General features: G+C 42.6%; 52 protein-coding genes (1 of these 52 cut by a window edge). 28 read left to right on the top strand and 24 right to left on the bottom strand.

Translation table 11 applies throughout. From position 1 onward, the window contains the following. The 8 genes from mgtA to PQ469_RS18740 all read right to left on the bottom strand — a co-directional run. Positions 1-713 carry the start of a magnesium-translocating P-type ATPase gene (gene mgtA / locus PQ469_RS18775; protein WP_274209059.1) on the bottom strand. 1,990 nt of this gene lie to the left of the window's left edge, so only the first 713 of its 2,703 coding nucleotides appear in the window; it begins with the start codon at positions 711-713; its stop codon lies off the left edge, out of view. Next, positions 710-1,276 (bottom strand): manganese efflux pump, encoded by a 567-nt coding sequence (locus tag PQ469_RS18770; RefSeq protein ID WP_274209058.1) that lies wholly within the window; start codon positions 1,274-1,276, stop codon positions 710-712. Before PQ469_RS18770 ends, mgtA begins: the two co-directional genes overlap by 4 nt. A 69-nt stretch (positions 1,277-1,345) precedes the next feature. Next, positions 1,346-1,507 carry a hypothetical protein gene (locus tag PQ469_RS18765; RefSeq protein ID WP_274209057.1) on the bottom strand — a complete coding sequence of 54 codons (162 nt, stop codon included), beginning with the start codon at positions 1,505-1,507 and terminating at the stop codon, positions 1,346-1,348. 220 nt (positions 1,508-1,727) lie between these two features. Continuing rightward, a complete protein-coding gene (locus PQ469_RS18760) occupies positions 1,728-3,095 on the bottom strand; it encodes a sensor histidine kinase (protein WP_274209056.1) in 1,368 nt (455 codons plus the stop codon). Further along, positions 3,092-3,775 carry a response regulator transcription factor gene (locus PQ469_RS18755; protein ID WP_274209055.1) on the bottom strand — a complete coding sequence of 228 codons (684 nt, stop codon included), beginning with the start codon at positions 3,773-3,775 and terminating at the stop codon, positions 3,092-3,094. The genes PQ469_RS18760 and PQ469_RS18755 overlap by 4 nt, the downstream gene beginning before the upstream one ends. 341 nt (positions 3,776-4,116) lie before the next feature. Further along, positions 4,117-5,274: an MFS transporter gene (locus tag PQ469_RS18750; protein WP_274209054.1), complete on the bottom strand. Its 1,158-nt coding sequence runs from the start codon at positions 5,272-5,274 to the stop codon at positions 4,117-4,119. Positions 5,275-5,455: 181 nt separating this feature from the next. Next, positions 5,456-6,067 carry a hypothetical protein gene (locus PQ469_RS18745; RefSeq protein WP_274209053.1) on the bottom strand — a complete coding sequence of 204 codons (612 nt, stop codon included), beginning with the start codon at positions 6,065-6,067 and terminating at the stop codon, positions 5,456-5,458. 229 nt (positions 6,068-6,296) lie between these two features. Then, positions 6,297-7,007 carry a DsbA family oxidoreductase gene (locus tag PQ469_RS18740; protein WP_274209052.1) on the bottom strand — a complete coding sequence of 237 codons (711 nt, stop codon included), beginning with the start codon at positions 7,005-7,007 and terminating at the stop codon, positions 6,297-6,299. A 295-nt stretch (positions 7,008-7,302) separates the two neighbouring features. Between PQ469_RS18740 and budA the strand changes: the two genes are divergently transcribed. The 3 genes from budA to PQ469_RS18725 all read left to right on the top strand — a co-directional run bounded on the left by budA (position 7,303) and on the right by PQ469_RS18725 (position 10,148). Next, positions 7,303-8,112 carry an acetolactate decarboxylase gene (gene budA, locus PQ469_RS18735; RefSeq protein ID WP_274209051.1) on the top strand — a complete coding sequence of 270 codons (810 nt, stop codon included), beginning with the start codon at positions 7,303-7,305 and terminating at the stop codon, positions 8,110-8,112. Positions 8,113-8,342: 230 nt separating this feature from the next. Further along, positions 8,343-8,906, top strand: a complete 564-nt coding sequence (locus PQ469_RS18730) for a carboxymuconolactone decarboxylase family protein (RefSeq protein WP_090644767.1) — start codon at positions 8,343-8,345, stop codon at positions 8,904-8,906. After that, a complete protein-coding gene (locus PQ469_RS18725; RefSeq protein WP_090644770.1) occupies positions 8,907-10,148 on the top strand; it encodes a DUF3179 domain-containing (seleno)protein in 1,242 nt (413 codons plus the stop codon). Between the two features lie 10 nt (positions 10,149-10,158). Here the strand turns inward: PQ469_RS18725 and PQ469_RS18720 are convergent, their stop codons facing one another. After that, positions 10,159-10,452, bottom strand: coding sequence for a hypothetical protein (locus PQ469_RS18720; protein ID WP_274209050.1), 294 nt, complete (start codon positions 10,450-10,452; stop codon positions 10,159-10,161). Between the two features lie 175 nt (positions 10,453-10,627). Here PQ469_RS18720 and PQ469_RS18715 point away from each other — a divergent pair, with 175 nt between their 5' ends. The 3 genes from PQ469_RS18715 to PQ469_RS18705 all read left to right on the top strand — a co-directional run bounded on the left by PQ469_RS18715 (position 10,628) and on the right by PQ469_RS18705 (position 13,687). Beyond that, positions 10,628-11,440, top strand: a complete 813-nt coding sequence (locus PQ469_RS18715) for a helix-turn-helix transcriptional regulator (RefSeq protein WP_274209049.1) — start codon at positions 10,628-10,630, stop codon at positions 11,438-11,440. Between the two features lie 57 nt (positions 11,441-11,497). Further along, complete coding sequence (locus PQ469_RS18710) at positions 11,498-13,234, top strand: serine hydrolase domain-containing protein (RefSeq protein WP_274209048.1); 1,737 nt, start codon at positions 11,498-11,500, stop codon at positions 13,232-13,234. Positions 13,235-13,324: 90 nt separating this feature from the next. Next, positions 13,325-13,687 (top strand): hypothetical protein, encoded by a 363-nt coding sequence (locus tag PQ469_RS18705; RefSeq protein ID WP_090644786.1) that lies wholly within the window; start codon positions 13,325-13,327, stop codon positions 13,685-13,687. An 84-nt stretch (positions 13,688-13,771) separates the two neighbouring features. On the opposite strand, the gene PQ469_RS18700 is transcribed toward PQ469_RS18705, so the two are convergent. Next, positions 13,772-14,734 carry a TolB-like translocation protein gene (locus tag PQ469_RS18700; RefSeq protein ID WP_274209047.1) on the bottom strand — a complete coding sequence of 321 codons (963 nt, stop codon included), beginning with the start codon at positions 14,732-14,734 and terminating at the stop codon, positions 13,772-13,774. Between the two features lie 85 nt (positions 14,735-14,819). Between PQ469_RS18700 and PQ469_RS18695 the strand changes: the two genes are divergently transcribed. Beyond that, positions 14,820-16,112 carry a DUF885 domain-containing protein gene (locus tag PQ469_RS18695; RefSeq protein ID WP_274209046.1) on the top strand — a complete coding sequence of 431 codons (1,293 nt, stop codon included), beginning with the start codon at positions 14,820-14,822 and terminating at the stop codon, positions 16,110-16,112. Between the two features lie 49 nt (positions 16,113-16,161). Here the strand turns inward: PQ469_RS18695 and PQ469_RS18690 are convergent, their stop codons facing one another. Then, positions 16,162-17,109 carry a Smr/MutS family protein gene (locus PQ469_RS18690; RefSeq protein ID WP_274209045.1) on the bottom strand — a complete coding sequence of 316 codons (948 nt, stop codon included), beginning with the start codon at positions 17,107-17,109 and terminating at the stop codon, positions 16,162-16,164. 94 nt (positions 17,110-17,203) lie between these two features. Here PQ469_RS18690 and PQ469_RS18685 point away from each other — a divergent pair, with 94 nt between their 5' ends. After that, positions 17,204-17,710 carry a DUF892 family protein gene (locus PQ469_RS18685; RefSeq protein WP_274209044.1) on the top strand — a complete coding sequence of 169 codons (507 nt, stop codon included), beginning with the start codon at positions 17,204-17,206 and terminating at the stop codon, positions 17,708-17,710. 274 nt (positions 17,711-17,984) lie between these two features. Beyond that, positions 17,985-19,865 (top strand): M1 family metallopeptidase, encoded by a 1,881-nt coding sequence (locus PQ469_RS18680; protein ID WP_274209043.1) that lies wholly within the window; start codon positions 17,985-17,987, stop codon positions 19,863-19,865. 82 nt (positions 19,866-19,947) lie between these two features. On the opposite strand, the gene PQ469_RS18675 is transcribed toward PQ469_RS18680, so the two are convergent. Together PQ469_RS18675 and PQ469_RS18670 are read right to left on the bottom strand one after the other, a co-directional pair. Then, positions 19,948-20,346, bottom strand: coding sequence for a YtxH domain-containing protein (locus tag PQ469_RS18675; RefSeq protein ID WP_274209042.1), 399 nt, complete (start codon positions 20,344-20,346; stop codon positions 19,948-19,950). A gap of 269 nt (positions 20,347-20,615) precedes the next feature. Continuing rightward, positions 20,616-20,810, bottom strand: coding sequence for a cold-shock protein (locus PQ469_RS18670; RefSeq protein WP_090644815.1), 195 nt, complete (start codon positions 20,808-20,810; stop codon positions 20,616-20,618). Positions 20,811-21,200: 390 nt separating this feature from the next. On the opposite strand from PQ469_RS18670, the gene PQ469_RS18665 reads away from it, so the two are divergent. The 4 genes from PQ469_RS18665 (at position 21,201) to PQ469_RS18650 (ending at position 24,484) form a co-directional block, all read left to right on the top strand. Further along, positions 21,201-21,629: a hypothetical protein gene (locus PQ469_RS18665; protein ID WP_090644818.1), complete on the top strand. Its 429-nt coding sequence runs from the start codon at positions 21,201-21,203 to the stop codon at positions 21,627-21,629. A gap of 195 nt (positions 21,630-21,824) precedes the next feature. Then, complete coding sequence (locus PQ469_RS18660; RefSeq protein ID WP_274209041.1) at positions 21,825-22,712, top strand: hypothetical protein; 888 nt, start codon at positions 21,825-21,827, stop codon at positions 22,710-22,712. A 253-nt stretch (positions 22,713-22,965) separates the two neighbouring features. After that, complete coding sequence (locus PQ469_RS18655) at positions 22,966-23,619, top strand: HAD family hydrolase (RefSeq protein WP_274209040.1); 654 nt, start codon at positions 22,966-22,968, stop codon at positions 23,617-23,619. 100 nt (positions 23,620-23,719) lie between these two features. Next, positions 23,720-24,484 (top strand): hypothetical protein, encoded by a 765-nt coding sequence (locus PQ469_RS18650; protein ID WP_090644830.1) that lies wholly within the window; start codon positions 23,720-23,722, stop codon positions 24,482-24,484. A gap of 79 nt (positions 24,485-24,563) precedes the next feature. Here the strand turns inward: PQ469_RS18650 and lysA are convergent, their stop codons facing one another. The 7 genes from lysA to PQ469_RS18615 all read right to left on the bottom strand — a co-directional run bounded on the left by lysA (position 24,564) and on the right by PQ469_RS18615 (position 32,823). Continuing rightward, complete coding sequence (gene lysA / locus PQ469_RS18645; RefSeq protein WP_274209039.1) at positions 24,564-25,763, bottom strand: diaminopimelate decarboxylase; 1,200 nt, start codon at positions 25,761-25,763, stop codon at positions 24,564-24,566. 99 nt (positions 25,764-25,862) lie between these two features. After that, entirely contained in the window at positions 25,863-27,173 is a 1,311-nt protein-coding gene (locus PQ469_RS18640; protein ID WP_274209038.1) for an aspartate kinase, read from the bottom strand. An 857-nt stretch (positions 27,174-28,030) separates the two neighbouring features. Further along, a complete protein-coding gene (locus tag PQ469_RS18635; RefSeq protein WP_274209037.1) occupies positions 28,031-28,822 on the bottom strand; it encodes a DUF3575 domain-containing protein in 792 nt (263 codons plus the stop codon). A 314-nt stretch (positions 28,823-29,136) separates the two neighbouring features. Further along, positions 29,137-31,062: a tetratricopeptide repeat-containing sensor histidine kinase gene (locus PQ469_RS18630; RefSeq protein ID WP_274209036.1), complete on the bottom strand. Its 1,926-nt coding sequence runs from the start codon at positions 31,060-31,062 to the stop codon at positions 29,137-29,139. 144 nt (positions 31,063-31,206) lie between these two features. Further along, positions 31,207-31,383: a hypothetical protein gene (locus PQ469_RS18625; protein WP_274209035.1), complete on the bottom strand. Its 177-nt coding sequence runs from the start codon at positions 31,381-31,383 to the stop codon at positions 31,207-31,209. 127 nt (positions 31,384-31,510) lie between these two features. Beyond that, entirely contained in the window at positions 31,511-32,212 is a 702-nt protein-coding gene (locus PQ469_RS18620; protein ID WP_090644847.1) for an NUDIX hydrolase, read from the bottom strand. A 188-nt stretch (positions 32,213-32,400) separates the two neighbouring features. Next, positions 32,401-32,823, bottom strand: a complete 423-nt coding sequence (locus tag PQ469_RS18615) for a secondary thiamine-phosphate synthase enzyme YjbQ (protein ID WP_274209034.1) — start codon at positions 32,821-32,823, stop codon at positions 32,401-32,403. 168 nt (positions 32,824-32,991) lie between these two features. On the opposite strand from PQ469_RS18615, the gene PQ469_RS18610 reads away from it, so the two are divergent. From PQ469_RS18610 to PQ469_RS18580, 7 genes are all read left to right on the top strand, one after another. Further along, positions 32,992-35,577, top strand: a complete 2,586-nt coding sequence (locus PQ469_RS18610; protein WP_274209033.1) for an ATP-binding protein — start codon at positions 32,992-32,994, stop codon at positions 35,575-35,577. Between the two features lie 380 nt (positions 35,578-35,957). Then, positions 35,958-36,509, top strand: a complete 552-nt coding sequence (locus PQ469_RS18605) for an RNA polymerase sigma factor (protein ID WP_274209032.1) — start codon at positions 35,958-35,960, stop codon at positions 36,507-36,509. Positions 36,510-36,513: 4 nt separating this feature from the next. Further along, the gene (locus tag PQ469_RS18600; protein WP_274209031.1) at positions 36,514-37,332 is read left to right on the top strand and encodes a zf-HC2 domain-containing protein; all 819 of its coding nucleotides are present in this window, start codon (positions 36,514-36,516) and stop codon (positions 37,330-37,332) included. Positions 37,333-37,343: 11 nt separating this feature from the next. Next, a complete protein-coding gene (locus PQ469_RS18595; RefSeq protein ID WP_274209030.1) occupies positions 37,344-38,195 on the top strand; it encodes a DUF4097 family beta strand repeat-containing protein in 852 nt (283 codons plus the stop codon). An 11-nt stretch (positions 38,196-38,206) separates the two neighbouring features. Further along, positions 38,207-39,019, top strand: a complete 813-nt coding sequence (locus PQ469_RS18590) for a DUF4097 family beta strand repeat-containing protein (RefSeq protein ID WP_274209029.1) — start codon at positions 38,207-38,209, stop codon at positions 39,017-39,019. A 191-nt stretch (positions 39,020-39,210) separates the two neighbouring features. Continuing rightward, positions 39,211-41,571 carry an ABC transporter permease gene (locus tag PQ469_RS18585; protein WP_274209027.1) on the top strand — a complete coding sequence of 787 codons (2,361 nt, stop codon included), beginning with the start codon at positions 39,211-39,213 and terminating at the stop codon, positions 41,569-41,571. A 389-nt stretch (positions 41,572-41,960) separates the two neighbouring features. Continuing rightward, positions 41,961-43,259 carry an IS110 family RNA-guided transposase gene (locus PQ469_RS18580; RefSeq protein ID WP_274209026.1) on the top strand — a complete coding sequence of 433 codons (1,299 nt, stop codon included), beginning with the start codon at positions 41,961-41,963 and terminating at the stop codon, positions 43,257-43,259. Positions 43,260-43,400: 141 nt separating this feature from the next. Here the strand turns inward: PQ469_RS18580 and PQ469_RS18575 are convergent, their stop codons facing one another. Next, positions 43,401-43,718: a hypothetical protein gene (locus PQ469_RS18575; protein ID WP_090644867.1), complete on the bottom strand. Its 318-nt coding sequence runs from the start codon at positions 43,716-43,718 to the stop codon at positions 43,401-43,403. A 441-nt stretch (positions 43,719-44,159) separates the two neighbouring features. Next, complete coding sequence (locus tag PQ469_RS18570; protein ID WP_274209025.1) at positions 44,160-44,972, bottom strand: 3-keto-disaccharide hydrolase; 813 nt, start codon at positions 44,970-44,972, stop codon at positions 44,160-44,162. A 258-nt stretch (positions 44,973-45,230) separates the two neighbouring features. Between PQ469_RS18570 and PQ469_RS18565 the strand changes: the two genes are divergently transcribed. From PQ469_RS18565 to PQ469_RS18545, 5 genes are all read left to right on the top strand, one after another. Continuing rightward, positions 45,231-45,818, top strand: coding sequence for a plasmid pRiA4b ORF-3 family protein (locus PQ469_RS18565; protein ID WP_274209024.1), 588 nt, complete (start codon positions 45,231-45,233; stop codon positions 45,816-45,818). 152 nt (positions 45,819-45,970) lie between these two features. Next, complete coding sequence (locus PQ469_RS18560) at positions 45,971-46,342, top strand: hypothetical protein (protein WP_274209023.1); 372 nt, start codon at positions 45,971-45,973, stop codon at positions 46,340-46,342. A gap of 228 nt (positions 46,343-46,570) precedes the next feature. Beyond that, complete coding sequence (locus PQ469_RS18555) at positions 46,571-48,910, top strand: TonB-dependent receptor (protein ID WP_274209022.1); 2,340 nt, start codon at positions 46,571-46,573, stop codon at positions 48,908-48,910. A 3-nt stretch (positions 48,911-48,913) separates the two neighbouring features. Then, a complete protein-coding gene (locus PQ469_RS18550; protein WP_274209021.1) occupies positions 48,914-50,359 on the top strand; it encodes a PepSY-associated TM helix domain-containing protein in 1,446 nt (481 codons plus the stop codon). A gap of 2 nt (positions 50,360-50,361) precedes the next feature. Then, a complete protein-coding gene (locus PQ469_RS18545; RefSeq protein ID WP_274209020.1) occupies positions 50,362-50,568 on the top strand; it encodes a heavy metal-binding domain-containing protein in 207 nt (68 codons plus the stop codon). A 456-nt stretch (positions 50,569-51,024) separates the two neighbouring features. Here the strand turns inward: PQ469_RS18545 and PQ469_RS18540 are convergent, their stop codons facing one another. Next, positions 51,025-51,567 (bottom strand): YceI family protein, encoded by a 543-nt coding sequence (locus tag PQ469_RS18540; protein ID WP_090645299.1) that lies wholly within the window; start codon positions 51,565-51,567, stop codon positions 51,025-51,027. A gap of 203 nt (positions 51,568-51,770) precedes the next feature. Here PQ469_RS18540 and PQ469_RS18535 point away from each other — a divergent pair, with 203 nt between their 5' ends. After that, positions 51,771-53,420: an FMN-binding glutamate synthase family protein gene (locus tag PQ469_RS18535; protein WP_274209019.1), complete on the top strand. Its 1,650-nt coding sequence runs from the start codon at positions 51,771-51,773 to the stop codon at positions 53,418-53,420. 1,997 nt (positions 53,421-55,417) lie between these two features. Here PQ469_RS18535 and PQ469_RS18530 read toward each other — a convergent pair. Beyond that, positions 55,418-55,909, bottom strand: a complete 492-nt coding sequence (locus tag PQ469_RS18530; protein WP_274209017.1) for an SMI1/KNR4 family protein — start codon at positions 55,907-55,909, stop codon at positions 55,418-55,420. Between the two features lie 457 nt (positions 55,910-56,366). On the opposite strand from PQ469_RS18530, the gene PQ469_RS18525 reads away from it, so the two are divergent. Both PQ469_RS18525 and PQ469_RS18520 read left to right on the top strand, forming a co-directional pair. Continuing rightward, on the top strand, positions 56,367-56,855 hold the full coding sequence (locus PQ469_RS18525; RefSeq protein WP_274209016.1) for a cytidine deaminase: 489 nt from the start codon (positions 56,367-56,369) through the stop codon (positions 56,853-56,855). A 3-nt stretch (positions 56,856-56,858) separates the two neighbouring features. Next, complete coding sequence (locus PQ469_RS18520; protein ID WP_274209015.1) at positions 56,859-57,518, top strand: GDSL-type esterase/lipase family protein; 660 nt, start codon at positions 56,859-56,861, stop codon at positions 57,516-57,518. Positions 57,519-57,671 lie beyond the last annotated feature (153 nt).

The following is a 57,671-nucleotide window of genomic DNA, read 5'->3' as shown; positions in this document are numbered from 1 at the left end:
ACATTGGTGCCCATAAAACAGATATTTTCCAGTTCTAAAGGCGATTTTTTATGAGCATCGGAAATAGCTAACTCTCGTTTTTCAACGGGCAGGGATTCCCCGGTCAGCATGGCCTGGCTCACAAATAAATCTTTTGATTGGATAATCCTGCAATCGGCAGGTATCATATCACCTGCACTTAGAAATACAATATCACCCGGAACCAAGTCTATAATGTTGATCTCGAATCTCCCCTTATCCTGGCGTATCACCGTTGCGGTAGTTTTGACCATGCTTTTAAGCTCTTCGGCTGCTCTGTTACTGGTGTATTCCTGCCAAAAGCGGAGCAGCGAACTGAGCATAACCATCACGCTAACCACGATCACCGTTTTATAATCCTGTTCACCGGGCGCGGCCATCAATACGTCCATGACAAACGAAACGGAAGCCAATACGATTAACACTGCAATAAAGGGGTTCAGAAAAGCCCGGAACAACTGCACATACCAGGCCGGTGCCTTTTCGTGCTGAATCTCATTAAGCCCGAATTTCTCTTTTTTAACTGCTATTTCAGCTTTACTTAATCCCTGTTCGTTACTTTCCAGCGTGGTATAAAACGATTGGTTATCTTCTTTAGATACCCTGCGAAGTTTGGTAACTGCGGCATCATCAAAGCCGGATACGGAGCCATTATTGGAAATCTTAAATTTCCTGGCGGTTGCTGCTATAGTCATTTGATGTTATTTTTTAGTAGTTCAATAATTAAAAGTGCGCTTCCGGCCATCACCAGAAATGCCGCTGTCTTATTCAGGTATTTGAATGTTTTTTCAAAATGATATTTCCCCAACAAAGTGCCCGCTATCAAAAAAAGGGCAATCAAAGAAAGGAGGGTAAGAATAACGACCCGGTGATCCAAGTTCAGCCAATTCAGGGCGCAGCCAAAAGCAAATACATAGACAGATGAGCCTAACCCTATTTCCAAAAAGTCCCAGGTATTTAAGATAGCCTGTTTGACCGCGCTGTTTTTGAGTTTCAGTTCCTGCAACATCCGGATGCTCATCGAAAATAATAACCCGATGGCAATCAATTGTTCTTCCCCTTTCAGCATCCCTTTGGTCAACAGGCCAAACCACTTACCGTAGAACAGTACCATGTTCTGGATGATAAAAAGCAGACCCAGTATCAGCAGCCAGTGTGGGGGACGAACGGTTGGCTTTGGTCGTTCCGCCCGGGCTGATTTAAACACAGCCATGCCGTTACCGCTGACAAAAGCAAGTACCAGGTTATCCGCAGCCACTCCGGCGGCGATCAATAGTAAGGCTATGTTACAGATCATCATCATTGGGATATGATTTCCTTGTTTTCATCATTCAGTTGGCGGCAATAAAACACGGGAAAACGAAAAGCTAAAAACCCCGGCGGTAGGGAAAGCAATGACCTTAACAGGCTTTTGCTGACTTGCGGGGATTAAATAAATGGGGGTATTAACGGCAATTAAAACCGCGTGGATTTTTTCTCTTTTACGCATGACAATAATTTTTGTCCCGATAGAACAGGACTGCGTAGTTGAGCGGCCCTGGGTTTAACGGGAAATGAACAATAAATGACTAATTCTACTCGGACCTGTATCCATGATACTTTTATTTAAAATGATTTCTTTGCTGAAATGCGCTGCAAAGGTAACACCCGCCCAGGGGATGAGCAGTTAGAGAACTCTTAGAAAACTATTAGAAAGTCATTAGAAAAGGCTAAACGTGCGGCAATTCAACCGTAAACGTGGTCCCTTCATTTTTTTGAGAAGATACCGTGATTGTGCCTTTATGCAGGTCGATGATTTTTTTGGTGAGGGACAGGCCGATGCCGTTCCCGCCGGCAAATTGCTGATTGGCACCCCGGTAAAAGGCGGTAAAGATATGCGGCAGTTCCAATTCATCCATACCAATGCCGTGATCCTGGAAGCGCAGAATAGTCTTGTCTTTAAAATAAGTGATGGCGACAGCGGCTTCATTATCGGTTGAGAATTTACATCCGTTTTCCATCAGGTTGATAAAAGCGACCCGCAACAAATACTCATTACCCATGACTGATATAAAATCATCATCCTCAATTTCTTTTTCAAAAACGATATTGATCTTACAGCCGGGCTGGTCATGCAAGGCATCGTTACGGGCATCCAGTATCAGTTCATCCAATCGCAATTCCTTAAAGGCGATTTCGGTATGGTCATAATTGGCTTTGGCGAGGTCAAGCAGGCTATTGGACAGGCGAACCAGTTTTTGCGCATCACTGATCGCATGGTGTATGGCATCCTTATAATACTCGTTACTTCTTTCTTTTTCTGCTGTGACCTGCAACTCGGTCAGCATGGCCGTCAGCGGCGTTCTTAATTCATGTGAAATATTCGAAACAAATTCCTTTTGCGCGTCAAAGGATTTTTCCAGCCGGTTCAGCATCGCATTGAAAGTAACCGCCAGTTCCGCGATCTCATCTTTACCATTTCCTTCGTTGATCCGCAGGTCAAGATTAGTGGCCGTAATCTCTTCCACCTTGTCCACCATATCCGAAACCGGGTTGAGTGCTTTAGCGGAAAAAATATATCCGGCGATATAAATAAAGATAATAGCGACAAAAAAGGCGATGATGAGCGTGTATTTTAAATTACGAAGTTTTGCATAACCATACTGGTCGTTTGCGGCAGATGTGATCACGTAATCCTTGTTGTAATGGTGGTAAAAAATGCCCACTACCTGCATTTCTCCCTGGTAAAATTTGATCTGTTTTCTGGCAACGATCTCATCGATCATCTGCCGGGTTTCTTTTACTTTGTCTATTTCGACCGCATCATGATAAAGCAGGTTAAAGGAAGTATCGTAGATTGCTACTTCTTCCTGGAACAGGGTGTTTGGAGAGTGTTTGTAGATCAGTTGTAAAACATGGGGCTGTATTTTTGCATCCAATAACAAATTAGCTTTGGTGATCGCCGTATGGCGTAGGGAGCTATAATACTCCTCTTCCCGGCTTTCGGAAAAAGAAAAATAAACCACCAATGCAAAAGCCAGCAATAGCGCTGCTATAATTCCGGTAAAAAGAAAAGTAAGCCGGTTACGGATGGTCATTTTTCTGCTGCAAAAATAAACCCAAGACCTTGTTTGGTATGGATCAGTTTATCATTAAAATCTTTGTCTATCTTCTTCCGGAGATAATTGATGTAAACATCGATAAAATTCGTTCCCGTATCAAAATGAGTATCCCATACCTTTTCAGCGATCTCCACGCGGGACAAAACCCGCTCACTGTTTTGCATCATATATTCCAGCAATTTAAGTTCCTTTGGCGTGAGACTGATGGATTTACCCGAACGGGTCACGGTTTTGGTTTGGTTATTCAGTTCCAGGTCGGCATATCTTAAAATATCCGGCTGCAAAATGTGATTGCCGATTTTGCGGTTCATCACCGCGCGTATGCGTACTAACAGTTCCCTGAAATCAAAGGGTTTTACTAAGTAATCATCCGCACCGGCATCAAAGCCCTCTACTTTATCGTCCGTAGTTCCCAGGGCGGTGAGCAGGATGATCGGCATATCCGGCTTTGCCGAACGGATATCCCGGCAAAGTTCAAGGCCTGTGAGTTGGGGCAAAATAATATCGGAAATTAACAGATCGTAATCATGTTGCAGGGCCAGTTTTTTACCGCTCAGCCCATCATAAGCTACCATTGCCGTATGGCCTTGTTCTTCTAATCCCTGTTTGACCAGGCTGGCGATACGTTCTTCATCTTCTACGATCAGGATTTTCATAGCTCTCTTGCTTATTTTAATAAAGTATCTTGCAGGATCTTAAACTGGTCGTAGCTTCCGTTTATGGACAACAACTTTCAAACGCTTTTTTGTATAAAACCAAAGATTTATCCTACGGGAATTAAATGAAAGGGGATTCACATACGATTTTAGGGCAATAATAACTGAAATTAGGGTGAGCCCCAATTTTTTTTCGATTTGCACTTCTGCACCTTTTTGCGTACAGAGTCGCATTTTAAATTAAAGCGCAACTTCATTAAAAGAAAATTCAAATAAAATTTGGATATAAGACAGGCTTAGAATAAGAAGTTAACTTTTTCACGGTGGCTTGGCAGGCAGCACTAAGAATCGAGTTTAGCCTTGGTTGATACCAAAACTACCGAAAGCCCCATGAGCGCGATGAGCACAAACGATGCCCGCAATGTGGCAATACCTGCAATAAAGCCGATAACCGGAGGACCTACAAAAAAGCCCAGGAAGCCTATGGTTGACACGGCAGCCAAGGCAACGCCCGGCAGCATAGTTTTTGATTTGCCGGCAGCGCTGTACACCATCGGAACAACAGACGATACGCCTGCGCCAACTAACAGGAACCCGAATATGGCGGTGTAAAAATCAGGAAAAATTACTGCGATAGTAAGGCCGGTAGCTGTTAAGGCGCCACTTACCTGCAAAGTGCGTTTTAAGCCGTACCTATGAGCAAATCCATCGGCCACAAAACGGCCTATAAACATGGTACACATAAAGGCGGTGAAACCAATACCCACCCACTCGGCAGGGGCAAGCACAATTTTTTTGAAGTAGATAACGCTCCAGTCAAACATGGCACCTTCACATATCATCGAACAAAATGCGATGATACCTAATTTAATGAGCGATTTATCGGGCATGACAAATGCTGGCCCTGCGCTGGCTACCTTATCATCTTTTAAATAACGGGCAGATATAGCCAGCCCCGTTACAATAACCAGCAGCATAAACAAAAAGTGGTATACAGGCGCTATTTTAAATGCAATCATTAGCGTACCAAAGCCGCCGCCAACAAAACCTGCCAGGCTCCATAAACCATGGAAAGAGGCCAATATGGGCCGTTGGTATATTTCTTCAGCAGCCACGGCTTGTGTATTAACAGCTATATTAACGGCATTACTGCTAAACCCAAAACAAACCAGGCAAATGATAAGCTGAAAAGTATTTTGAGCCAGGCCCAAAGTAACCAATGCGCAGGCATAAACCAGCAATGCGCCGATGAGTAACCTGCGGCTGCCAATTTTGGTAATAATCCAGCCCGAAAATGGCAGGGATGCCATTAGCCCAACGGGTAGCGAGAATAACACGGCGCCAAGTGCCGCATCAGACAGGCCCATGGTTTGTTGTACTGTAGCGATACGCGATGCCCAGCTTGAAAAGCTTAACCCGGCCATAAAAAACATAGCTCCCACGGCAATGCGCAATGTTTTTTTGTTATTTAAAACCGGTAGGGCGGGTGCATCTATCATTCTTATTTTATTATACTAAGTGTATTTTTTACACTTAGTTGTGTTGATGCAAATATAGGTGTTTTGTTGACACAATGAAAATGCTAAATCGTTTTTTACTTTGGCCTGTTTTTTTATAAAAATAAAAAAGCAGTTGCTTTTAAACAACTGCTTTGCAAATATGACTTTGGTTTGGGTAAGGTTATTGCTTTAAGTTAAACGACCCTTTAACATGATGGGTATTAAATGATCCGTCCAATTCGTCGCCATTAAAAGTGCCTTGAACTGTACCTATCATATTGGATGTATGCGTTAAAATTGTTGCTTTTGCCTTACCTGTTGCCTGGCCTATAAGTTGTAAAGTAGGCGTATTAATGCTTACCAGGAAAATATCATAGGTACCTGGTGTTATGCCCGTAAAAACTAATGAAAACGAAGTGGTCAGGTCTTTCGGGTTAACCATCGAAAGCTGCGTAGCGCCGTTTGGATAAAGCTGGCTTACACCGCCTGGGTCGCCTGGCGAAAAAATGATAAATGCCGTGTTTGTGTTATAGGTAACTATTGGATTGCTATCCACCTGGTACGATATAGTACCAACCGCGCCGATAGGCAGACCGCTGCCGTCATTACTGCCCGTTCCTGTACCAGTCCCAGTTCCTGTTCCTGTTCCTGTTCCCGTGCCGGTACCAGTTCCCGTTAAGACCGCCGTAGTATCTTTAGACTTGGTTGGCATAACATCACCACTAAGCTTACAGCTATTAATCGTAGCAATTAAAAATAAGCCGGCAAATAAATTATAGTATATTTTTTGCATACCCACATGATTGATTATCAATCCGTTTTACTGCTTTAAATATAATATTGTTTCGTGTTATTTTAAAATGTTTAAAACTATTTTTCGGATTAATTGTATCAAGCGGGATTGAAAAGAAGTATAGGTTGAATAACGAAATTTATTTAACCTATACATCCTGAAATTTATTTCAAATGAAAAAATGTGGCAAGAAAAATAATATTTTGATTTTGCTGCTATTAATCAGTAATTAAGCGCAGTCGCCATCCGGCCCGCACGATTCTCCTTCAATAATAGTTAGCGCCGGTTTGTTGTTCTCCTGCTGCCATTCGGCAAACGATTTTTCGATAGTCTCCTGGAAAACGGGAACCGCCTGCGCGCCCGATACGCCATATTTGTTATTCATCACAAAAAACGGAACGCCCCTGATGCCTAATTGCTGTGCTTCGGCAATATCACGTTTTACATCATCGGCATAAGTGTCGCTTTCCAGTACCTGCTTTATTTCGGCAGCATCAAGACCAATGCCGGTGCCCAGGTTTACAAGGGTATCGGTATCATCAATGTTTAAACCATCAGTAAAGTAAGCTTTAAACAGCGCTTCTTCCGCTTTGTCGCCTAAACCATGCTTTTTAGCCAGGTGGCTAAAACGATGTGCCCTAAAACTATTGGCAACAACCGATCTGTCAAAATCATAGGTCAGGCCAACTTCGGCCGCCATCTGGGTTACGTGGTTGTTCATTTGCCGGGCGTATTCAAGTGTCCAGCCTTTTGCATCTGCCAGGTACTGGCTAATGTTAATATTGGGGTCGGTTTTCATATCCGGGTTAAGCTGAAAGCTTTTCCATTCAATTTCAACCTGGTCTTTATGCTCAAATTGTTCCAAAGCTTCTTCAAACCGGCGTTTGCCTATATAACAAAACGGGCACATTACGTCGCTCCAGATCTCTACTTTCATCATGGTGTTTTAAATTTTTTGATAGTCAAATTTAAACTAAGGGTTTAGCATCACCGTAAGGGCAAAGTAAAATTTAAGTGGGGCTGGCGGCGTTGGCCTGAACCGGGATTTTTCAGAATACCAGATTCGCAGGATTTTTTGTACGCAAAAAAATCCCGGTGCTTCCGTCGATCCGGCGAATCCGGGTTCGGACACAAAATGTGGTACATAAAAATCAATCAAACTTAATTATGTTCAATTAGTTGGATAAATACCGGTAAAACAATTGCTTTGTATACCCGAAATAATTACGCCTACAATGCAAAAACGCTACATTACTTTTTGTTTATTATCCCTGTTTATTTTATGCTGCGGTACTGCCACCGCCCAGCAAAAAATGAAGCCTGCCGATACCGGCGACAACCTGTTTAGCGCCGGCTTTGCTTCTGGCTTTATAGGCGGCCTATATGATAACTGGTACCCTTATAAGCAACTGGAAAAACATGGTAATTTTGGCCTCGGCGCCCCCGGCCAGCTGGATGGCGAACTGTTGATGATGGATGGAAAGATATACCAGACCAGGTCAACAGGTAAAACAACCCTGGTTGCCGATACAGGTAAACTGCCTTATGCGGTAGTTTGCTTTTTTAAAGCCAAAAAAACGTTTAAACATGCCGGCACCTTAACTAAAACAGGACTTTATGCACTATTGGATAGCCTGCTTACCAACCAAAATGGTATTTATGCTATCCATATCAAGGGTAAATTTAAACTGGTTAAAACCCGCGCTTTCCCGCCGGTTGAAAAACCTTACCTGCCGCTTGCCGCCATGCTGAACAGGCAGCACTTTTTTGAACATGCCAACGTACAGGGCGATCTTGTCGGCTTCCGTATTCCGGCGTTTATGGAAGGGGGACATATCAGCGGCTATCATTTTCATTTTCTGTCGATGGATAAAACCGCCGGTGGCCACCTGATTGACCTGGATGCGACGGATATTACCGTAGAAGTTGATACCCTTACCAGCTATACCATGGATTTGCCCCAAACTGCCGACTTCAATAACTTCGACTTTAAAAAAGATCGTAAAGAAGAGATAAAAAGCGTGGAAAACGGAAAGAAACAGTAAATAAAGCGTTGGTGGCGAGGTTCGGGGAAGGTGGCTCGTGTCGAAGGTTCGAAATTCAATTTGTTCTTTTCAACTTACCCCCGAACCACGCTACACGAACCCCGCCCCTCAATAATAATTTGCAATAGATTGTTGTTTATTTAATTTTTTAGATAAATTAGGGTCGATTATAAAACCTTGTATTTAAATTTATTGGCTGGCTGCAACGCCCGAAACACATTAAAGCTGGTATGCCTTATATCCCGTTAGACGAAAACCTGCCCGGAATTACCGGTTTGCTTAATTATAGGCAGGATACGGCTTTGCCTATAAGGCAGCTTACCCAAATCCTGTTGCGGGGAGAATCGACCCTGACGGAAGGCGAGCGCGAATTAATTGCTACAGTGGTAAGCAATGGCAACCAATGTCGCTTTTGCACCAATGCCCATACCGCAGCTGCTAACGTTTTGTTAGGTGAAACCGAAACTGCCGAAAAGGTAAAAAATGATCCGGACAATGCCCCGGTAACTGAAAAAATGAAATATTTGCTTGAAATTGCGCGCCAAACACAGGTAAACGGCAAAAATGTAACACCCGAATTGGTTGCTAATGCCAAACAGGCCGGCGCCACCGACCTTGAGCTACACGATACTGTTTTAATTGCCGCCCTTTTTAGTTTATATAACCGTTATGTAGATGGACTGGCCAGCGTTACCCCAACCGAACCTGCTTTTTATAATCGCCTTGCAGGTATCTTAAAAACAAATGGCTATTTGCCATCGGCAAATAGGTATGCCGCCTTAAATGCAGATTAAATGAAGAAATATATACACAGACCTGGAATATTTTGGATTGGGATTATTTTGTTGGTTGTACCGGGCCTGGTACATGCCTACCTGCTGATGCCTTTCCCTGGCAGCCAGGATTTAAATGCTATCACCGTATGTTATTACCTTGAAAAAATTGTAAACCCGCTACGTTTAATAGGCGCTATTTTTATTGTTTGGTACCTGTTTAAATTCTACTCAAAAAATACACAAAGGGGTAAAATAGTTAAAGCTGCGGTATTGCTGCTTTGCCTGGCCAGCTTTTACATTACCGATTACATGTACAAAGCCGAAACCATGTTTAAAGAAACCGAGGCCGCTAAATTTGCCAACGGATTATCAAACAAGGTGCCTTTAAATTATTTGGTTGTGGGTGTGGTAAACAATGGCGTTGCCAAGGCTTACCCGGTTATTTATTTGGGCTATCATCATAAAGTACAGGATAATGTGGGCCAGCAGCCTGTTTTGGTTACCTATTGTACCATGTGCCGCACGGGCAGGGTTTATAACCCTATTGTAAATGGAAAACGTCAAAATTTCAGGTTGGTAGGGGCAAGGCACTATAATGCCATTATTGAGGATGAAAGTACCAAAACCTGGTGGTACCAGGCTACCGGCAACGCCGCGGTTGGTAAACTGAAGGGCCAGCATTTACAGGAATTGCCTTATGAGCAATTAACCCTGGGTGCCTGGTTGCAAAAGCATCCAACATCGCTCATTATGCAGCCCGATAAGTTGTATGCACCTGATTATGCCGACCTTAAAAATTATGACCGTGTACAGTATATAGATAAAGATAGCACCTTGAAAAATAAAGATTCGCTTATCCGTAAAAGCTGGGTTATCGGGGTAATCATTAACGGCCAGGCCAAAGCCTATGACTGGCGGCATATGTTCCACAAGCGGATACTGAACGACGAACTTAATAATAATTCGTTGCTGATAGGCATCGAGAAGGACAGCCTGAGCTATCATGTATGGAACGCTGTGCTTAACGGTAAAACACTCCATTTCGACCTGGATAAGAATGATAAGCTTACCGATAAGGAAACAGCCTCTGTTTGGGATTGGGATGGTTTGTGTACTTCAGGAGTACAAAAAGGACAACGGCTTACCAAAGTGCAGGCTTACCAGGAATACTGGCATTCATGGAAGCATTTTCACCCCAAAACTATATTTTGGAAGGAAGGGGAGCGGGAGGAACCTTTGGCAGTTATTTGGGGTTTGTAGGTTGGCTAAACTAAATAACAGCGGTAATTTTTACTATGTCACTGTCGTTTAGCAAATCGCCGTTATCGATGTTCGGGTAATATTTGTTCAGGATTTTTTGAATAAGGAGGTAGCTTTCCATCGACTGGATAGGAGGGTTGGCCAGTTCATTGATGATAGAGCCAATCATTTTTAATTTTTTTGCCTCATACTGGTTCAGCACAAAGTCGGAAGTCTTTTTTTTGCGGCTTTGAGTAATCAATTCGTCCAGTTTCTTAATCTCCTCAATCAGGTCAATCAGCTTTAATACTTCCACTTTTTTCATCGGCGGTAAAATTAAGCAAATAATGTAGATGTGCAGATTTTAGATTTCAAATGTGCAGATGAGAGTCATTTAAAAATTTGAGAATTTGAAGATTTGAAAATGAGGCTGCAATAGATTATAATTCAATAATTCTTCCCCTCGTAACAATTCCCCCTGCCAGCCGTCTATAAAGCGTATGCTTCAGCTTGAAAAGGGAAAATATTTCGGAATCCAGAATAAGGCTATTCATTTGGATAACCTTATCGTTACTGATACCGAGTATACATATGATAAGGTTGACTGGCATACCCATGAAAACCCGTACTTTACTTTTTTGCTTACCGGTAACATGCAGGAAACCAACAAAAAAGAAAGTTATGAATGCAACGCCGGAACTTTGTTATTCCATAACTGGCAAGATGCGCATTGTAATGTCAAACATCCCGGCTATACCCGTGGATTTCATATTGAGTTAGAGCAGGATTTTTTTGAAAGGTACCAATTGCCTTTAAGCCGGATGGAAGGAAGCCTGAAACTGGATAACCCGGTTTTGAAACTGCTGTTCCGCAATATGTATATGGAAACCAAATACACGGCCGATATTGAGTTACTTATAATCCGCGAATCGCTTTTTAAGGTTTTCGGTTTCCTTACCGGCGAAAAATGCCGGGAAACCGCGAGGCAGCCGGCCTGGGTTAAAAAAATAAAAGAGGTTTTAAACGATGCCGATGCCGCCACTTTATCGTGGGATGTACTGGCTGCTATAGCGCAGGTGCACCCTGTACATTTATCGCGCAGTTTCCCCACGTATTTTAACACCACGGTTGGCGACTATCTAAAAAAACTAAGGATAAACCAGGCTGCCGTGCTGTTGGCAAAAGCTGATGTTTCACTTACCCAAATTGGCTATGAATGTGGCTTTGCAGACCAGAGTCATTTTATCCGCAGCTTCAAGCAGGCGTTTGGTGTTACGCCTTTGCAGTACCGCAAAATAATTACCGCACGTTAACAATGTGCTATTTTGCCGGCATTATTGCCATTACTATTGTGGTATAAAATATATATCATGTTATTAAGCACGTATTTAAAAAATAGGCTACCCGCGTTGCTGTTTCTGCTGCTCATCAGTTGTGGCTGTATGGCCCAGGCAGGGATGAAACCATACGAAGGCCATTGGGAGGGCTTACTAAATCATCCGGAGAATTTCAGTATTAATGTATCTGTAAAAAAGTTGGGCGCTAATGCATATACGTTTCAATTGTCATCTGCCGGGAAATCAATTCAAAAGAGATTTGGCTTATCGGCCAATAAGTTTGATATCAAAATAGATAGCAACCTTGCTGTTAAAGGCATTATCGGGGAGGGGCAAATCCGGCTTTTTATCCGTTCCGTTCAGTGGAGCTATCACCTGGTATTGAAACAGCAGCCGGGCAATACTTATACTGGCCGGTGGAATATCCTTTTTGTGCCCAACCTGAAACCTCAATTTTATATTGATGTTGAGAATACCGATTCTACCAAATATGAAGCTTATATTTTCCTGGGTGATCCTCGCTTTTCGGGCTTCGCCAGTGGCGGGCTAACGCTTACAAGTGATAATATTCATTTCAGAGATTATCGCACCGGGTTAAAGTTTAGTGGCAGAATTTTAAAGGATGCAATAAACTTACAGGCGTCAATAGCCGGCTTGCCTATTGCTGCGGTTTCATTGCGCCGCTCGGTTAATGATTGGGACTTAACAGGCGGAAGCCTCAAAATACCATTTGATGGCAAAACGCCGGTTGATATGCACGATGCCCTGCCGGTAAATAGTTTAAAAGCTGCCGGCTTAGATGAACGCTATTTAAAACTGATGGTAGATAGCATCAACGCCAATAAAATTACAAATACGCACAGCGTACTCATTTGCCGTAACGGTAAGTTGGTTTATGAGCAATATTTTAATGGCTATGATGAGGCAACGGTGCACGACCTCCGGTCGGCTTCAAAAAGTATCTCGTCGGCAATTGTGGGTATTGCTATGGACAAAGGCCTGCTGAAAGATACAGCCCAGAAACTGTTTGGATTTTTACCGGCAAAGTACAAACACGCCGCCGATGGCGATGCCAGGAAACAAGCTATCAGCATTGGCAGCCTGCTTACCATGAGCTCGGGCCTGGATGCGATAGATTTCGGCATTGATCGTAAATCCGCGGCATCCGAAGACGAATACCAAAACTCGGCCGACTGGCTTAAAACCGTGGTGGAAGCACCAATGATTAACTATCCCGGAACACATGCCAATTACAGCTCGGCCAATCCGTATTTATTGGGTGTAATTGTAGATACGGTTGTAAAATACCCGCTCGATTTGTTTATCGATCAAAATCTTTTTGAGCCCTTAGGCATCTCCAACTATATCGTTTTTGACGATCCCTTGAACCGCCCTTATTTTGGAGGCGGCATGCTCCTGCGCCCACGCGACTTATTGAAATTCGGTTTGCTTTATGCCAATGGTGGCAAATGGCAAAACAGGCAGATCATCAGTAAAAATTGGGTTGATGCATCATTTAAAAAATACCTTGTGCTCGAAAATCATAATGAGAAAAACGAATATGGTTTTTTGTGGTGGCATTACCACTATAACGTAAACGGCCAAACCATCAACACTATTGAAGCCCGTGGGGCTGGCGGTCAGTACATTTTTATTGTGCCGCAATACCATATGGTAGTAGTTATTACATCAGGTAATTTCAGGAACCGAAGGGTATGGCAGCCGGAAAAGATCATGGAAAATTATATTCTGAAGACGGCGGGTAAATAATATAAAACGCTGATCATTATTTTTTTATAATATTCTGGTAACCTAAGTAACTAAAAAACGTCTTATCTTAGATATCAACAAAATTAAATTATGAAAAGAAAGTTTTTTACTACAGCATTATTGGTTGGTTGCTTTATGGCGTGCCTTGCAGCCATTGCCGACCTTAACGGAAAATGGGCCGGAAAAATTGACATTGGCGGCACCGAATACCCCTTACTTTACAATTTTAAAATTGAAGGGGATAAATTAACAGGAACGGCTTTAACACCCGAAGGCGACGTGCCTTTAACTAATGGTAAAACAGATGGCACTACGTTTTCATTTAGCATAGCTACCAGCGGAATGGATATTGCGCATACCGGCAAATTTTACGGCGATTCAACTGCTATCGACCTGGAAATTAACGGCTCAAAAAATCACGCCGTTTTGAAAAGAGCAGAAGAAAAGAAATAGTTTTATACTTACCAGGTGAAACTATCCCAGGCTTACGAAGCTTTCTAAAGCTTCGTAAGCCTCTGGTTTGCATGTATTCAATAGCTACCAATCGGGGTTGAATTTTACCCAATAAATATCATCCCAGCCGTTTCCTGCACCGCTTAACAATGCTTTTAATTGCAGATACGAATTTGGTTTATCGTTTGTTAAATCTTTATTTAACCTGCTGCTGGTAAATATCAGGTATTTTTTATCCCAGCTTACAAATGGGCAATAATCTATCGCGCCGGAATTGATTGGTGCCGGCAAATGTTTTACGGGCAGCCAGTTGCCTGTTTTATCTTTGCGGCTTATATATAAATCGCCGCGCCCCAGGTTATCCGGCCTGCCATCCGAGCTAAAGAGGATGAATTGCTCGTCGGGATCAACAAAAGCGTTAAACTCATCGTATTTGGTATTTACGTCTTCGGGCAGGCTTTCGGGTTTGTTAAATCCACTGTTTACATTGGGCTTGCAAATTACAATATCTTCGCTGCCTTTACCATAATCGGCCTCTACTGTAAAATACAGGTTGCCGCTGCGGGTTATGCCGGGGTAAAATTCGTTTTTATCTGTATTAACTATCGGGCCTAAATTCTCCGCTTCTGTCCATGTACCGTTAGGTTTATGCTTAACCCGCCAAATGTCGAAGTCTTTTTTTGTGGGGTTGTTTGCTGTAGGCCTGTTCGACGAGAAATAAACTGTTTGCCCATCGGGTGAGAATGCTGCCTCCAAATCTTTATATCTGCCCGAAAACTGGGCTACCTGCGGCTTACCCCATTTACCATTCTTTTTAATCAGGTGTAAAATGGTGCTGGTTACAAAACGGGGTTGTTGTAAAGTATAAAATATCTCGTCGCCATTTGGCGATATGGCAAAATCGCGGTTGCTTAGTCCATCTGTTAATAATCCTTTGGCAAAAAAAACCGGGGTATCGGTTGGTAATATCGCATCGGGATAATTTACCTGGGCAACGGTTTTATTACCCATAATTAACAGGATAACAAGAAAGGTTAGTTTATGCATGGTGGCTACAATTTAAGTTAATAATTGCATGTTTTGTAACATCAGCGCCAATTTATCATCGAAGATAACAACTGCCCAAATTCATATGATGAAGATACGTTTATGTTGCTTTTGCTTTTTTACATTGTGCTTATTTAATGCCGGTGCGCAAGAAAAGTTTGATGCTTTTTCGGACAGGTTTGTAAGCGGGTACAAGGCCCTTAACCTGCCACAACTTGAGTTGAGCTATGTAAGCGGCCTGGAACATATTGGTACTACTGAAAACATCCAAAAACAAGTTGCTTTTTTTACGTGGGCAAAGCAGGGCCTTTTAAATTATGAAGCCAATATTCTGACACCATCGCAAAAGCTGGACTATAACCTGATTACTTATGAAACCGGCCTAAACCTGGAGCGCCTGGCGTTGGAACAGGAATGGATAAAAAATCGCCCAGAGAAAATATCGGCAGGGGGCATCATAACTATCACCAACGGTAAGGCATGGTATGCTTATTTATTAAAACGATGGGTAGGCGCCGATGTGACGCCCGACGGGATTTACAAATTTGGCCTTACCGAAGTTGCCCGTGTACAACGGCATATTGAAATAGTGCGGCAACAAACCGGATTACCAGATGATGCTTTTTACAAACATTTAAATGATGCTGTTTTTCTTGAAAGCGACCCCAAAGTAGTACAACAAAGCTTTGAGCACACCAAAGCAATTATCTATACCAACCTGCCCGGGCTGTTTAACGATGCGGAGCCCAACCCATTAAAAATCAAGGCGGGCGAAAGCAAACAGCTGGCGCAAACACCCGGCTATTACGATAATAACACTTTTTACTATAATCTTTTTGATAAGCCCTACAACAAGCGCCAATACGATTGGCTTTTTATACATGAAGCCGTGCCCGGGCACCACTACCAGGCAAGTGTTGAAAATAAAACCAAAACATCGGGAGTGCAGCAGCTTTTTTATTACATAGGTTTTGCCGAAGGCTGGGCTGCTTATACCGAAGAGTTAGGTAAGCAACTGGGTGTATATCAAACCCCTTATGATGAACTGGGTAAGTGGGAGTGGGATATAGTACGCTCGGTACGCGTACCGCTTGATGTTGGCCTAAACTATTATGGCTGGACAGATGAGCAAGCCCTTGCCTTCTGGAAAAAGAATATCCGTAACCAGGATGATATTGCCCTGCGCGAAATAGCCCGCATGCGCCGCTGGCCAGCCCAGGTAGTTACCTATAAATACGGCGCGCTGCAAATACTGCAGTGGAAAGAGGAATTGCAAAAAAAGCAGGGTAAAGAATTTAATATCAGGGATTTTCACTCGCGCGTGCTGGATCATGGCTCGCTGCCCTTGTTTTTGGTAAAAGAAAACGTATTCAGGTAAATAAAACCTGCGCCGTTATTTATACTACCGCAGGTTTTATTACCATGTCTTATTTCAGGATCACCTTTGTGGCACCATAGCCAAATTTTTCTTTACGGGCATCCATAAAAGTTTGTACTTTGGGGTGTTTGCCCAATAGCTTATGTAGTTCGTGCCGTAAAATACCATTGCCGGCTCCATGAATAAAAGTAATATCGGGCAGTTGGTGAACTATAGCTGCATCCAGCGCTTTATGAAAATGGGCAAGCTGGATCTGAATCATTTCGCCGGCTTGTAAAAACTGGTGATCGTCGCGCAGTTTCTCTATATGCAGGTCAACCTCGCTCACCGGCTTTTCAAATACAACCTTTTCCTCTGCGGGTTTAAAAAAGCTTTCTTTTAGTTTTTGGGCGTCTATTACCAAATCCGGCTCATCAAGCCTTATAAGCCACCCGGCCTGGTTTAATAGCGGCACCTGCTTTTTGGTTGATGAAAAATCTTTTGCCTTAAATTTTTCTTTTACAGCCAGCGGTAAAGGTGGCTCGATATTCTGTTTGGTGTTATAAATAATATGGAAGGTAAACAATGGCCACAATTGCAAATCGGCCAATTGTGCCGAGTAAATTTTTTCTGTGGATGATGGCGGTATTACCCCGGCAAACTCTCCTTTAAATATTTGTTGCTTTTCGGTGCTAAAAGCGGCCAATAGCTGAAACGATGTGGTATTAACCAAATGGAAATGAACTACCGAAGGTGCTTTGGCGTCGGCAACAACGCCAACATAAATGCCTTTCTTTTCAAATGTGCCCAAATCAGCTGGCTTTTCATCAGCAATGGCTGCCTTTTTTGTTCCGGCGGGTTCATAGCCATGTACGGTGGTTACCTTGCTGGCCAGCACAGGTATTTCAAATTCGTCGTCGCCGGTAACTCCTATCATTTGATCGTCAATAATGCGGGTTACAAAACCTTCCATTTTTTCGTCAACAAACCGAACAAAATCGCCTAATTTATATTTCATAGTTATGCTTATCAGCGGGCAAAGTTAGTATTACTTTTTGGCTATGCTGCCGGCAAGTTAATGCAATCATCACAACATCTTAATTGAAAAAAACATGAGCAATAACACCCCGAACCATCTGAACCCTTATTCGTTAAAACAGGTATTTTTACATAGCCTTAACCGCATTTATTTTGGCAAGTGTTATCTAAATAATAACCTGGAACACATCATCGCGCGGGCTTCTTTTAGTAATTTACAACTGGCCATCCACGAGTTTTGGGGCGACATTAGAAAACAGATTGCCCGTATGGACGAAGTTTATGCCTATATGGGCGAAACGCCATCAGATAAAAATTGTAACCCCATAAAATCAATCGTCAAAGATCAGTTTTGCCTGGATGAAAAACAGCAAATAACTATTTTGAGCGATATGGACATCATTATGTACCTGCAATTACTTGAGCACGTTAATATTACATCCTGCCGCATGCTGATGATGGTTGCCAAATTATTGAAATACGATAAGGTTAACCAATTGCTAACAGAATGTTTTGACGAATCGATAGACAACGACCGCCTGTTTGTGATAATCTCGAAAGAGTATCTTACCGAGGAATAAGACAGATTTGATGCCTCTTTGAAACAATAAAGCCACCCGAACAAGTTCGGATGGCTTAAATATTAGTTATTTAATACCCCTATTAAAATAACTTGTACAAATAAAAAAAATATTTCCCGCAATAGCAAACTATTTAATCTCAATTAAAAAGATGTTACAATTTTGTTACGAAAAACTGACGATTAAGTAGGTGTATTAAATTTCATTTATTTTGTAACTATTTGGTGTTAACAGCATCTTTACAAAAGTTGACACACTGAATTTATTTACATTTATGAAACACACCAAACTAATAGCGTTTTACGCATTGTCGTGTTTCGCGCTCACGCAAGTGAAGGCCCAAACCTTATACATGCCGCGCGATATTCAAAAAGCTTTTACAAAAGAAACGCGACAAGCCGACGGAAAGCCTGGTAAAAAATACTGGCAAAATCACGGAACTTACAACATCACTATTACTGCCTTGCCGCCGGATAGGAACGTTAAAGGGTCGGAAACGATAAATTACGTAAATAATAGCCCGGATACATTGAAAAGGCTTAATATGAAGCTAATCCTGAACATTCATAAACCCGGTGTTGCCCGGTTTGGAGATGCAGGAGATGACTACCTGACCAGCGGCATTCAGTTTGATAAGTTTTTGATTAATGGCGAGGCTAAAAAAGTTAATAGTAAAGCGGCCTCAACCAATATGGCGGTAACTTTAACAAAACCTTTAATGCCGCATGATTCATTAAAACTGGATATCGATTGGCATTTCCAGATCTCGCTGGAAAGCGGCCGCGAGGGTATGATTGATTCCACCTCCTACTACCTGGCTTATTTTTACCCGCGTGTAGCCGTTTATGACGATTACAATGGTTGGGACAGGTTGCCTTTTTTAGATGCGCAGGAGTTTTATAACGATTTTAACGATTACACCCTCACGGTAAATGTTCCGAAAAACTATATAGTTTGGGCAACAGGCACATTGCAAAACCCCAACCAGGTTTTACAGCCTGAATATGCCAAACGCCTGGCAGCATCAATGACCAGCGATTCGACAATACATGTGGCTACTGCTGCCGACCTTGCCAAAAAGGATATTACAGTGCAAAAAGACCAGAATAGTTGGATCTGGAAAGCAAATGATATCAGCGATATGGCTGTTGGCATCAGCGATCATTATGTATGGGATGCCGCAAGCGCCATAGTTGATGATGCTACACACCGCAGGGCAAGTATGCAGGCTGCGTTTTTAGATAAATCAGAAGATTTTCATCATGCGGTGCAGGCTGGGCGCCATTCGTTAAGCTGGTTGTCACATAACTGGCCGGGGGTACCTTATCCTTTCCCTAAAATGACTGCTTTTCAGGGTTTTGCTGACATGGAGTACCCTATGATGGTTAATGACAGTCATACAGACGATATCCAGTTTGCCGCTTTTGTTCAGGATCATGAAATAGCCCATACCTATTTCCCATTCTATATGGGCATTAACGAAAGTCGTTACGCTTTTATGGACGAAGGCTGGGCCACAACTTTTGAACGTTTAATAGGTACCGACGAGGTAGGTGCCGAAAAGGCCGACGCGCTTTACAAGAGTTTCAGGATAAACGGATGGATTCATGACGCATCAACCGCCGAAGATCAGCCGATTATCACTATGTCAAGCGAATTAAGGGCGGGTTATGGTAACAACTCATATGGTAAACCGTCGTTAAGCTATTTTGCTTTGAAAGATATGCTTGGCGACGATTTATTTAAAAAAGCGCTGCATGGCTACATGGACCGCTGGCACGGTAAACACCCTATCCCATGGGATTACTTTAACTCTATGAGCAATATATCTGGCAGTAACCTTAATTGGTTTTTTAATAACTGGTTTTTTAGCAATTACTACATCGACCTAAACCTGCAAAAGGTTGGCAAAGCTAAAGATGGTTATGTTGCCGATATTAAAAATGTAGGCGGTTTTGTTATCCCGTTTGATGTGAAGATAACTTATGCCGACGGAACAACCGAAACCAGGCACCAATCGCCTGCTGTTTGGGAAAAAAATCAAAAACAAATTTCGGTCAGCATTAAAACTCCCAAAGTAATTAAAGCCGTGACCCTTGACGGCGGTATATTTATGGATGCAACCGAAGGAAATAATACGTTTGCTTTTAAATAAACAATAAGAAAAAAATATATCAAACAAAAAACCCGGATGCATTATTGATCCGGGTTTTTTGTTTGATATATAGTACTAAAAATTATGCATTTTGTATAGTATTATTCCAATTGTTGGCTGTAGTTTTAACTTTTGCTTTAGCATCTTCAACCACATCTTCCGCTACGTGTTGTGCTTTTTCTGCGGCAGCTTTAGCAGTTGATTTTGCTGTTTCCAAAGCATCATCTTTATAATCATAAAGGTCGCTAACGGTACCGTTAAATTTTGATTTGGCCTTTTCTATGGCATCGCTGCTATATTGTTTTATGCCGCTGGCTGTTGTTTGCGCTTTATTTTTAGCAGTATCAACCAGGTCGTTTATGTAGTCGGCAATATCATCCCTAAGCTCGTTACCTTTTTCGGGAGCCAGTAATAAACCTAACGCAGCCCCTGCTGCTGCACCTACTAATAGTGCGGCTATAATTTTTGCTTGATCTTTCATGGTTAATTTTTGTTTTTGTAGATATGATTTAACTTAAATAAGTTAGAACAACAACAATGCCAGTTTTGAGGGGGGGGGAGAAGAATTAAGAGCCAAGAATCAAGAGTTAAGATTTTTTGGACTTTGGTATCTTTGGACTTCGGATTTTGAAATACCAATGACCAATGACGGCGCAGCCTAATGATAAATGACAGCGCAGAGAAATGACTAAAAAAAGAAAGGCATCCACTAAAAGCGGATGCCTGGTATGCTTAATGGTTATATTATACTTAGATAACTTTTACATTTACCGCATTTAAACCTTTTCTGCCGTTTTCAACTTCAAATTCAACTTTGTCGTTTTCGCGGATCTCATCGATCAGGCCTGTTGAATGAACAAAAATGTCCTGGCCACCGCTTGTAGGTGTAATAAATCCAAAACCTTTTGTTTCATTAAAAAATTTTACTGTTCCTTCTTTTTGCATTATTTTATTTATTAAAGGCGGCAAGGTAGGGAAAATTCTTCGATTTGGACATTTGAGAATTTGAAGATTTGAGGATAAAAACGCCGGTTTTGGAAATTAAAACACATTGATAGAAATTAAATAACTAATAGTCAGTTGCTTTTAAAGCTTCGAAACTAATTTTTTAACTTTAAAATTCTCAAATATTCAAATTGAAATTACGCCGGCATGGCAGGAGGCCAACATAGAGTGGTATATTCAACAAGTAATTGTTTAAAAAAATAGCCATCAAAAATATTATATTTGTGGCCAGTTACACTTAAACCTTTTGATAATCGTTACGTCATATGCGTGTAACCAAATAGTTGCAAAAACGTAAACAACCATAACCAATCGGAACCAAAAAAAGTCATGAAAAGTATAATCCTGTTAACGCTCAGTACGTTATTTTCAGCCGTGGCTTTCGCTCAAACGTCAAGCCCTTCGGTACCTGCAAAAGCAGAGGAAAAAGTGAACATTGTTGCTGCTAAAACCGAAGTAGCATCAGCTAAAACAGAAGTTGTAACCTCAAAATCAAACTTAGCAGCCGCCGAGTCTGAACTGGCAGCCGCCCAGGCAACGCTGGATGCGGCCATTGCTCAAAAGGCAGATAAAGTGACCATAGCGGCAGCCAAAGCCAACTTAGCAACAGCAAAAGAGGATGTAAAAGCCGCAAGGAAAAACGTTAGAGTTGCCAAAGAAGTGCGCTTAACTGCCAAGGAAGAAGTAAAAGACATAAAAAAAGAAATCAGGCAAACCAAACACGATGTGGCAAAACACCATGCCACTCATGTACGGTAACCTAATGATTGTGTTAAAAAAAGGCTGCTTTTAAGGAGGCAGCTTTTTTTATATCATTATTTGAAACTTACGCGTTAATAGCAAACTTTAAATAATTTTACCTATCCTGCCGGAGGGAGCCTGTTAATAGCTTGTAATCCCATTTAAATAATGACAAAGCCAAATGGCTGTCATTTTATCAATGCGTAAAAAAGAATGAAAATTGCATGTGTATCCCTTTTGGTAACTACCTTTTTGTTGTTTTGTGCGAATGGGATTTTTGCTCAAGGTAAACCGGCCGATAAGGTTGATGAAACAAAGAAAAGTGAAAAGGAAGGCTCATTCAAATTTGGCCTAAGTTACCTGAGCAATAATGTAGTTATGGGCCGGGCTGATACCATAAAAACTCCCATGTTGATAACTGATATCAAATACTCCTTTAGCAATGGGCTATATCTTTCGGGCAGTATTACTTATATACCAAACCGCATTGTGGATAAGCTTGACGAAGGAAACCTTACAGCGGGCTATGACTTTGATATCACTGATGACCTGAGCGCCGAAACATCATTTTCAAAATTATTTTATAATAAAAACAGTACTCAAATAGGTTCGTCAATAAATAGCACCATCAATGCAAGCCTTGATTATAACATTGTGGGCATTGTAACTCCAACCATAGGGACCGGTTATAATTTTGTGAGCAAAGGATTTAAAAACGATGTTTTTGTAAATGCAGGCTTATCGCACGATTTCATCACTACCGGTATTGTTAATGGTAACGATTTCCTGGTTATTTCGCCATTGGCCGAGATGAACGGAGGCACGCAAAATTTTTACGATGCCTATCTTACACAAAAAAAATACAAACTTGCATCCAATACCTCAAAAGCGCTGGCTAAGCAAGAAGCCATGTTAAGTAAGTTTAACCTGCTTGACTACGAGTTTTCGGTACCAATGGCCTATAAAACGGGCGTATTTATTCTTCATGCTTCGCCGTCGTACGCCATTTCGCAAAATAAATTGCCTGCAAACATTACCGGCAGTATGATAAACAAACCGGGTATATTTTATTTTGACATTGGCGCCACCATTAAACTTTAACGGTACTGCTACAGGATAGCCAAACTGCCATAAATAAAAAAAGCCCTTCAGCCTTTTGGGCCAATGGGCTTGCTAAAATCAATAATCACGCAAAAACAACCGCAACACAATCCTTATTATTTTAGCTACACCTTAAATGTTGTATTAACTATTTCGTTAAATAAAATTGTACTAGTGTATATATCATTGTACGTAAGGAAGCTATTTTTAGTTTTTATAAAGTGTATTTTGCGCCCAAAATTCAAAATATACTATGAAGGCCTTTATATTCGACCTTAATGGCACCATGATAAATGACATGCCCTATCATACCAAAGCCTGGCAAACGCTTTTGAACGATCAGTTAGGCGGCAATTTTACGTGGGAAGAAGTAAAAAAAGAGATGTACGGTAAAAATCCCGAAGTGCTTGTACGGATGTTTGGTACCAACCGCTTTACGGTTGACGAGATGAACGATCTTTCTTACAAAAAAGAGCAAAAATACCAGCAGGAATTTTTGCCCCATCTGGCACTTCTGCCCGGTTTAAGAGAGTTTTTAGAGGCTGCTTATCAAAAAGGTATCCCGATGGCCATAGGTTCGGCCGCCATACCGTTTAATATCGACTTTGTGCTGGATAACCTGAACATAAGGCACTATTTTAAGGCTATAGTTAGCGCCGATGATGTGGTTTTGAGTAAACCGCATCCCGAAACTTTTTTAAAGGCGGCACAGCTTTTAAATGCTGAGCCAACCAACTGCATCGTATTTGAAGATGTACCTAAAGGTGTTGAAGCCGCAGCAAATGCCGGTATGAAAGCCGTTGTGCTTACTACTACACATATTGCCCAAGAGTTTGAACACCTGGATAATGTGCTCCATTTTTCGGAAGATTTTAATGACGCGTTTATAGAAGCCCTGGCATTTTAGGCAAAAGTTATTTATTAACGCGGCTTGTTACATAACTTAGGTTTTTAGCGTATTATTGGTAAAGATTTTTAGTCCCTAAATTCTTAACCAATATACCTTTATGAAAATAAAATTCTACTTACCGGCAGCAGCATTACTTTTGGGTTTGTTAAGTTCATGCAGCGAGCATGTGTATGGCCCGGCCCTGCACAAAAGTGATATAGCCTACATGCCAAAGCCGATGTCGATGGATAGTGTTAAATCGGCTACTTATGTATCGGCCGGACTGGTGCTTGATTTTGGCAATAACCTTAGCGATCAGCTTACCAGCGGCCAGTTAAACATAAGTGAAGCCCACACGTTTAAAAACTTTAACCTGGCGTATGGTGCATTTACATCATTGGGCAATTACTCCAATTATGATTTACAGGAGGGCGACGCCCATTATTTTAAAGATAAATTCTTCGGCGCGGTAGGTGGCCGTTTATCAGGCAACTTTTATATCAATAATGATGGGCGTACCGATATCAGGATTATTGGTTTTGAAGCGGCTTATAGCCATGAGTTTGGCGATTATGCCAGGTTCAGGAAAGATGTAACCGGCGATCCTAACTTTTACACCGATACCCGCACCGAACTGTTTACCGGCGGCTTAACCAGCGAAATTGTTTTTCACGGCCGCAAGCCCAATACCCAGATGGGTTTCAGGATATTTGTTGGCGAAACATTTGGTAACGATAATATTTACAACAACAATAAAAACGATTACGTAACTTATAAAACGCCCACCTATGTTGCCTTCTCGTATTTTATACAATTAAAGCAATATTTTGCCGTGATTGAAGGCGGCACCTACGTACAGTTCAGGGTTGGCTTAAAGTTTTAAGTCGAAAGTCTTAAGTTCTAAGTCAAAATCAGACTTCGGACTTAAGACTTTCGGCTTAGAACTTTCGACTTAAAAGAACCTATTCTGAATAAATACTGCCAACCCTGTCGCGCAGGTTATAACCAGAGGCCATCACCTCGCCGTATGCGCCGGCAGTGCGTACGGCAATCAGGTCGCCACGAAATGATTCCGGCAGGTCAACATCCTTCTGAAAACAATCTGTGCTTTCGCAGATGGGGCCTACTACGTCATATTTCAAGTTGTGAGTTGTGAGTTGTGAGTTGTGAGTGGGGTTATCTTGATTCTTGATTCTTGACTCTTGATTCTTACTTATATTTTCTATCTGGTGATAAGCCTGGTAAAGCATGGGGCGTATCAGTTCAGTCATGCCGGCATCCAATACCAGGAAGTTTTTCTTTTTGCCATTTTTTACATACAGTACCCTCGATATCAGCGATGCGCTTTGGGCTACCAAAGCACGGCCAAGCTCAAAGTGTACTTCCTGCCCCGGTTTTACGTTCAGGAAGTTTTTAAATACCTGGAAATAGTTTTCAAAATCGGCAATGTTGGTGTCGGGGCTGTAATAATCAACACCTAAGCCACCGCCGGTGTTTAGTACTTTAACCGGGAAACCATGATCTTCAAACCAATCCTGCATTTCGTTAATGCGTGTGCAAAGGCTTTTATAAACCTCCAGATCGGTAATTTGTGAGCCTATATGGAAGTGAATGCCTAAAAATTGCAGGCTGGCGCATTTGCGCAGGGCTGTAGCCACATCGGGCAGCTGCCATATATTAATGCCAAATTTATTTTCATCTAACCCGGTAGTAATAAAATGGTGTGTATGCGCATCAACGTTAGGGTTAATGCGGATGGCTACATTGGCCCTTTTACCTTTGGAAGCCGCCAATTCATTAATTACTTCCAGTTCCTGAACCGACTCGACATTGAAACAAAAAATATCAGCATCAAGCGCATAGTTTATTTCACGGTCTGATTTTCCGACCCCTGCAAAAACTACTTTGCCTTTGTCAAAACCATGTTCAATAGCTGCCCTAACCTCGTTGCCGCTCACACAATCGGCACCAAAACCAAAAGATTGAATCATATCCAGCACCTTCGGGTTAAAGTTTGCCTTCATGGCATAGTGCACGTGAAAGCCATGTTTTGCCGAGGCATCCCGGCAGGCTTTCAAAGTTTGGCGCAATACGCCCATGTCATAGTAATAAAACGGGGTATCTAATTGATTGAAGGTATTTATGGTATTGGTTGTAAACATTTTTTTAATTCAAAAGTCAAAATTCAAAAGTCAAAAAACTTAGCGGTGGCAAATTAGGAATCGAAAATAAATCCGCAATCGAAATTTCCAATTCCCCAATTAAAACAGCCTGTTATGCAAGCTTCTGAGCGTTTCCACTTTATCATCTGTTTTAACCAGTAATGATAAGTTGTGGTCGCTGCCGCCGTATGATATCATTCTTAATGGGATATGTTTTACGGCTTCCAGCACTCTTGCCGCATAGCCATGTTTTTCGGCACCAAAATCGCCAACTACACAAATGATGGTGTGGTTTACATCCAGCTCTACCGAGCCAAAAATGTTAAGCTCGCTGGTAATCTCGCCAAGGTAAGTGGTGTCGTCAATAGTTAAAGATACTGCCACCTCTGATGTGGTTATCATATCTATTGATGTTTTATATCGTTCGAAAACTTCAAATACCTTCCGCAAAAAACCATGTGCCAGCAACATCCGGCTGCTTTGAATTTTGATGGCCGTAATGCCATCTTTAGCAGCAATAGATTTGATTTTGTCCTTTTCGCTCGTGTTGGTTATCAATGTTCCTTTTGCCTGCGGGTCCATAGTGTTTAACAGGCGTACAGGTATCTTATACTTTTGTGCCGGGAACACGCTTTGCGGGTGCAGTATTTTAGCGCCAAAATACGCCAACTCGGCTGCTTCATCAAATGATAGCTGGGCTATAGGCTGCGTGCCTTTTACAATCCGTGGATCGTTATTGTGCATTCCATCAATATCTGTCCAAATCTGCACTTCTTCGCTGCGGATGCCGGCACCTATCAACGATGCTGTGTAATCGCTGCCGCCGCGGCGCAGGTTATCAATTTCGCCAAAAGCATTCCGGCAAATAAACCCTTGTGTTATAAATAGGTTAACCTCTGGTTGTTTATCCAGTAACGGGGTTATTTTTTCGGTGATATAATCAACAATAGGTTCGTTATCCTCATCTATCTTCATAAAACTCAAAGCAGGCAGCAATGCCGATGGCACACCTATCTCTTTTAAGTAAACATGATACAATGTGGTCGATAGCAGCTCGCCCTGGGCCAAAACTATTTTCTCTTCTACAGTAGTAAAATTATTATTGGCCAGGTTATTAAGTAATGCAAAGTGATAGTCAATTACTTCCTTGCCTTGCTTTAAATATTCGGCGTTGGTAAAAAGTTCATTTATAAATAATTCGTATTTATCCTTTAGCGCACTTATCAGGATTATGGCTTTCTTTTTATCGCCTGTAAGATAAGCCTGTCCAATTTCAACCAGGTTGTTTGTTGTACCTGATACTGCCGAAAGCACAACAATTTGTCTTTCTGTAGGGTCAATAATGTCAAGCAGTGCTTTCATGCGGGCCGGACTGCCCACAGATGTGCCGCCAAATTTTAAAACTTTCATTGCTATTTTGTTAACCTAAAATAACGGGCAGGAAGGTGCCCTTATTTGCGGCGCTAAAAATAGGGTTTTAAAATGCTTATAGCTAATAAAATTTAGCTGGTTTTCAGAAACGCCCTTTTTTATAAAATTGGCGAAATTTGCTTATGCATTTCAATCACAATGATGAACGGTTAGTTTATTAACCACCTTGCTGTTGTTTATCAAGATTTATTACCAACTGCCGAATGTCATAAATTTTTTGCTGCAAATTTTGCAATGGTAAATCCTTATGGGCAGCCAAAACAAAAGCCACTTAACTAACAATGGGCGTTGCTTTCTTTGGCCGCCGTTACTTTTGCACTTTGGGCACAGGTGTAATTTGCGTTTTTTCTTTGGTGTATTCGTGTTTATATCTACTATGCGCATATTACAAACAAATTTTGTATGCTTATGATAGGTAGTAACGAAGTTGCATTTTTTACCGCAACTTCGTTTCAGCTAATATAGTAATTATTCTGTTTTAACCTTTCACCGCACCCGGTATAGATTGCCCGGCGCATTGGTTTTTATTAAACGGTTTAACTCTTTAACACCAATTGTTCCGTTTGGTGTTGCTAAACAGGAACAATTTGACTGGTGCCTTGCGCAATAACCGTATTCATTGGCTTTAACCATCTACTCTACACCAGCAATGTTACCAGACTGATAACCGATATTTATCCGGTAGGATATCAAGTGAATATTTTACAAAGAAAAACCAAGTAAAAAAATGTCAAAAAAAGATAGGGGCGGATGTTATCATAAAAGGTTTTAGGATCACCCATAAATTTTTATGGTGTTTTGCTTAAAAAAATGCCTGTAACAAGGTACAAATATAATTAAAATGAAAACCCTAAGTTAATACCCAGGCCCCTGATGCCGGCAAAAGGGCCGCTGGCATGCGCGGTAACGCCGCTATTGGTAACGGTAGAACTTTTAATATAATTATGGTTTAATAAAACAAACTTGCTGTCAATATCGTCTTTAAGCTGCTGTTTATCATTGGCCGATAAGGCACTTAGGTCTGTATTACCAATTACATCGCCACTCATATTGCCGTAGTGTAAACCCAGTATATACACATCTAATGATATCTTTTGGGCTATAAGCCATTTGGCGCCAATCATGGCACCACCGCCTATTCCATTTAATGTAGTAGTTAAAGGCACATTTACATTATTGCCGTTGCCAACTGTATAAACATATGGATAATTAACTTTCATACTGTTATATCTGCCATATAATGAAACATAAAACCCACGGGGTCCATCGTGTTTGCCGGTATAAAAACGTGCTTCGGCGGTAAACGTTTGATTTGAGGTGCGGGTATTTTTGTAATCAATATTGTCGCCGTCATCTGATATTTTATCACCTATGGATTTTATTAAAGATACATCGCCAATGCGGGTATCTGGCATAAATTTATATCCTGCTGATATAGTGATCTTACGGGCAACCGAACGTTCATAGTTAAAACTGTAATTATGCAATACTAACGACGATAAGTTAACCTGGATATTGTTTTTTTTATAATCGCTGTTTTGAGCCGATACGTTGCCGATACAGAAGCATAGTAAAATGCTTAAAAATACAGTAGTTGTTTTTAAAAATGATGGTAAGTTTTTTTGCATACTGTTTGTGGTTAATAGTTTGGATTTGGTTGGTTTACCTGGTGAAATTACAAAAGTGTTTTAGCTTACACAATATTCATGTTAAAGTGTAATTATCTTATTTTTAAGTTATTATATTGATAGTCGACATTGATCGGTTAATTTATTATTTTTTTTCTTAAGCTTAATCAGCCACATAAATAGCCAAGGTATTTACTGAAACTGCCGAGATATACGTTTGGTGATAAACGGTCCGGAACAAAAGCCCAGCAAAATAGCTGTGGTGTTTAAGATTGATGATGTTGGATAAAACTTTTCGGGAGTAATAAAAAGGTTTATAAATCCGGAAGTGCATTGGCGGCAACAGGTGTATTTGAAATGGTTCTTTTTGATGATTTTTGAATAACTGGCAGTGCATAGCAAAATGAAGCGCCTTTGCCTTTATTATTTTCAACCCAGATGCGGCCATTCATTTTGTCGATAAAATCGCTGCATATCATGAGGGCTACACCTGCGCCTTTTTCTTTTTCACTGCTGTATTTCAGGTCTATCTTGAAATTGAATATCCCCGGTAGTTTTTCTGGAGAAATGCCTTTGCCCTCGTCCTGTACACAAACCGTTACCTCATCGGGGGCGCCAAAACCGGTAATGGTGATACAAGAATTCTCTGGCGAAAATTTGATTGCATTATGTATAAAATTGCGATGGATAAATTGTACAAGTTCTTTATCAGCATCAATATGAATGTTGCTATCTACATTGTTTATTAATGTAATCTTATTTTCCCGGGCTATAATAGCAAATGGCTGTAAAGCCTCGTCTATAAGTTCCCTTAGTGGTAGTGCAACGGGGCTATAGCTAAAGCCGGATAGTTGTTGCTTTATCCATTGTAAAATATTTTCAAAAATCTCCAGCGCTATGTCTGACGAACGTTCCATGGTTTCTACCAGCATCATCAATTCTTCGTGGGTAAACGCATCTGCATCCTTTAAAACAGTAGCCAGGGTTTTTAGTGAGCCAAGGGGCTGCCTGAAATCATGCGCGAGGATAGATACCAGGCGGTTGTTAAATTCATGATCAACTTCCAGTTTCTGGTTGCGCAGTTGCACTGTGCGGTTCAACTCTTCCAGAGTTTCGTTATGCCGGCGTTTAAGTCTGTATAGGCGGTAAAATATGCCTACTGAAAGCCCGGTAAGCAAAAGCAAAAACCCAAAAACCAACATCAGGGTATAGCGGTTTTCGGCCCTTGTTGTTAGCGCCTCAATTTGCTGATCTTTTATGGCGTAGTCAATATAATCAAGTCCCGACGTATTGTTAAATACTTCTTCGGCTTCATACAGTTCCAGCAGTTTGCTACTATAACGTTGCGCCTCGCGCAGGTTGTCTTGCTTGTAGATATTGTACAGGCTTTTGCCAAAAACTTTGCCGTAAAAATGATAACCCTTTAACTCCGATATTGCCAGCCCCTGTTTATAGTAGTAGATAGCTTTTGTACTATCCGTAAGGATAAAAAGGTCGCCGAGGCTTTTTAGTATATCAAGGGTTACATAGTTTACATCTAATGCTATGCCCTCGGCGGCGGCCTTTTGCAATTGCATTATGCCTTGCTCGCGTTTGCCATTTTTGAGGTAAATATTTGCCTGTACCTGGTCGGTTACCAACAATACCCGTTCATCTTTATACTTAGTAGCAATGCGGCGCGCCCGGTCAAGGTATATCCTGGCTAGATTTTCACTAACCGAATCGGGGTACAACAACAAATAATTACAGTACAGCAAAGAGATGATCGAATCTTTTTTAAGGCCTGCTCCCCGGGCTAATGCCTGCTTTAAAGCTTCTATGGCTTTTTTGTCTTCTTTACGTTCGTTAAAAACAAGTGCAATGTTCATTAGGGTCTGAACGATATTGGCCGAGTCGTGTAATACCAGGTAATGGTTATAGGCATCGTTATAATACCTAAGGGATAGTTGAAGATTGCCTCGCAGGTCATAAACTATTCCTATTACGTTAAGGGCGTCGGCCTCACCTTGCTTGTATTTTAACCTTGTAGAAATAGCCCTGGCAAGCTTTGCGTAGTAAAATGAGTTATCAATGTTTTTTTCATACATCAACATCCCCAAACGGTTAAGGGCGTCAACGTATTTTATACTATCGGTTATTAAAGGAAGTTGTTTTTGGATCTTGTCAATATCTTTTAATTGGCAAGAGCCGGCTTTACCCGCAAATATCAGCAACAATAAAAGGCTTAAGTGCTTCTTCATTTTATAAATCAAGCTGTGCAGGGAAATAAATCGACAGGATGAATATATGTAAAATTTTTAGTACTAAACAATATCCCGATATATAAAATACCTTGCCAATATTGTCTTTTTTTGCAGTTATTGGCTATTTATTGATAATTTCCCCTATTTTTTGATTTTTTGCTTTAGGTACTTTAAATATTTTTTATCATCAAATTTAACTAATAATACATGGGCCGCTTTTTTATACCGGTAATAATTGGCATAGGCGGCAACTGTGTTTTCAAATGATTTGTTGAAATAGCTGATGCCGAAGCAATTTGCCTGTTTTTCATAGCGCATTTGCTTAAATGCCGTAGCTGGATTATATAATCAGTTGCCTTGCCAGGAATTGCCCGGCATAATTAACCATAAAGTTTTAAACGTTGTTGCGATATTCAGCGATAAAAAACATCAAACAAACTTACCTTTACAAGCTATCCGGGTTCGGGATAAAATTCATGAACGCCTGGAATTTGGCATAGTAATTTTGCATGTTAAGCTGATAGTAGTAAGCGCCTCGTTTGGAGCCGGCTTTATCTTTATCGGCCAATTTAATAAGCAGGCCTGTAGCCAGTACTCTTTTACTAAAATTACGCTTATCAATAGTAGTATTAAAAACACTCTCGTACAGGATCTGTAATTGTGGTATAGTGAATTTTGTAGGCAGCAGCTCAAACAGGATGGGATGCATAGCTGCTTTGTAACGGATACGTTTGCGCGCCTGTTCAACCATTTCCTGCTGATCGAATATCAGTTTTGGCACCCGTTTTAGCTGGAACCATTCGGCGTGATAATCGGCGCTTATCTGGGTTTCATATTTATGAATGTCAATCAAAGCAAAATAAGCTACCGAAACGGTGCGCTCCAGTGGGTCGCGGTTTGGATCGCCGAAGGTGTATAATTGTTCAAGGTACACGCCTTCAAGACCTGTAAGCTGTTTAAGGATACGGTTGGCCGCCTGGTCAAGGCTTTCATCGTTCTGCACAAAACCACCCATTAAGCTCCAGTTGCCCTTTTCGGGCTGAAATCCTCTTTTGATCAGCAATATTTTTAAAACCTCCCCGTCAAAGCCAAAAATTATACAATCTACAGCTAATAATAACCTGGTTTGTTTCGAATACTTCTGCATTTTTATTGTAAAGGTTTATAACAAAAACAAATATATAATAACATTTGGGATATGTGAAGCCTTGGTTAAGCCCTTGCTTGCGGATAAGGTTTAATTAGTGTGTTTAAGACGGTAATTTGACAAAAAATAAAGAAAAATTCGCAAAGAATTTTTTTAGCAGTACCTTGACGAGGGAGCAGGTGAGGCCTCTATTCTCCCCAGGCTGTAATTACCAAATCGCGGCTGCCGCCATAATTACGGTGTTCGCATAAATAAATACCTTGCCAGGTTCCAAACGCCGGCCTGCCGTTGCGGATTGGTACTGTTACTGAACTACCCAGCATGGCGGCTTTTAAATGGGCGGGCATATCGTCTGGCCCTTCATCATCGTGCCGGTAGTCGGGATCGTTTTCGGGCACGGCTTTGTTAAAATACATCTCAAAATCCATGCGCACAGTTGGATCGGCATTTTCATTAATGGTGAGCGAGGCCGAAGTATGTTGAATAAAAACCTGTAACATACCTACCCTCATACTGGCTATTTGAGGAAGCGCCTGTAGTACCTCGGCGGTAATTAAGTGAAAACCTCGTTTGCGTTCGCGTAGTCGGATAGCTTGCTGATGGATTTGCATTTTTAAAACTGTAGTTAGGTAACAAATTTAGGGAGTATTAAGTTAAGAATGTATTATTCTGAATAGCTATAATATTGTTTTGCCAAAACAAATTAATCTTTAGGTTTATTTTAATTATTACTTTAAATTTCGCAAAACGCAAAGTAAATTGCGTCTTATAACCTATTTATGTCAGCAAATATTGGTCCGTCTGCCCAAACGCTTAAAGCATTGGAAACCGTTCCGGTTTCTATAGCTATCCTGTCGCCGCAATTGCTGATACTAACCGCCAGTGATCAATATTTAAGGGAAACAGAAACCATCCGCGAAAACATAGTGGGGCGCTATGTTTTTGACGTTTTTCCGGATAATCCCGATACACCGGAGGCTATGGGGGTATTTAACTTAAATGCCTCGCTGCAATCGGTGTTGCTTAACAAGCAGCCACATAAAATGGCCATACAGCGTTATGATGTGCCGCACCCTATGGTTGCAGGGCAGTTTATAACACGATATTGGGAACCTTTAAATACACCTGTTTTTGACGATGCCCATCATATCCAGTACATTATTCATATGGTTACCAATGTAACCGATAAGGTATTGGCCGATGAGCATCTTGCACTGTCAAAAGAAGAACTTATATCGCTTAATCATAAATTGAACGAGGCCAATCATGAAATACAGGCAACGGTAGAAGAGTTGGAGGCCAGTAACGAAGAGCTATCGGCAATACGGGAGCAATTGCAGCACACCAACATATTATTAGAAGAGCGGGTAACCAGGCGTACCAAACAGTTATTTGAAAGTGAATTGAATTTACGTACCCTGATAGCAACTGCACGAAACCCGCTGGCTATATTAAGGGGGCGCAACTGGACAGTTGAAATAGCAAACCAGGCAATTGCCGATATTTGGGGTAAAGTTAATGGTGACATTACGGGGAAACAGTTGCTGAAAATACTGCCCGAATTAGAAGGCCAGCCCTTTGCGGCTTTATTGGCCAGGGTTTATGATACCGGCGTTAGCTACGGCGAGGATGAGGAAATATTTTACCTGGATACGCCGGACGGTACTGTTGTTAAATATATAAGCTTTTACTACGACCCTTTGTTTGATACAGATGGAAATGTAACAGGCGTAGTAGTTGCCGCTAACGATATTACAGGGCTTGTTGAAGCCCGGCAGTTGTTAGAAAAAAGCTATGACGAGCAAAAAGTGCTTAATGAAGAGATAGGCGCATCAAACGAGGAGTTAGCTGCTGCAAATGAAGAGTTGCTGGCCACCAACGAGGAACTGATACAAGCGAAGGCGAATTTAAGCGCTAATATTGTTGAACTGGCCGAGCGTGAGGCTAAGCTAAGCTATATGCTGGCCGATGCTCCTGTTGCAATTGCTGTATTGAAAGGCCGCGACTTTATTGTTGAATCGGCCAATAAAAAGGTTTTAGCGGTATGGGGAAAAACCAACAACATTATTGGTAAGCCCCTGCAGGAAGCAATACCAGAGTGGATTGGAAGGAAGTATTTGAATTTGCTTGGAAATGTATATGACAGCGGCAAACCTTATTACGGCAACGAAGTTAAAACCTTGTTGGAGCAGGATGGGAAAATTGAGGAGGTATACTCTAATTTTGTTTATCAGCCATTAAAAAACCCGGCAGGTAAAACTACCAGCATTATGCTGCTTGCCCACGTAGTAACCGAGCAGGTAAAAGCCCGCAAAGCCATTGAGCTGGCCGAAGAGAAGCAACGTATTGCTGTAGAGGCTGCCGATATGGGTACCTGGTACATTAATGCAACTACAAGGGAATTAGTTACAAATGGCAGGCTTAGGCAGTTGTTTGGTTTTAATGCCGACGAGGAAATGCCATACGACGCCGCTGCCCTGCAAATACCCGAGCCATACCGCGAAAGGGTACTCGGCTCCATCGAGCATTCTATAGCAACGGGTGCGCTGCATCAGATTGAGCATCCGATTATTGGTTATCATGATAAACAAACAAGGTGGGTAAAAGCCACCGGTAAGCTGTACGAAGCGGAGCCTGGCAAGCCCCCGCATTTTTCGGGTGTAATGTTTGATATAACCGACCGCCGTGAACAGGAACAACGTAAAGACGATTTTATAAGTATTGCCAGTCACGAGCTTAAAACGCCTATTACCAGCCTAAAAGCATCGTTACAATTGCTGGAGCTTATGAAGGATAATCCATCGTCGCAGATGCTGCCTAAGCTAATAGAGCAATCCAGCAGGAGTATGAATAAAATAAGCGCTTTGGTTGAAGACCTGCTGAACGTGAGCCGGATGAACGAAACCAAACTGCAGCTTAATAAAGCCCCGTTTAATATTGCCCAAATGCTGAACGTTTGCTGTAACCATGTACGTATTGCAGGCAAGCACGAACTGGTTGTTATAGGCGACGAACAATTAGTAGTAAACGCCGATGAGCACCAGGTAGATCAGGCTGTAGTAAACCTGGTAAACAATTCCGTAAAATACGCGCCCGAATCAAAAAAGATTTACTTCGTTATTGAAAAGCTGGATGGCTTTGCCAAAATATCGGTAAAAGACACCGGTCCCGGGATGTCAAAAGATAAGATAGGCCATCTTTTTGACCGTTACTACAGGGCCGAGCCTGCCAGTTACCAAAACGCGGGCCTTGGCCTTGGGCTATACATCAGTTCAGAAATTGTAAAACGCCACGGTGGCGAAATTGGTGTAGAGAGTGAATTAGGGCATGGTAGCACGTTTTGGTTTACATTGCCGCTGGAGTAGGGGGCAGCGGTACATGGACCGAACATCCCGAGTAATGAAATTTGGGTTAACATAACTTAACATATTTCAGATAGAGTATTTGTAAATATTTGATAATTAACATTTTATATTTTATCATGGTTAACACTGGAAAGACAATCTTTTGGCTCTTTTTATGTGGATCACCAATTGCAGCTGTCAAATACTTAAAGTACCAGAAATATCCGCCGCGTTGTTTATTGACTTTTTAAGGATTGACTATTTAGATGTGTTTGCCCTGCTTTCATCTTTAACCTTTTACCTTTCGCCTTTCACCTTTTCCCTTAAAAAAAGTTTAAATTTCCTGTAACCAATTAAAATTACGGCGGTCTCCAATATATAACTAACGCAACCAGGCCTTTTTGAACGCACTAAGTGATAACACGATCATGCTCCGGGTAAAGGCCGGAGATTTGGATAGGATGGGGCTGCTGTTCCAAAGGCATTACCGTGCCTTATACGGCTTCCTGTTTCACATGACCTATCAGCGCGAGGCCAGCGAGGATATGGTACAAATCGTGTTTTACAAAATGCTCAGGTATCGTAGCAGCTTTACAGGCGAGGGCGAGTTTATGGCCTGGATGTACCAGATAGCCCGCAATGTGTTAAAAGATAATGCCAAAAAAGGTGGCAAACAAGGCGTATACCAGGACATAAGTGAATTGGCCGACAGGTTGCCGGGAGGCACCAGCGCCGATGAGCATCTGGAAAAAAAGCAGGCCAATGCGGGGTTATATAACGCTATGGAAAAGTTGAGCGATGATAACCGGGAGATACTAACGCTCAGTCGTTTCCAGGAGCTGAAGTACCAGGAGATAGGGCAAATTTTAGGTATTACCGAAGGGGCCGCTAAAGTACGCGCCTTTAGGGCTATGCAGGAGTTAAAAGATATTTACGCCAAAATGGAACGTTAAACAGATGAAGATGAATTGTGCGCAATACGAAGAAAAATTTAGCGGCTATATAAGCAATGAGTTAACCGCCGCCGAGCGTGATGAGTTTGAAAAACACGTATCGGGTTGCCAGGATTGTATGCAGGAACTTGCCGAAATGCAGCAGGTTTGGGCTTTAATGGGCAATATGCAGGCACCGGAACCGGGTGCCCACATGGAACTAAAGTTTAAAGCCATGCTTGATACTTACAAGGAATCGGTTGAAGAAAGCAAGCCAGCCTTTAGCATAAAAGAACAAATTGCCCGCTTATGGCAATGGCAGCAGCGCCGGCCGCTGGCATATAGCCTGCTTATAGTACTGGTTAGTTTTGGCACGGGGTACCTGGCTTTTAAGGGAAGCACCGCCGGCAAACAAGACGAGCAGTTGAAAGACCTTACATCGCAGGTACATGAACTGAAACAAACTATGATGCTGGCAATGCTCGAAAATCCATCGGCATCTGAACGGATTAAAGCGGTAAGCTATACCAGCGAGATTAAACATGCCGATAAGGAGGTTATTGATGCTTTATTTGCCACCCTTAACAACGATCCGAATGTGAATGTACGCTTAAGTACGCTTGATGCTTTAACCCAGTTGGCCGCGCACCCGGAAGTGCGGCAGGGGCTGATAGCATCCATCGTTCAGCAGGATTCGCCGCTGCTGCAATCGGCCATTGCAGATGTGATGCTGAAGCTGCAGGAAAAAAAGTCGGTTAATTCGTTCAAAGAGTTACTGAAACAAAAAGGACTAAACCCAGGTGTAAAAGACAAAATCAAACAAACCATAACACAACTCATTTAAAAACAACCATTATGAAACCAGTTTTAATTGCCGTATTTGCGGCACTCGGGCTATGCCTTGCTCAAAATGCTGCGCAGGCACAGGAGTATAAAGAGCATATTACCAAACAATTTACAGTGAGCGGCGGCACAATAGCAGTATACAACATTTGGGGAACCATTAAGGTTGAAGGCTACAGCGGCGATAAAGTATTGATGGAGATTGACGAAACCATCAAAGGCAAAACCCAGGCCGATGTCGACGTTGCTAAAAAAGAAGTTAAGCTGGGCTTTGACCAGAAAGCTGATAGCGTGATTGCGTACACAGCCGAACCTTATGATACCCGGCCGCATACCTGGAACCGGAATGATGAAGGCCACCGGAGAGATTATATTGTACACCTGGATTATACCATCAAAGTGCCCTTTAATGCAAGCCTGGCAGTATCAACAGTAAACGATGGCCACATTACCGTTAAAGATGTATACGGATCATTAAAAGTGAACAACGTAAACGGCTCGTTAGAGATCATCAACGCTAAAGGTACCACAGTTGCCCGTACCGTAAATGGCCCGGTAACAGTGAATTATTTGGCCGTGCCTCCCGGCGAATCATCGTATCACACCATCAACGGGCAAATGAATATTACCTATCCTGCCAACCTATCGGCCGACCTGACCTTTAAAAGCATGAACGGGCAGTTTTTTACCGATTTTCCTGATGCCCAGGTAATGCCGAGTAAAGTGGTTAAAACTGAAGCAAAAAGCGGAGCCGGTACTACCTATAAGCTCAGCTCAAACTCCGATGTCCGCATTGGTTCGGGCGGTAAACTATTCAAATTCGAGACCCTTAATGGGAATATTTATATCAAAAAACAACAATAACGAACGATAAGATGAAAACGATAAAATTTTTAAGTGTATTCGCGATAGCCCTATTGATAACTGGCCGATTGTGGGCACAGGAGCAACTGACTGTTCCGCTAAGCGATCCTGGCAAACCCTTTAAATTAAATGTAGGTTTGATAGACGGATCCATCACGGTGATAGGCTACGAAGGTAAAAGCATTGTAGTTGAAGGCCAGGTGGACGAAAAACGTAAGGACCGTGATAAGGAAAAGGAAAAAGTAGCCGGGATGCACCGTTTAAACAGCAACGGCATGGATATCAGCGCCCAGGAAAATAACAACCAGGTAACGGTACACAGCAGCATGGGCAAACCGGTTAACCTAATCATAAAAGTACCTAAAACTACATCCACTTTTAAAATATCAACTGTAAATGGCGGCGATATTACAGGCAGCAACCTGGATGGGGAGTTGGAAGTGAGCAACGTAAATGGTTCTATAAAACTTACAGATATCTCCGGTTCAGTGGTAGCCACAACCGTAAACGGTCCGGTAATAGTTACCTTTAAATCTATCGACCCAAAAGCAGCTATGGCGTTTTCGACCCTGAACGGCAAAATAGATGTTACCTTTCCGGCAAGCCTGAAGGCCAATGTAAAGCTAAAATCAGACAGAGGTGATATTTTTACCGATTTTGATGTAGCCACCGAACAACAAAAACCCAACGTAACCCGCACCAATAAAGACGGCATGTATGGCCTGAAAATTGACGAATGGGTATACGGCAAAATAGCCGGCGGCGGCCCCGAACTAATGATGAAAACCACCTTTGGCGCGGTGTATATCAGGAAAGCGAAGTGAGGTTTTTAGTTGATTGGGTGAGTGGTTGATTGAGTTGGAGTGAGTTGATTAGGTGATAGGGTAAAAATAAGTTCACCAATTGACACAAGATTCTTGTCGACGCATCTAAGCCCGCTCTAACCTGGCCAACCCAATCAACTTACTCCAACTTAATCAACCCAATCAACCACTCACCTAATCAACCAACTCCCATGTTCAAAAACTACATAAAAACAGCCTGGCGCAATTTGGTCAAGAATAAGTTTTATTCGGTTATCAATATTGCGGGCTTAACGCTTGGTTTGGCTATTGGTATCCTGATACTCATTTGGGTGCAGGATGAGTTAAGCTTTGATGGTTTCCATGCCAAAGCGCCGGATATTTACCGGCTGGAGTTGTTTGGCGGCACGGGCGCCAGCAGGCAGATATATAGTGTGGGCGTAGCGCCAATCGGCCCTATGGCCAAGCAGCAGTTGCCCGAGGTGAAGGAGTGTGTACGCATTTCCGGCAACTACAATTTTTCGCTGTATAAGTACAAGGATAAGGTTTTTGGGGATGAGAATGCCGCCTTTACAGATCCTTCGTTTTTTTCGATGTTCGATTTTCATTTGATAAAGGGCAACGCGGGCAAGCCATTTAATGATGATAATTCAGTTGTTATTACCCAAAAAACTGCGCAAAAATTTTTCGGCAATCAGGATCCCATTGGTAAAGTCATTATTGCCGATGGGAACAAAGCCAATTTTACAGTTAGCGGCGTAATAGCTGATTTCCCCAAAAATTCCAGTATCAATTACGATATGCTAATGCCCATGAGCTTTCACGAAAAGGCTATGCTGGCAAACAAAAACGACCTGAGTAATAATTTTAGCTTTTTTAATTACGAAACCTATTTACAGCTTAAACCGGGGGCTGCAACCAAAGCGCTTACAACAAAAATACGGCAGATTCACCTTAACCATAAGGCTGATGATACCGATGCCGAATACCTGTTGCTGCCCATAGCAAAAATGCATTTGTACAATGCCGATATGAGTGATAAGGGGATATCCACCGTACGCATTTTTATAATTATAGCCCTGCTTATACTGGTTATCGCCTGTATCAATTATGTAAACCTTTCAACTGCACGGTCAATGCTGCGGTCAAAAGAGATCAGTATGCGTAAAATTATCGGCGCGGCAAAAATGCAGTTGTTTATGCAGTTTATTGTAGAAACAGCGCTATTGTTTTCATTTGCAGCCTTATTAACCATTGGGCTGATTTTTATATTGATGCCTATGTTTAACCATTTGCTTAATAAAGAGATGGTTTTTAACCTGGCCGATTATCATGTGTGGTTAATTTTGCTTGGCGCTATAACAGGCACGCTTGCTTTATCCAGCATTTACCCGGCTTTGCTGTTGTCATCTTTTGAGCCTTTGAAGGCTTTAAAAGGGAAGATCTCCGCAGGTCTTGGCGATGCGCTATTCCGCAAAATATTGGTGGTAACCCAGTTTGTGTTTTCGATAGTGCTCATCATCGGCACCATGGTGATTACGGGGCAGTTAAATTACATCCGCCAAAAAAAACTGGGCTATGATAAGGAGAATGTGATTAGCTTTTGGATGCGCGATATGGTGCCGCATTATGATGCGGTGAAAGCCGAATTGTTGAAACAACCCGGCGTATTGGCTGTCACCCGGTCGAACCAAAATATAGTGCGCTTTGGAGGTTTTACAGGATGGCTGGATTGGGATGGTAAAGATCCTAAACAAAACATGATGATTCACCCCATAGCGGTAGACAAGGACATGGTGTCATTTTTTAAAATGAACCTGAAAGAGGGGACTATGTTTACCGGCTCTGTAATTGATACATCGCATTATATTTTAAACGAGGCGGCCATCAAAGAAATGGGCATGAACAACCCTATAGGCAAAAGTTTTACCATGCAAGGGGTTAAGGGCACTATCATAGGCATAGTTAAAGATTTTCATTACGCATCTATGAAAGTGAAAATTGCACCTGCCATGTTTTGGTACAAGCCCGCGTACCTAAACACCATCTACATTAAAACCACTGGTCGCGATGCGCAAAAGGCAATAAGTGCGGCCGAAAAACAATTTAAACAGTATAATGGCGAATACCCGTTTGCCTACAATTTTTTGGATGATCTTTTCAATAAAATGTACCAAAGCGAGCAGCAGGAAGGTAAGCTATTCAGCTATTTTGCAGGTATTGCTATATTTATATCATGCCTTGGCTTATTAGGTTTGGCCGCATACACCGCCCAGGTGCGTACCCGCGAAATTGGTGTACGCAAAGTGTTAGGTGCAAGTGTAAGCGGCATAGTAAGCCTGCTGGCCGGCGATTTTATTAAACTTGTCTTGATAGCTATCCTTATCGCGTCGCCGCTGGCCTGGTACGCCATGTATAAATGGCTGCAGGATTTTGCCTATAAGATAAACGTAAGCTGGCTGGTATTTGTATTTGCCGGGTTTATGGCGATACTTATCGCATTTGCTACCATAAGTTTCCAGGCGGTTAAAGCCGCGTTGATGAACCCGGTAAAAAGTTTGAGGAGCGAATAGACGAAGGTGAAAGGTAAAGGGTTAAAGGCAAAAGGTATTGGAATGCTTTTTACCCTTTATTTTTGCTCTTTCGATAGGTGGTAGCTAAAATAAGTCATGCCGGGTGGTAAAATTTCGCGAAACACTGAAGGTGGAATAACATACAAAAATAAAAGACTGTCATGCTGAGTGTTAAAATTTCGCGAAATTCTGAAGGTGAAATGACATACTTTTGTTAACGCTGTGCAGTGTGGCCGGTCGAGTTATAGTGCTTCGTGCCTGTGTCTGAGTATGGTTCCGAAGATAGAGTCTGAAGGTATGGTACGATCCTGTTTACAGTGATTTGTCCGATGGGTAGCCTGTTTTTCCTTATACTCCTTCGGGCACAGCTTATTTAAAACAAGCTTGATATGGAAAAAATGCGTACACATGCAGCCGGTATAGATATTGGCTCCCGTCATGTTTTCGTTGGCCTGGAAAGCGGCCCTGTCCGTAGCTTTGAAACCTTTACCGGCGATCTGGTAGCACTTAGTAAATATTTACTGGAGAACCGGGTAACTACAGTGGCGATGGAAGCTACAGGTGTTTACTGGTATGTACTTCATGATATCCTGTCAGATGCAGGGTTAGATGTGTGGCTGGTCGACGGCCGCCAAACCAAACAGTTGCCTGGAAGAAAGACAGATGTGAAAGACTGCCAGTGGATCCAGCAGTTACATAGTTATGGTTTACTGAACCGTTGCTACGTTTCTGAGGGGCTGCTCAAGGAGCTACGTAGTTACCAGCGATTACGTGAAGACCACCTCCGGAGTGCCTCGATGCATATTCAGCATATGCAAAAGGCCCTGATCGAAATGAATATCCGTTTACCGGAAGTATTAAGTCAGATACATGGGGCCAGTGGAAAAGCCCTTATAACAGCAATCCTTTCCGGTGAAAGAGACCGTTATAAGCTGCTTGCTCTCTGCCACAAAAAAATCAAAGATAAAAAGAGCGAAGAAGTATTAAAGGCTTTGGAGGGCCATTACACGCCACATGGGCTTTTTGCCCTGGAGCAGGCTTATAAGGCATATCTTTTTTATCAAGGCCAGATCTTGGAGTGTGACCGGAAAATAGATAGCACCTTGCAACAGATTAATAAAGACAAACAACTACCGCCCGGTACAAATACCGGAAATAGAAAACCGATCAGGCACAATAAGCCCCAGGTTAAAGACCTTGGCGGGCATTTGCTGAAAATATTTGGTGGCCGGGATGCCACCAGGCTTCCCGGCTTTACAGATTATAACTGGTTACAGTTATATACAGAAATTGGAGCCGATTTAAGCCAGTGGTCGACGGAAAAACGGTTTGCCAATTGGCTTGGGGTATCTCCCGGTCAGAACCGTTCGGGCAAGAAAAACAAAAGTAAAAGCAAAGGAAAACCTACCGCCGGCCAGATATTCAAGGAAATGGCGTGCGGCTTGCTAAACAGCAAATACATTGGATGGGGAGCATTCGCCAGACGGTTAAGAGGAAGAAAAGGTCCGGCGATAGCCATCAAAGCAACTGCCAGAAAATTGGCTATTCAATATTGGCGTTTAATGGTTAAAGGGAGCGATTTTGTAGAAAAAGGCATAGAGGCATATGATAACATGCTTAAAGAGCAGAAGCAAAGGTATTTACAAAAGCTCGCTATCGAATTTAATGTGGACTTAGTACCTATATAATTCGATATGTCATGGGTAGGAACGAAGCATCTATTCGCCAACTTTTCTATCGGTCATTCATAGCTGATAGATCCTTCGTTCCTCAGGATAACAGGGAAATTGGATATGTCATAAGTAAAACTAATGCATGTGATTGCCGCTCTAAATCAATACCGTTTTCATACCAACAGGTTCTGTCACAAACCATCTGTTAATAAACCCGCGGATCAAATCAAGCAGCCCCTGTTTTTTTACCGGCTCAATAGCTGCTTTTTCAACAGGCAGTGCATGATCGTCAGGTGCATCGCCTTCCTGCATTTCTACCAGGATACTTTCTCGGATGGCGGGGTCGCGGTTTACAATATCGTCAAGTTCGGTAAGTTCATTAAAGGTAGCTGTACCATTCTTTTGTCGTTTAATTAAAATGTCGAAACGGTCTTGCAAAAATGTACGCCGTTCCAATTGTTTGTGGTGCTTCATGGTACTTTCACTTTATTAATCTACATGGAGCAAATCAAATGCCATGCTTTTATTTATCTGTATATCAATAATTTATGTTGATTTCGGCGTTTAATATTCGTTTCGTTTTGATACATCAGATGTACGCTTTCGGGCAGTATGATCTGCCCTGAATAGGTATACAGATTTGTGAGTAAATCCTGTGAATACTATACAAGTACATATCCACGTGTGATTGTAGGGGCAAAATTCCCCGAAACTATCGAAGGCGGAATGATGTATATCCCTGGCGGCGAAGACTTACCCCGGAAAAAGGTCTTTTAAAATTACTATTGAATAAATAGTTAATTGTCAAATTTTTAACTATAAAAACCCTCTTTCCTGGCGCTTTCGTCGTTGAAGGCATTTTTGTACCCACAGGGACCTGCGGGTACAAAAATGTCTTGAAGTTCCGCTTGTTTTTTACCGGTCTGAACCGGGGAATTGTTTGATCTCTATATTCCTGAAATCAACCGGCTGGCCCTCACTTTGCAGGGCAATAAAGCCGCTGCTTAATAATTTTCCATCTTGTTTGTACTTTGGATCGTAGCCATTGGCTACGCCGCCTCCAATGGACGGTTTTGAATATTGTAACACAGTATCGCCGTTGATGATATGTGTAACTAATTTGTTGCCGTCAACTATTAGCTCGCCTTTTACCCATTGGTCGCCATCATAAGTTTTTGAGGTAGAACTGATGCAATGGTCGGGCCAAACCCTCCCTTTGTAAACCACATCGGTACCTGGCGAGCACATATTGCCTGTCGGTCTCGGTTTTCCGTCGCCAAGGCCGCCTAATAACTGCATTTCTATTGATATTGGCCAATCCTGGTCTTTTAGCATGGTCCTGGGGTCCTGCGAATGAAACATAACGCCGCTGTTAAGCAGGGTATAGTCGGGTGCGCCTTTTTGCTGTTTACCAACAAAACGGTACTCAAACCGCAGGCGAAAGTGCGAAAACGGGGTTTTGTAATACAGGTGGCCAAATTGATTGTCAAAATCGCCATATTGATCATACCTGATTTTGATTATGCCATCTTCTACCCTGAATGTATTGCCATAGTTTTCGCCAACCAGGTGATGATTGATCTTCACAAACCAATCCTTAATGTCGGTCCCGTTAAACAGCTTTTTCCAGCCTTTATCGTCGTTACCGGCGTCGGCCAGTTTTTTTGCCCCGGTACAGCCAAGTACCAGGAAGCAGGAAAATATTAAAAAATAGTGTGTTTTTTTCATGGCAGGTACGTGTTGTGGTTTGTTAACAGGTTGTTGTAAGGATACCAAAATAGTATTAAATTTAATAGCTATTTGTCGCCGGTTATGTTTTGGTTTGCCTAAAGATAGTATAAAAGGTTTTAATATTTTGGTTCTCCAGGGCATCTGTTGAAATATCCCGAGCTTGGCTGTTAAAAAGTAAACGCCCGGGTATTATTAAACCGTGGTAAAGAGTTCGTTTTTTTTGTCGATTTTTGACAGCGCTCAACATTGCAGACCATGAAAACTTTCCAATTTAAAATCCAGCTCGCTGGCACCGAAAACCCTGTAGTTTGGCGGCGGCTGCTGGTACCCGAAGACATTAGTTTTGATGAATTTCATATGGCGATACAGGCTGTATTTGGCTGGGATAGCAGTCATTTGTACCAGTTTTCGGCAAAAGGATGGGGTTCGAAGCCTTACTACCAGCTGCTTGACAATTACAGCGTTGGCGGCGATGAGCGCGACAGTGAAGATTACTTGATTGGTGAGGTGTTTAAGCGGGCCGGGCAAAAGTATACCTACATTTACGATTTCGGCGACGATTGGAAACACGAGATTTTGTTAGAAAAAACTACCGGAGAACAAGTGTTTGCACCGCATTGCATCGGCGGCGAGGGTGCCTGCCCTCCTGAAGACTGCGGCGGGGTTCACGGCTACTATCGCATGGTAGATATTGTAAACAACCCCAGCCACCAGGAACATAAAGAAATGCGCGGATGGATGGGCATCCCTAAAGGTGGCAAGTGGGATGTAAACGCCTTTGACCTTGAAGCGGCCAATAAGCGTTGCGCCCGCCTGGTAGGCGATGATGACGACGAAGAATAATTTGGGGTGTCGAAATTATAATTGATCCTAACACTTAAGCTATTGTTATTTAGATAGTTAATGGTGTTCGCCTCCGAACACCCTTGCATTTCCGTAAAAAACCGAACACTCTGGTTGCTTGTTAACCATACAGCGGTTACCTTTGCGGCATTATGCTGCAACGTGTAATAGCCTATTTATTGATCTTTTCGCTGGTATCGGTTAATTTTTCGCGCTTTTTTGTATACGCAGGATTTGAACTGAACAGGAATTACATTGCCACCAAGCTTTGCGAAAACCGGGCCAGGCCCTGGATGCATTGCGATGGCAAATGTTACTTCATGAAAAAGATAAAACAGGCTGAGGATAAGCAGGCCAGCGACGAAAGGCAGTCGCAAAAAAGCCTCTTCCAGGAGGTGTTTGTTATCAGTAGTACTGATGTTAAATTCCATTCCAGCCTGTTGCAAGTAATTGATACCCCGTATGATGACTGCCTGCCACCCACCCCGGCCGCAGTGATCTTCCAGCCCCCGCAGTTAGGATAAATTCCACCCGATTTTTCCCGGATGTTTTTTTGATTGATATGGCTTTGCTGCATGCTTTTGCGCAGGATAACTATGTCATTGCGAGGCACGAAGCAATCGCGAACTATGCAGTGCGCTTTGCGTCCGTGCAATTGCCTCCTGTGACTAAAGGATACTAATGCCATCACTAAGTCTTCATCCGGATACAATTTATTTATCCATCCGGAGGTAACTCCCCATACTTAATACATGAAAAAATTTTTCATTATATCTATACTGTTTTTAATACTCAAAACCCTGGCTTACAGCCAGGCTAAAATACAGGTCATGGTAATCGATGCCAATACCCACGAGGCCATTCCCGGCGCTATCATTGCCAACGCCGGCGGCGAAAAGCTGGGTTTAACCGATGCCAAGGGGCGATATAATATTGCAGGCTCAGGCATCAGTCAAATTAAGGTAACAATGGTAGGCTATAGTACACTCGTAGTTAGCGTTACCGGTGGTAAGGCAGATGTCGCTTTGGTACCTTCCACTTTAGATCTTCAGCCGGTAGTTGTAACCGCCAGCCGGGAAGGCCAGGCCAGGCAGGATGCGCCTATCGCCATCAGTAAAATAAACTCTACCCAGATAAAAGATACCAAAGCAACAGCCCTGTACCAGTTACTCAACAAAGTAGCCGGCGTTTACATGGTTGATCTGGGAAACGAGCAGCATACTATGGCTATACGCCAGCCTATTACTTATAATGCCCTTTACTTGTATATGGAGGATGGTTTGCCGATACGTCCAACGGGGATTTTTAACCATAACTCGCTGTATGAAATCAACATGTCGGGCGTTAAAGATATCGAGGTAATTAAAGGCCCGGCATCGTCGCTTTACGGCAGTAACTCCATTGGCGGTGCTGTAAACTTCATCACCCAGGGGCCACCCTCGGGCTATGCAGGCAACGTTTCTATCCGTGGCGATAACTATCACTACCGTAGGGTTGATGCGGATGGCGGCTTTAGCAAAGGCAAATTTGGCCTATACATAGGCGGCTACATCGGTCATCAAAAAGATAGCTGGCAAGATTATTCTGATTTTGATAAGTACTCGGCCAACTTTAAAACTACTTATGATTTTAACGCCGGTACACGGTTAACAACTTCTGCTGCTTATAATTACCTGAATACCCAGACGCCGGGAAGTTTGGATAGTGCCCACTTTTACAACAGAAGCTATGGCGCAAATCAGCGTTTTACCTATCGTAAGGTGGAGTCGTTCAGGGCCAGCACCAGGCTGGATCATCAGTGGAATGAAAAGAATGCGACGTTTGTTACTTTATTCTTTCGCCATAACTCAAACGCGCAGCTGCCAAGCTATTTTATATCCGACGTGAGGGATAATGCAGGTAACTACCTGAGTAGTAACGGGCAGGTGAATGATCAGCGTTTTCAAAGCTATGGATTGCTGGCGCAGCACAGGGTTAACTTTGATTTTCTGCATTCCAGGCTGATAGGAGGGGTTTACGTAGATGATAGCCCAAGTTCGTACTGTGCTCAATACCTTGATATTGATAAGGATGTACAGAATAACTACTACACCGGCTTTACAAACACAGGTAAATACATCGATGATTATCGTATCAAACTGTTTAACACAGCTGCTTACATGCAATATGAAATAAAGCCCACCGAGGCGCTGCGCATAGTGGCCGGTTTGCGGTACGATAGGGTGCATTACGCTTTTACCAATGGCCTGCCTGCCGGCAGCACAAAATACAAACAGCAGGAAACCAGTAACTTTAACATTGTGGCTCCTAAACTGGGCCTGACATACGATTTAGGCCGTAACAAAGGTTTTTACGCCAATTACAGTGTAGGCTTCCAGCCCCCAGAGACCGGCGACTTGTATAGTTCAAGGCAGCTAACTCCCTTGAAGCAAGCCACTTTTGATAACTACGAAGTAGGCGGATGGTTTTCGGCCTTTAACAAAATGCTGTACTTTGAAATGAGTTTGTTTGACCTGGAAGGCCGTAATGAAATCATCAGCCAGCTTTTGCCAGATAACACTACGCAGAATCAGAATGCGGGTGCTACCCGCCATCGTGGCATTGAGTACTCTCTAACACTGGCACCTGTTAAAGAGCTAACCTTCAGGTTTAGCGGCACCAATGCCAGGCATACGTATGTGCATTATAACGAGGTAGTTGCAAACTATAGCACTGGCGGTAACACTGTGATTAAATACGATGGCAATCGCATGAGTAACGCCCCGGCCTGGATTGCCAATTCCGAACTTACCTACAAGCCCGCCTATCTGCAAGGCTTCAGGATAGGGGGTGAGTGGCAGCACATTAACCAGTACTATACCAACCCGGCAAATACCAAAACTTATAGCGGTTATAATATTTGTAACCTGCGTTTAGGTTACGATGTTAAAAGCAGTGTGCTAAAAGGGGCGGGCATCTGGTTTAATGTATTAAATTTAACCAATAAACTGTACGCCACCACGGTAACCAGCAACCGGTATGGCGATACCTATAATGCCGCGGCGCCGCGTACTTATACCCTGGGTATCAGTTATTCATTTTCAAAATATTGACCCATGGCATCATCAGCAGTAAAAAGTAACTTTTATAAATGGCACAGGGTGCTGGGTTTAACCTCCCTTATCCCGGTTATCTTCTGGACGTTGAGCGGGTTATCGCATCCATTCATGTCCAACTGGTTCAGACCGACGATTGCGCGGGAGGTGTTTAAACCGATGCCACAAAGCAAAATGAAGCCGGTAATTACCATTCAGCAGGTAATGGACCGCAATCATATCGCCGCATTGCGCAATTTCAGTCTCATTAACTTTAAAAAAGGCACCTTTTACCAGGTGCTTGGCCTGGATAGTGTGTGCAATTACTATTCGGCAACCGATGGTGTATTATTATCGCATGGCGATACCGACTATGCCGAATACCTGGCCCGCTATTTTGTGCAGGATAGCATATCGGCCATTCAAATTAGCCTTCAGCGTAGTTTTGATAGCGAGTATCAACCTATTAACCATTTGTTACCTGTATTCAAAGTGTCTTTCGACAGGCCCGATGGTATGGACGTTTATGTAGAGACCGGGCAAAGCCGCATGGGTACATTTAATAACAACACGCGCAAGGCGTTTTTATCCTTGTTTGAGGAGTTTCATACCTGGCAGTTTTTGGCCCGGTGGGGTGGCGATACTTTCCGTAACGTGGTATTGCTCGTTATCATGAGTATCATGCTGTTTGCACTTATCAGCGGGTTAACGGTTTATGGGTTGATGTGGAAGAAGTTTAAAACCATCGCTCAAAAACGAAAAACCAGGGGAGATGACGACAAACGATTCCTGCACCGGTTTCACAGGCAGATAGGGCTTATCGTATCCTTTGTGATGTTCACCTTCGTGATTAGCGGTGCGTTTCACCTGGCCGTAAAGCTTCACAACAGTGGGCCGGTTAAGCCTGATTACGGGCAGGTGATTAAACGCGGACAATTGGGCATATCCAACTTAACACTACCCCTCGCCGATAGCCTTATCCGCAAGGTGGAGGTGGTTAGCTTCGGCGGCAATGCTTATTACCAGGTGACCGATGACCAAAAGGAGATAGTCTATTTTAACACTATAACCGGTAAGGAACAGCTTAATGCCGATGAGGATTATGCCCGGTTCCTGAGTACCTACTATCAGCCCCGGTTAGAAGCCGGGAAGTATTACGGTCGGGTTACGGTGCACCAGGTGAAGCAATTTGATAACGAATATGGTTTTATCAATAAACGCCTGCCCGTTGAGCGGGTGAGCTATCCTAATGGCGATAACTGGTACATCGAAACCTCCACATCTAAACTAGCCACCAAAGTAACGGGCGTAGATAGGGCAGAGGGACTTTCCTTTATCTTTCTGCATAAATACTTCGGGATGACCTGGGCCGGCAAAAATATCCGCGATATCGTGAGTATGCTTGCCGCTTTAGGGGTGCTGGTGGTATCTTTATTTGGCTTTGCTTCATTTATAAACAATAAATAACCATGAAAAGATTAATCATCATATTGGCACTGTCCGCATTTGGTTTAAGCAGCATTACGTCGTGCAGCAGCCCGGATACTAAAACCGTAGTAAAAACGAAGAGTAAATATACCTGCACCATGCACCCCGATTTAGCTTTTGATAAACCCGGCACCTGCTCCAAATGCGGGATGGAATTGGTGGAGCGGGATACAACGGCGGGGAAGTAAGTTTATCTTTTTGTATAATAAGATACTGTCATGCTGAGGTACGAAGCATCTACTCTAAGCCAAGCGTAACACCAGAAATGTTCGCGAATAGATGCTTCGTACCTCAGCATGACAGTCTTTTACTTTTTTGTCATTCCCATTCATAGTTTGGCGAAATTTTACAACTCAGCAAGACAAGTTTATTTTAAAGGAGGGTAGGCCTGTCCTCCTGAGCCTGTCGAAGGACGCGTGGAGAGGCCTTTGCCCGCAATGCTTCCGCGGAGCTCAGCATGACAGCGCTGTTTGTTGCATCGAATATTGATCCTCCCTCCAACGCAAAAAAGCCATCCTTTTCCGGGATGGCTTTTTATTTAAGGTTTGGTGCTGTTTTGCTGTTTTCAATAATGCCGTGCTGTTACGTATACTTAACAACAGCGGCATTTTAATTATTAAAACACAGCAACAGCATTCAAACAATTAAGCTTGTTTGGCAAACTGAACGTTAATTAACAGTTTGATGTCTTCGCCTACTACAATTGAGCCGGCTTCGGTAACGCCATCCCAGGTAAGGCCAAAATCTTTACGGTTAATTTTACCGCTGATTTCGAAACCTGCTTTGGTGTTACCATAAAAATCAGCAGCCGAACCGCCAAATTCTACATCTAACGATACTGGTTTGGTTACGTCTTTGATGGTTAAATCGCCTTTTAAAGCATATTCATCATCACCGGTTTTGGTAAATGAAGTTGATTTGAAGCTGATTTTTGGATAGGTTGCCGCATCAAAAAACTCAGCCGATTTCAAGTGCTCGTCGCGTTGAGTTTGGTTGGTATCGATGCTGTCGATATCTAACGTAAAGTCTATCTCGGCATTTTCAAAATCGTCGTTATCTGTGATTAACTCACCGGCAAAGCTTTTGAAAAAACCGCTCACGGTTGATATAACTAAATGTTTTACTTTAAATTGTACTTCTGAATGCATTGGGTCGATAACCCATTTTGTTGCTGTTTGTGTTGACATGATATTTGTTTTTTTTGTTGATACAAAGATAATACAAAATTAGATGTTTAAACATCTATTATTACTAATTTACAATTCTCAGACATTGAATGACAATTTGCCGACGTTGAATTACCAGTTTAACCATACAATTGCGCCATTGTTTAAATTAAAATCTACTTTTATATAATATAACACCAGCTTCATACCAATTTAACCGTCCAATGAGAAAGCTCTTTATCGTTTCATTCTTTATCATATTTGCCGCCCTTGCCGGGTGGACTATCGTCTGGAAACCCGCGGCCTGGTCGTTTGTGATTATGGTGCCTGTTTATGCCGTTGGTTTTTACGACCTGGTGCAAAAGAAGCACAGCATCGTGCGTAATTTTCCGGTGTTTGGCCACCTTCGGTTTTTAATGGAGGATTTGCGCCCCAAAATATACCAGTACTTTGTAGAAAGTGATACCAACGGTACCCCGTTCAACCGTCAAAACCGCAGTGTAGTTTACCAGCGCGCCAAAATGGTTGATGATACCCGCCCCTTTGGTACCGAGCTTGACGTTTACGAAAATGGCTACGAATGGCTTAACCACAGCATCGGGGCTATTGATCACCATACACTGGATATGGCCCCGCGCGTAAAAGTTGGCGGGCCCGATTGTAAGCAGCCTTATATGGCCAGTGTATTCAACATATCAGCCATGAGTTTTGGTTCGTTGAGCGAGAACGCTATACTGGCCCTTAACGGTGGCGCAAAACTGGATAACTTTGCCCATAACACCGGCGAAGGCGGCCTGAGCGATCACCACCTGCAGCCCGGCGGCGATATTATCTGGCAAATAGGTACCGGCTATTTCAGTTGTCGCCATAAGGATGGTACTATTGATTACGATGCCTTTGCCCAGCGCGCCGTGCTTCCGCAGGTAAAAATGATCGAGATCAAACTTTCGCAAGGCGCAAAGCCGGGTCACGGCGGTATTTTACCGGCAGCCAAGGTAACGCCCGAGATTGCCCGGATCCGTTTGGTAGAGATGGGGCAGGATGTAGTATCGCCGCCATATCATACCGCTTTTAGCGATCCTATTGGTTTAACCACTTTTATCAAAAAACTGCGCGACCTGTCCGGCGGCAAGCCCATCGGTTTTAAACTGTGCGTGGGCCATAAAAGCGAATTTCTGGCTATTTGCAAGGCCATGGTTAAAACCGGCATCTACCCCGATTTTATTACCGTTGATGGGGGAGAGGGTGGCACCGGTGCCGCCCCGCTGGAGTTTTCCAATTCGGTAGGTATGCCCCTGCGCGAGGCTTTGGCCTTTGTATATGATGCCCTTACCGGGTTCGATATTAAAAAACATATTAAGCTCATCGCATCGGGCAAGGTAGCTACCGGTTTCGACCTGGTGAAAAACTTTGCCATCGGCGCCGATATGTGTAACAGCGCCCGCGGCATGATGTTCGCCCTGGGATGCATCCAGGCGCTGGAGTGTAACATGAATACCTGCCCAACCGGCGTAGCTACCCAGGATAAAAGCCTGATGCGCGGCCTGGTAGTCGATGATAAAAAGGTACGGGTAGCCAACTTCCACAAGGCAACGGTAGGCAGCGCTATCCAGATGATAGGTGCCGCCGGCCTCACCAAACCCTGCGATCTGCATCGTATGTTCATCTACCGCCGCATCAACCACAGTCAGATACAAACTTATGCCGAACTGTTCCCCTATATCCCCAAAGGCAGCCTGCTGAACACCCCATATCCCGCCAGTTTTGAACTGGACATGGCCCTGAGCAGTGAAAATACTTTTTTACCGGATTATAGCGTGGTAACCAATATTGATTATAGTAATGTGAGTTCTTATACAGTATCAAGTAATTAATATCAGGAACAAAAAATAAGTCACGGAGAAATATGTCTCTCCTCCCTGTCATAGGCAGGTACGAAGCATCTAATCACGGGGCGCTATGTGTGGCTATTGGAGCTAATAAACACTCAACTTAACCGCCTACTCAAATATAATAAATAAAATAACGAGGTGCAAATGCAGTGCGGTATTTGCATTTGTATTTAGCTATAGGTTTGTATATAAAAAAGGGACGTGTTGAAAATAAATCTATTGATAATCAGGTTTTTATATAAAAACACTCTCCCTTCAAATGCACCTGCCGCACCCTTGCCAGCCCCTTGTCAACCCTCGCCGGCACCTTCCGGCACCCTGTTAAGCACCTGCCAAACGTGGTTTATTTTTTTCAATAAATCAACAAATTTAAAACTGGATTTTTGTTTTGGAACAATAGCCCTAAAATATTCATTAAGTCTTTTTTGGGGAGGTGATTTTTACTGACAAGGAACGCTGTTTTGGGAAAAAAACGGCGACCGGCCCGGGTAAAGGAGTCGATAGTTATGGGGGGAGGGCAATCAAATGCATTTTGTTGCATGGGTTGCTTTTTGTTGAAAAAACGATTTAGCAATTTGTGTCCCTTGTTTGCGAAATTCAACGCGCACCACTTTGAAATTAACGGTAAACAGGGAGCACCTACGGAGCCAATTTGCGGGTGGGTGCAAATGCTATAAACACGCGACTCTGCTATAGTCGGTGGGTGCTAAATCGTTCTGAAAAAGTTTCGGGGTTTAGAACAATCCTGCTATGCATTTACAGATTTTTATAATTCCGGCGGAGTACCGTGTTTGTGGTAAAAAAAGCAATAGTTTTTGGGCTCCCGTAGGTGCCTCCTGTTTTAAAGTGAATTTTCTGGCTTAAACCCCAATCACCTAAATTCAATTATTATATTTATTACCCCCATATTTGCATTAAATGGAGAAGTTAAGAAATTTTTACGCCCTGTTTTGGATCCTGGGTTTAACCCTGCTGATTTACGCTTTCTTTAGGATCAAACAGGAGATTTTCCGGCATAGAAAACCAGCTACAGAAATAAAAAAGCCCATCTCCTGACCATCATTGGAGGTATCCACAATCACCTCTCACAACCATCATTGGGATGAACGAAGCAATTCCCTCCCATGGGAGGGGCGCGATAGAAATGAGCGCAAAGGCAGGGAGGGGTTTAATGAACTATTTACTTTTTCGGGGAACGATTTAGCTGAGCGAAAACTATGTCATTGCGAGGCACGAAGCAATCGCTGAACTATGCCCGATGTTTTGTGGGTTGCGAAATTACCTTGTAGAAGCTACAACATCGGCCCGCTCATGGCCGCGGGAGGGCCTATCCCTTTTTGTCTTGAAACAAAAAGGACCAAAAGACCGAGCGTAGCGAGATAATGAGCACCTATAAAAAACAAACGACAGCGAATAATTCAAGTCAGCAGAAATGCTTTGCGCGCAAGGCCTCTGCCCTGCAAAACGGCCAAAACCTGGGCTGGAATTATTTTGCCCCGGTGCGCTTTATCCCCCGCACTTGCAAAAACTTCCTATGCCCTGCCACCGCACTACCCGCCATCGTTTTGGCCGTTTTCGCCCGAAGCTGTTCTGCTGACACTTCGGGAAGATGAGAGCTTCTTATTATCAATAACCCGCAGCTGAAATTCTGCTAATTCTTTAATTCTGCAAACGGCGTAGCCCTCTTGAACACCTTTGAAAAAACATTTACATGTGAAAAACTCTGGTTCAGACAAAAGAGCTTTTCCAAAGTCACAAGTCAGCCCTGCTCAATCCATTTCACAAGACTTGCGCTAAGGGGGGCAGATCCGGCATAATTCATTTTATTTTAAGGACAGGCCGCGAATTCGTGTGAATTTGATCTGCGCAATGCAGTCTGATTCGACACGCAATTAACCACGTGGATAATGGTACATTTTATTATAAGATACGGCGCAAGGCATTAGTCTGCCAGAAATCCATTTGGAATAAGATTTTAATCAGAATGGATTTATTCCACTTAATATCTTTTTTATTCCCGACTCGATATACTTAGATAAATTAATGTCTAATTCACGGATCCAGAAACCTTCGCTCGCCGGCTGTTTATACAACACCGCTTGATAGGTCATGGGATCTTGTCCCTGATCGAGATACACGAACACGAACTGGTCGGACCCACCGTACACGTCAATAACATAAAAAGGACGTTCTATACTAAATGTACGACCGAACACAGTAAGGTTTCTCCTGGCATACTGTTGTAACTCTTCCTGGGTATCATTTAAACCATAATCCAATACATAACAATAGTTGCCTGCAAGAGAGAGTAGTTCCCGGAGAGCAGCCGGAAAGGTATGCCCGTTGTTATATTTAGCTTCTAAACTGAGAATTTCCGCTTCAGTTATTGGCCCTAATGTTTTAACAAAACCAGACCCTTGATTTGTAACGGAACGATTGTTATTTAATAGTGTTAAATATTTGATATCCATAATCGATTTTTTGTCGATTTACAATCTTGTTATATCCTTGATGCTATTAACATCCGGATGAGCAATAAATTTAATATTCAAAAATTTTCCGTCTAATTTACAACATTTCCAAAGTCGCAAGTTAGCCTTTATTCAACCCATTTAACAAGACTAGCGCTATAGATAACCCCACAATCCTGTAATCTGAAAAATCTGCTTAATCCAAGTTCAGACAAATTTCCCCGCGTTAAGGACTGCAATGGATACCGGCCCCAAAGGCCATGTGTGCGGGCCGCTCCTAATGCCTGTGCAGTATGAATGAAAGGCCTGGCCCCGTTTCTACCAACGGGGAAACGCCCAAAGAGCATGATTGGATGGTATTGTCCGCAACTTTCTACACACTTTCCCACCCAAACCAAACTTATTTCGCAAATAATTCTTATCTTGTTTCCCCTTCTTTTTTTGAGGGGTTATAATTATGACTAACCACGAAATTAAAATAGCTTTCGACGAATACGATACTATTGAACAATTGGATAAAATAGATTACAGGCTGTGTCTTGAAGCAGCCGAAGCATTAAAAAACTCCCATTCGCCATACTCGAAGTTCAGGGTAGGGGCGGCGTTGCGGTTGCAAAGCGGCAAAATTATTTATGGCAGCAACCAGGAAAACGTAGCCTATCCCTCGGGATTATGCGCCGAGCGGGTCGCGTTGTTTTATTGGGGCGCCAACCACCCCAACGATCCGGTGGAAGCCATGGCTGTAACCGCCCAGACTGATGAATTTGAGCTTACCCGCCCGGTAACATCATGCGGATCGTGCCTGCAGGTATTGGCCGAAGTGGAAAAAAAACAAAACAAGCCCATCAAAATTATATTATATGCACAGCAGGGGCCTGTTTGGGTAATACAGGGCATTGAAAACCAGTTGCCCTTTTTGTTTTTTGAAGAGCGCCTTACTACATAAACGATGAAATTAAAACTGCTTTTATTGCTAATAGGCTGTGCCTTTACAGCTAATTTGTTTGCGCAGCAAGGGTTTCCGTTTGATAACGAGATCAGAGCCTTTAAGCACCAGGACAGCATCAGCTTCCCTAAAAAGAACGGCATTTTATTTATAGGCAGCTCATCCATCCGCCTTTGGGCCGACCTGGAACAACGCTTTGCCGGTAAGCCCATTATTAAACGCGGCGTTGGCGGCAGCACCATTGAGCAATTGGTTGATTATTATACACCCTATATCATGATGCCTTATAGCCCCCGCAAAATATTTATTTATGCCGGTGAAAATGACATCGCAGCCGGGAAATCCGGGCAGTTTGTAGCCGATGAATTTACTAAGCTATGGATGCTGGTACACAGGGAGCTGCCCAAAGCCGAGGTTTATTATATGTCGGTAAAGCCAAGCCCATCGCGCGCCAAATATTACGCCGAAGTGTATAAAGCTAATGGGTTGATAAAAGCCTACCTGAAGAATAAGCCTAAGAGTTATTATGTAGATTTAGTGCCGGCCACTTATAAACCCGGCACAACCCAGCCCGATAGTAGCCTGTTTAAAAGCGATTACCTGCATTTGAACCCGAAAGGCTATGATAAATGGGAAAAGGTGCTGAGGCCATTGGTGCGGTAAAAAAGTTACCCTAAGGGACAATGAAGTAATCGCATGGCGGCAACTACTCACCCGGTCGAGGCTACGCCCGACCACCCTCTCTCCGGCTGCGCCGCAAAGAGGGTTTTAGAGTTGTTACTAAAATAAATATTTGATTATCAATTATTTAAAAAT

This window comes from Mucilaginibacter sp. KACC 22773 (genome assembly GCF_028736215.1).
Classification (GTDB): domain Bacteria; phylum Bacteroidota; class Bacteroidia; order Sphingobacteriales; family Sphingobacteriaceae; genus Mucilaginibacter.
The sequence above is the reverse complement of the archived record's forward strand: the minus strand, read 5'-3'. Positions and strand labels throughout refer to the sequence as shown.

Excerpts from the sequence above, each read along its gene's own strand:
- PQ469_RS18765 (WP_274209057.1), bottom strand. The coding sequence starts at position 1,507 with ATGCGTAAAAGAGAAAAAATCCACGCGGTTTTAATTGCCGTTAATACC.
- PQ469_RS18760 (WP_274209056.1), bottom strand. The coding sequence starts at position 3,095 with ATGACCATCCGTAACCGGCTTACTTTTCTTTTTACCGGAATTATAGCA.
- PQ469_RS18755 (WP_274209055.1), bottom strand. The coding sequence starts at position 3,775 with ATGAAAATCCTGATCGTAGAAGATGAAGAACGTATCGCCAGCCTGGTC.
- PQ469_RS18750 (WP_274209054.1), bottom strand. The coding sequence starts at position 5,274 with ATGATAGATGCACCCGCCCTACCGGTTTTAAATAACAAAAAAACATTG.
- PQ469_RS18745 (WP_274209053.1), bottom strand. The coding sequence starts at position 6,067 with ATGCAAAAAATATACTATAATTTATTTGCCGGCTTATTTTTAATTGCT.
- PQ469_RS18740 (WP_274209052.1), bottom strand. The coding sequence starts at position 7,007 with ATGATGAAAGTAGAGATCTGGAGCGACGTAATGTGCCCGTTTTGTTAT.
- budA (WP_274209051.1), top strand. The coding sequence starts at position 7,303 with ATGCAAAAACGCTACATTACTTTTTGTTTATTATCCCTGTTTATTTTA.
- PQ469_RS18730 (WP_090644767.1), top strand. The coding sequence starts at position 8,343 with ATGCCTTATATCCCGTTAGACGAAAACCTGCCCGGAATTACCGGTTTG.
- PQ469_RS18725 (WP_090644770.1), top strand. The coding sequence starts at position 8,907 with ATGAAGAAATATATACACAGACCTGGAATATTTTGGATTGGGATTATT.
- PQ469_RS18720 (WP_274209050.1), bottom strand. The coding sequence starts at position 10,452 with ATGAAAAAAGTGGAAGTATTAAAGCTGATTGACCTGATTGAGGAGATT.
- PQ469_RS18715 (WP_274209049.1), top strand. The coding sequence starts at position 10,628 with ATGCTTCAGCTTGAAAAGGGAAAATATTTCGGAATCCAGAATAAGGCT.
- PQ469_RS18710 (WP_274209048.1), top strand. The coding sequence starts at position 11,498 with ATGTTATTAAGCACGTATTTAAAAAATAGGCTACCCGCGTTGCTGTTT.
- PQ469_RS18705 (WP_090644786.1), top strand. The coding sequence starts at position 13,325 with ATGAAAAGAAAGTTTTTTACTACAGCATTATTGGTTGGTTGCTTTATG.
- PQ469_RS18700 (WP_274209047.1), bottom strand. The coding sequence starts at position 14,734 with ATGCATAAACTAACCTTTCTTGTTATCCTGTTAATTATGGGTAATAAA.
- PQ469_RS18695 (WP_274209046.1), top strand. The coding sequence starts at position 14,820 with ATGATGAAGATACGTTTATGTTGCTTTTGCTTTTTTACATTGTGCTTA.
- PQ469_RS18690 (WP_274209045.1), bottom strand. The coding sequence starts at position 17,109 with ATGAAATATAAATTAGGCGATTTTGTTCGGTTTGTTGACGAAAAAATG.
- PQ469_RS18685 (WP_274209044.1), top strand. The coding sequence starts at position 17,204 with ATGAGCAATAACACCCCGAACCATCTGAACCCTTATTCGTTAAAACAG.
- PQ469_RS18680 (WP_274209043.1), top strand. The coding sequence starts at position 17,985 with ATGAAACACACCAAACTAATAGCGTTTTACGCATTGTCGTGTTTCGCG.
- PQ469_RS18675 (WP_274209042.1), bottom strand. The coding sequence starts at position 20,346 with ATGAAAGATCAAGCAAAAATTATAGCCGCACTATTAGTAGGTGCAGCA.
- PQ469_RS18670 (WP_090644815.1), bottom strand. The coding sequence starts at position 20,810 with ATGCAAAAAGAAGGAACAGTAAAATTTTTTAATGAAACAAAAGGTTTT.
- PQ469_RS18665 (WP_090644818.1), top strand. The coding sequence starts at position 21,201 with ATGAAAAGTATAATCCTGTTAACGCTCAGTACGTTATTTTCAGCCGTG.
- PQ469_RS18660 (WP_274209041.1), top strand. The coding sequence starts at position 21,825 with ATGAAAATTGCATGTGTATCCCTTTTGGTAACTACCTTTTTGTTGTTT.
- PQ469_RS18655 (WP_274209040.1), top strand. The coding sequence starts at position 22,966 with ATGAAGGCCTTTATATTCGACCTTAATGGCACCATGATAAATGACATG.
- PQ469_RS18650 (WP_090644830.1), top strand. The coding sequence starts at position 23,720 with ATGAAAATAAAATTCTACTTACCGGCAGCAGCATTACTTTTGGGTTTG.
- lysA (WP_274209039.1), bottom strand. The coding sequence starts at position 25,763 with ATGTTTACAACCAATACCATAAATACCTTCAATCAATTAGATACCCCG.
- PQ469_RS18640 (WP_274209038.1), bottom strand. The coding sequence starts at position 27,173 with ATGAAAGTTTTAAAATTTGGCGGCACATCTGTGGGCAGTCCGGCCCGC.
- PQ469_RS18635 (WP_274209037.1), bottom strand. The coding sequence starts at position 28,822 with ATGCAAAAAAACTTACCATCATTTTTAAAAACAACTACTGTATTTTTA.
- PQ469_RS18630 (WP_274209036.1), bottom strand. The coding sequence starts at position 31,062 with ATGAAGAAGCACTTAAGCCTTTTATTGTTGCTGATATTTGCGGGTAAA.
- PQ469_RS18625 (WP_274209035.1), bottom strand. The coding sequence starts at position 31,383 with ATGCGCTATGAAAAACAGGCAAATTGCTTCGGCATCAGCTATTTCAAC.
- PQ469_RS18620 (WP_090644847.1), bottom strand. The coding sequence starts at position 32,212 with ATGCAGAAGTATTCGAAACAAACCAGGTTATTATTAGCTGTAGATTGT.
- PQ469_RS18615 (WP_274209034.1), bottom strand. The coding sequence starts at position 32,823 with ATGCAAATCCATCAGCAAGCTATCCGACTACGCGAACGCAAACGAGGT.
- PQ469_RS18610 (WP_274209033.1), top strand. The coding sequence starts at position 32,992 with ATGTCAGCAAATATTGGTCCGTCTGCCCAAACGCTTAAAGCATTGGAA.
- PQ469_RS18600 (WP_274209031.1), top strand. The coding sequence starts at position 36,514 with ATGAAGATGAATTGTGCGCAATACGAAGAAAAATTTAGCGGCTATATA.
- PQ469_RS18595 (WP_274209030.1), top strand. The coding sequence starts at position 37,344 with ATGAAACCAGTTTTAATTGCCGTATTTGCGGCACTCGGGCTATGCCTT.
- PQ469_RS18590 (WP_274209029.1), top strand. The coding sequence starts at position 38,207 with ATGAAAACGATAAAATTTTTAAGTGTATTCGCGATAGCCCTATTGATA.
- PQ469_RS18585 (WP_274209027.1), top strand. The coding sequence starts at position 39,211 with ATGTTCAAAAACTACATAAAAACAGCCTGGCGCAATTTGGTCAAGAAT.
- PQ469_RS18580 (WP_274209026.1), top strand. The coding sequence starts at position 41,961 with ATGGAAAAAATGCGTACACATGCAGCCGGTATAGATATTGGCTCCCGT.
- PQ469_RS18575 (WP_090644867.1), bottom strand. The coding sequence starts at position 43,718 with ATGAAGCACCACAAACAATTGGAACGGCGTACATTTTTGCAAGACCGT.
- PQ469_RS18570 (WP_274209025.1), bottom strand. The coding sequence starts at position 44,972 with ATGAAAAAAACACACTATTTTTTAATATTTTCCTGCTTCCTGGTACTT.
- PQ469_RS18565 (WP_274209024.1), top strand. The coding sequence starts at position 45,231 with ATGAAAACTTTCCAATTTAAAATCCAGCTCGCTGGCACCGAAAACCCT.
- PQ469_RS18560 (WP_274209023.1), top strand. The coding sequence starts at position 45,971 with ATGCTGCAACGTGTAATAGCCTATTTATTGATCTTTTCGCTGGTATCG.
- PQ469_RS18555 (WP_274209022.1), top strand. The coding sequence starts at position 46,571 with ATGAAAAAATTTTTCATTATATCTATACTGTTTTTAATACTCAAAACC.
- PQ469_RS18550 (WP_274209021.1), top strand. The coding sequence starts at position 48,914 with ATGGCATCATCAGCAGTAAAAAGTAACTTTTATAAATGGCACAGGGTG.
- PQ469_RS18545 (WP_274209020.1), top strand. The coding sequence starts at position 50,362 with ATGAAAAGATTAATCATCATATTGGCACTGTCCGCATTTGGTTTAAGC.
- PQ469_RS18540 (WP_090645299.1), bottom strand. The coding sequence starts at position 51,567 with ATGTCAACACAAACAGCAACAAAATGGGTTATCGACCCAATGCATTCA.
- PQ469_RS18535 (WP_274209019.1), top strand. The coding sequence starts at position 51,771 with ATGAGAAAGCTCTTTATCGTTTCATTCTTTATCATATTTGCCGCCCTT.
- PQ469_RS18530 (WP_274209017.1), bottom strand. The coding sequence starts at position 55,909 with ATGGATATCAAATATTTAACACTATTAAATAACAATCGTTCCGTTACA.
- PQ469_RS18525 (WP_274209016.1), top strand. The coding sequence starts at position 56,367 with ATGACTAACCACGAAATTAAAATAGCTTTCGACGAATACGATACTATT.
- PQ469_RS18520 (WP_274209015.1), top strand. The coding sequence starts at position 56,859 with ATGAAATTAAAACTGCTTTTATTGCTAATAGGCTGTGCCTTTACAGCT.